We start from the raw sequence: 57,671 nt of genomic DNA, 5'->3' as shown, positions 1-57,671 counted from the left end.
CAAGCCCAATTAGCACAAGCTCGTACAGGTAATCGTCCCCAAGAAATAGCCCAAGCACAAGCCCAAGTGGACGCAGCGCAAGCGAGGGTAAATTACACAACTGAACAGGTAAAGCGTTACCAATACCTAGTTCAACAAGGAGCTGAGAAAAAACAATTACTAGATCAAGCCATCAGTGATGACAAAAGTGCTAAAGCTAGTTTAGAGGAAGCGAAAAAACGATTGTCATTGCAGCAAATTGGGACTCGTAGCGAGGAAATTGCTCAACGAGAAGCCGCAGTCACCGAAGCACGAGCAGCCTTAGTATTGTTAGAGGTGGGTACTCGTCCTGAAGAAATCGCTCAGCGTCGAGCTGCTGTAGCAGCAGCTCAGGCGCAGTTAAAAGGCGTGCAAGTACAGCTAGAAGATACAATTATCCGCGCTCCCTTTTCGGGAATTGTGACGCAAAAGTACGCCAACGTAGGGGCGTTTGTCACTCCCACAACATCCGCTTCTGCGACTGCATCGGCAACTTCTAGTTCTATTGTCGCCGTAGCACGGGGTTTAGAAGTGGAAGCAAATGTTCCAGAAGCTGATATTGGCAGAATTAAAGGAGGGCAACAAGTAGAAATTGCCGCAGATGCCTATCCAGACCAAGTTTTTAAAGGTCATGTCCGGTTAATTGCTCCCGAAGCAGTCCTAGAACAGGGTGTGACATCCTTTAAAGTGCGAGTTACTCTTGATAACGGTACAAATAAACTGCTCTCTGGCTTAAATGTGGATTTAACATTTTTAGGCGATCGCGTCAATAATGCCTTAGTCTTGCCAACTGTTGCCATCGTCACCGAAAAAGGTCAAACAGGCGTACTTATACCAGATAAAAACAATCAACCCCAGTTCCGTGAAGTCACAATCGGAGCGCAAATTAAAGACCAAACGCAGATTTTAGGGGGAGTGAAACAAGGCGATCGCGTGTTTATCAATCCACCAAAAGAATACACAATCCAAAAGGCAAATAAAAGGGAGTAGGGAATAGCCAACAGGGAACAGAGAATAATGAATTTTTTAGAAAGCATTAATATGGCAGGCAAAACCCTGCTGTCGAATAAGTTGCGTAGCGCCCTGACGATGCTGGGTATTGTGATTGGCAATGCCTCAGTGATTGCAATGATTGGTATTGGCGAAGGAGGACAGAAGTATGTTTCTCAACAACTAGAGTCGCTAGGGCCAAACGTGTTATTTGTAATTCCAGGTAATCGCGAAACTCAGCGGATTTCTCTAGACTTGCCCAAAACACTTGTTTTAGAAGATGCGGAAGCGATCGCTACTCAAGTACCAACGGTAGCAGCAGTGACTGCGGAATTAAACAGCAGGCAGATTGTTACTTACCGCAACAGAAACACCGATATTAATATCATTGGCACAACTCCTAGTTTTTTGAAAGTGCGAGACTTTGAAATAGCCAAGGGACGGTTTTTTACCGATATAGATATGAAACGCAGCAATCAAGTTGTGGTACTGGGTGCAAAATTGGCAGAAAGATTCTTTGGTAATAGTAACCCCATAGGTCAGCAGTTACGCATTAAAGATACTAGCTTTCAAATTATCGGTGTATTAGTATCCAAAGGCTCAAATCTGGGTGTTGATTATGATGATGCCGCACTATTACCTGTTGTTACAGCCGCAAACCGCATTGTTGGGCGAACATCTCCCTACGGACTAGAGCTAACTTACATCGTTGCCTCAGCCAAGAACGCCGATAGTGTGGATGCAGCCCAGTTTCAAATAACGAATTTGCTCCGCCTGCGACACAAAATTATTGGTGAAGATGATTTCACTATCAATACTCAAAAAGATGCATTGCAAACCGTCGGTCAAATCACCAGTGCATTAACAATTATGTTAGCAGCGATCGCAGGCATTTCTTTATTTGTCGGCGGTATCGGCATCATGAATATTATGCTAGTTTCTGTCACCGAACGCACCCAAGAAATTGGGCTAAGAAAAGCTATTGGGGCAACCGAGCAAGATATTTTGTTACAGTTCATCATTGAAGCGGTGATCGTCTCAGCTGCCGGTGGTTTAGTGGGGACTGCGGTTGGTGTCAGTGGCATCATGTTAGTAGCAGCCTTAACCCCTTTAGAAGCGAGTATCTCTCCATTGGCAATTGCGATCGCAGTTGGTGTTTCAGGCGGGATTGGTTTATTCTTTGGCGTCGTTCCCGCACGCCGCGCCGCCAAACTCGATCCAATTGTCGCTTTAAGGAGTGCTTAAATAATTCGTAATTCGTAATTCGTAATGACGCGACGCTCCTGTGTCGCTATCGAGGACTCCCGTCTCAATTGGCGTGCATATTCAGGGTCAACGTTCTCGTCAAACAGATATTTGAGGCTCATGCGAGGCGATCTCTACTTTCTGTTGCGCCTTCAACTGTTGAAATCGGAGTCTGGCCGGCGAAGGGTTTTGGCGCTGTTCTGCCCGCATCCGTTCGCCAAACTCAATCCAATCGGTCAGATACTGCCCCACCACTTCTCGATTGTGCAGGTAGTAGAGGATTGTGGCGTAGACCTGCTCCAGCGACAACGATGGGTAGATCTGGGCAATCTCTTCAGCCGTGCGAGCGCGATAGATGTACTCGTAAAGAATACTCTCAATTCCAATTCGGGTTCCTTTGAGTCGGATGTCATCGAGTGAAAGCACATTGAAATATTCTTCCAGTTGCATACAGTACGACCCCTTGCACAAATATCACACCTTAATCATAGAAGACTTGTGGGGACTCTACCATGAACGCTAAACAACTTCGTAACCTCGTTTTCCCGATCCACCGCTATTTGGGTTTAGGGGACTTCCGCGACACGTTAAATCTTGCAGGGGCATAGAAACTACTCCAACTGACATATTTAGCCCTATTATCAACGATAGCCCCTGCTTAGAGGCTGTTGATTATTGCTTAACTGCTTTCATCGACAAACTAATCCGTTTCAATTTCTCATTAACTTCCAATACGCGCACTTTCACAACTTGTCCCACTTTGACAACTTTCTTGGGATCATCGACAAACCTATCAGCCAGTTGGGAAATATGCACTAAACCATCCTGATGCACGCCAATATCGACAAACGCACCAAAGTTGGCAACGTTGGTAATCATTCCCTCTAGTTCCATTCCCACCTGTAAATCGGTAATTTCCTTAATCCCCTCTTTAAAGGTGGCATACTTAAACTCAGCTCTTGGATCTCTACCTGGTTTTTCCAGTTCGCTGAGGATGTCGCGCAATGTCGGTTCACCAACGGTATCGGTAACGTATTTCTTCAAGTTGGTTTTTTGGAGTTTTTCGGCAATCTGTGTCACCTGATTCAATGGTACGCACACCTCAGAAGCGATCGCTTCCACTACAGAGTAACTTTCTGGATGCACAGCAGTGTTATCCAAAGGATTTTCACCACCGCGAATTCTTAAGAAACCCGCTGCTTGTTCAAAGGCTTTCGGCCCCAATTTGGCAACTTTCAACAGTTGACGACGATTTTTAAAGGCTCCATGCTGGTTACGATAAGCAACAATGTTATTGGCAACCGTTGGCGTAATCCCAGAAACAAAAGTTAACAATTCTTTAGAAGCTGTATTTAAATCGACACCGACATAGTTAACGCAGCTTTCTACCGTTTCATCCAATTTCTTTTTCAACAACTTCTGATCGACATCGTGCTGATATTGTCCTACGCCAATCGATTTGGGATCGATTTTCACCAATTCCGCCAAGGGATCTTGCAATCGGCGACCGATGCTAATAGCGCCGCGCACGGTAATATCTAAATCGGGAAACTCTTCGAGGGCAACTTTGCTAGCAGAATATATAGATGCACCCGACTCATTCACCATTACCTTAATTGGTTGGCGATCGCTTTGTTGCAGAACTTCCAAAACAAACTCATCTGTTTCGCGAGAGGCTGTACCGTTACCAATCGCAATTAATTCAATTTTGTACTTTTCCAACAAATTTTTGAGCGTTTGGGCTGCTTTGAGGCGTTGTTCAGCCGCTTGGTGAGGAAACACCGCTTGGTATTCCAAAAATTTACCTGTTTGATCAAGTACAGCAACCTTGCACCCAGTTCTAAAACCAGGATCTATCGCCAGGGTTGGTTTCATCCCGGCTGGTGCAGACAGCAACAACTCCCGCAGATTTGCTTCAAATGTCTTAATAGATTCAACATCTGCATAGGCTTTCTTTTCTGAAATTACCTCCCCCATTAGAGATACTTTCATTAAACGGTTGAATGCATCTTTCAGCATTGCTTGGTAAAAGTCACGAATTTCCTGAATCTTGGTTTTAATTTCAACAGATGCTAAATATCCCAGCACGACATCCTCATCGAAGGCAATTTCATAACTTAGTACCCCTTCAGCTTCACCCCGACACAACGCCAACATGTTATGAGGTGCGATATTTTCTACTTTGACTTGATAGTTACGGTACATCTCAAATTTGGTTGTACCTTCGGGATGATCATTTTTAATCCGAGAAATGAATACTCCTGCCTCTACAAAATATTCACGCAGATATAGGCGTAAATCGGCCTTTTCTGCCACTTCTTCCGCTAAGATGTCGGCTGCACCCTTCAGCGCCTCTTCAGGTGTTTTTACTGCTTTTTCTGAGGAAACGTACTTCGCCGCTACCTCTGGAAGTGAGGCGGATAGAGGATTTTTGACATTTAAAGATTTGATCAACTCCGCTAGCGGTTCTAGTCCTTTCTCTCTGGCGATGGTGGCGCGAGTCCGGCGTTTGGGACGATAGGGTAAGTATAAATCCTCAAGTTCGGTCTTTTGTAAACAGGATGTGAGTTTTGCTTTGAGTTCATCCGTGAGTTTACCTTGTTCGGCGATCGCATTTAAAATCACCGATTTTCGTTCTTCCAACTCAGTTAAGTAAGTATATCGATCAGCTAAATCACGCAGCTGAACTTCATTCATTTCACCAGTGCGTTCTTTACGGTAACGGGCAATGAAGGGAATAGTTGCACCCTCCGCCAAAAGTTCCAGCGAATTTTGCACCTGATAAGGCTTAAGGTCTAGCTCAGTTGCCAGTAATTGAGGAATGTTCAGCATCGGGTGTTTTAGTTGAAAAAGTTATTCCTTGAGGTACTATACTAGCTCGTTCTTTTAATGCCAGCCTAGTATACTAGGCTAATTTGCCAGATGCTTACGTAACATAGAAAATCTATAATTATTTTGATAAAGTATTGTTAAGCAAACCTGCTTAGATGTAAAATTAACCACAATTCCAAAAATCATTTGAATTTACTTTATAACCCCTCCGGTTCTTGGTTTAGAGGTTACGGAAAATGGCTTTGTTTTTTTTGATCCCACTTTGTACTGGTTTAATAACTGGTTACTTTTTTAAAAAAAGCACTGATGAAATCGCCTATCTAGCTGGCGTATTTGCAGCTATTAGCCTGCTTTTAAGTTTGGTTTTAGCACCATGGCCAATCCAGCTTATGCTGTTATTTATTGTCCTCATCAGTACTAATAAACTCTTGCGAAAGCAAAACTACAAACCAACTCAAGAGTTAGAAAAATAACTCACACAATCCGAGTGATCTTGACGATCACCGCAATCTTAAATTGTGACGCCCAACCAGCTAGAAGCTTCTGGATTCTTTTAATCTTAATAAGGACGGATGTTATTTTTCTGACCGTTACTAACCATTCCTAAGATATTGATCCGGGACATTTTGAGGTTTTCTAAAGCTCTATCTAGGGCTGAAGAATCTGTCTGATCAAGCCTTACAGTCAGTAAAATGCCATCGGTATGGGGTGCTAATAAACTAGCATCTGCTAGTCCGATTAAGGGAGGAGCATCATAGATTACTAAATCAAAAGTGTTGTGAAAATCCTCCATCAGACGCTTCATTTTCTCAGACGAGAGTAACTTTGCTGGATCGGGTGGTATGGGCCCAGCAGTAACTACAGATAATTGACTCATAAAAGGTAATTGCCGGATGACTTCTCCGGTTGGCAAATTCGTCGAGATTAAATTACTTAATCCCCAAAGATTATTTAGATCTGACAGGTTGTGAATCATCGGTTGGCGAAGATCAGCATCAATAAGTAGTACTCTTTGCCCCATTGTTGTCGCTATTTGAGCCAGATGAAATGCCACGGTAGATTTACCATCTCCAGACATCGCTGAACTAATGACGATAGAATTAATCTGGCGATCGGAACTTAGTAGTTGGATATTTGTATAAAGTACCCGTAGAGCTTCTAAGAATCTTGTCGAGTAGTTGCTATAGTCTTGATCTGGTAAAACAGCCAACCCAGGAATTTCTTGCATAAGAAAATTTGGGACTCTAACTATTGGCATTTCTTGCGCGATCGCGTTGTTTTGATTACTACTTTGAATCTGTTTCTCAAAAGGGATATTTCCTAACAATGGCAGCTTTACCTTGTCTTTGAGAGCTTGAACACTGTGGTAAGTATTGTCTAGTTTTTCCATCAGAAAGGCAACGCCAAGTCCTAAGAAAATACTAGCGGTTAATCCTGGGAGCAAATTACGTGTCATATCCGAAGAATTTACCTGGGTCTCTGGCTTCTTTGGTGCTTGGAGTAATTGCCACCCAAGTTCTGTTTGCGAGATCTGAATTTGTAGGGTTTCACGAGTTGAGAGAAAACGATTGAGACTTTCAGTAGCAATCTGTAATTTTCGTTGTAATTCAGTATATTGTCGTGCCAAAATTGGCCACTGCTTACGTTTTTGTTCAAGTTCTTTTTCTACTTTGGCGAGTTCTTGACTTTGCACTTCTAAAGTCTGAAGTTGATTTTTTACCTCTGCAACTCTGAGTTCTAAAACGCGCTGTGCTTCTTGAGCGATTAAAGGTAATAAAGTTTGTCGTTTTTCTTTTAAGGTTTGCAGTGTTGGGTTATCTTCTTGCAGACGAGTAGACTCAGCAGCAATTTGAACATCCAATGCGCGCAACTGACCAACTAACTGCTGATATAAAGGAGCATCCTTTAATACCGCTAGCTTCCCATTTTGTTGCTGTAGGAGCGCAAAGTTGGAGCGAACTTGTGCTAGTTGCTGATTAACCGTTTGTCTTTGCCCAGATACAGAGGTAGCTTGAGTATCAACCTGTGCTACTTGGCTTTCCGGATCAGCAAAGTCGTTTTTCTGGCGAAAAGTTTGTAGTTCTTTCTGGAGCTGATCAACTCGATTTTGTAGAAATGGCAGTTGTTTTTCGACAAACTGAGTTCCTTGACGTAACTTGGTCTGCCGTTTTTCTCGGCTGTAGTATAAATAATCTTTAGAGATTTTGTTTAATACTGCTTTAACTTGATCTGGATTGTTATTTCGATAGCGAACTTCTATGATCTTAGTTTCTCCCAAGCGAGTGATGGTCAGAGAATTTAGTAGCGAATCATAGCTGAGACCTGGATAATCAGCTCGTAGTTGCTTGATAATTCCTTCTAACAGTTCAGGACTTTTAAGTACCTGAATTTGGCTTTCGTAGTCTAGACCTGACTGGGTTGATGAACTAGGTTCTTTAACGACATCTACTGCATTGCTGTCATCGTTCACAGGTTCGACTAACAGCTTAAAATTGCCTTCATATACTGGTAATTCCCGGTTGAGCATCAAGTTAGCTACTACAGTCGTCATCACAGCAATAGTTACCCCAGCAATGACTAGCGCTCGTCGCCGCACAATATTCAACAACTCTACAAAATTCCAGTCGCTTCGTTGTTGTGTTTCACTGAAAGCAAAAGGTTGAGTTTGGAGAAATGGCGTTACAGAGTTACCACTGCGATCAGAGCTTGATGATTGTGAAGAGTGATTCTCCATTATTATCGTTTTAAATTATACAATTGGTATTTTGATGTATATTCTAGCCGAGGTTAACCTTAATCTCTAGCTACGTTTATGTGCAGTTAGAGTTAGAAACCGATAAATCTATTACGTATATAAATTTTAGCCATAGCTACAGAAGATCATCACGTGTGTGTAAATAAATATCATTAACCAAGTAGATACGAATAAACATAACTATAACTCCACGGTTTTTTAGCCATAAATGCTGATGTTGTAGACCCAACTGATTAAAATTTATTGTAAAAAGAGTACCAGGTTCAGTTCATCTATACTTAACTATTGAACTATACGTTCTACATTTAATCTTTGATTAAGTGTCAAATTAGACTATTTAAAGCTTAAATTTCCCATTTTAGAAATTTCTGTGGTGTGAGTCTGTCAGATGCGATCGCAGTTTGAAATACCTAAATCTACTATTTTCAAAGTTTAAATAACTACTCAGAATAAGCTTTTGTAACTTAATTTACTTAAGACTTTAAAAGCTTACTAATTATATTTAGTAGAATTACAGTCAATACTACATAAAAATTCATACAAGATAAGTTGTATCTTTTGTAAAGATTCTGTTTAAGCAAATTTTTATAAAATAAATTTTTGGTAAAGTCTATTTGTATATTTAAAACATGCTATTCTCGTGGTATTCTAGTAGGAAATGACATGTAGATAAATTTTAAAATACAGTACTGTAGTTGAAAACTACATGTGATAAAAAAACGTTAAGTAATACTAATGTGATAGTAAAAATGCCAAACAAATCTGATTTGATCATCCAAAAATCCTAATTGATGCAGAATAAATAGTGGTTAATGCTGTAGCACCTTGTCACAGTGTTTTAAGTAAATATATCTGTAAGTTTGTAAACTAGTTTACCCTTGTGTGTTCGATCTCCCTAGCAAATGCCCGTGGCAGATTAGACCCTTTCTGTGTTTTTGTGTTCCCCTGGTCAAAAGAATCCCTTAATAATCGCTTATACAAACGAAGAAGCAGTGCAAGTTCTGAAAAACCAACTGTAATATTTTAGTAAAGCTTGCAGATAGTTCTGTGATTTTGCGTAAACCCTTGTGTAGTAGGTGATTAATAAAATAGGCCTAGAGCAAAATGAGACTACTTAATATCTCTAGGCCTGTTTTGATATGTAAATTAATGGCTTGAGCAGTTCAGTAGTGTCTTTAACAAGATTACTTAGGTAGGATACGGCTGATGAAACTTAATGAATGGATTAATCAAAAATTTTTACAATCCATTTCTCCTTCCGTTCGGTTAGATTTTAAGAACGAATATTCTTCAAAAACCCAGCAATCAATTAAATTGTCTGTAATTACTCAATTTTTTCCTCCAGACTTTGCCCCCACAGGACAATTGATTGAGGAACTAGTGAAACAGTTGGGGCAGCAAGGGGTAGATGTCGAGGTTTTTACGAGCCAACCAGGGTACGCGTTTCGCTCTGGGACAGCTCCAGCAATTGAACGTGCTGGTCGAATTAGAATTCAAAGATCGCGCACTGCTCAACTATGGCCAGGGCGGATTCGGGGCAAAGCCGTCAATGGAGTTTTGTACACCTTGCGTGCTGCCATCTATCTATTGAGAGCATGGCAACGTCGAAATTTGTTGTTGGTAACTTCAGCTCCGCCATTTTTGCCAATCGTGGCATATCTGGCTCATCTGTTGTTTAGACTTCCTTATGTCTGCATACTCTACGATCTTTATCCCGATATTGCGATCGCTTTAGGAGTAATCTCTAAAAATAGCCCTTTAGCGCGGCTGTGGCGTGCCATAAACAGACAGATTTGGCGAAGCGCTAAAGGAATTGTGGTGCTAAGCCCAGCAATGAAGCAGCGAGTCGTAGCAAGTTGCCCGCAGATAGCCGATAAAGTTTCTGTAATTCACAGTTGGGCCAACCCAGAGTTGATTGTCCCAATCGCCAAGCAAGAAAACTGGTTTGCTTGGAAGCACGACTTAGTGCAGAAATTTACCGTACTCTATTCTGGAAACTTGGGACGCTGCCACGATATGGCAACTATCCTAGAAGCTGCAAAAGAACTCCAAGATGAACCAATTCAGTTTGTGTTCATTGGTGGTGGAGCTAAGCGGGATGATTTGATCCAAGATGTAGAGCAATCAGGATTGAGAAACTTCACATTTCTGCCATATCAAGATAAGCAGATATTGCCATATTCCTTAACAGCTTGTGATTTGTCGCTAGTAACTGTAGATTCCACCACCGAGGGTTTAGTAGTTCCTAGCAAGCTTTACTCCGCTTTAGCTGCGGGACGGCCGATAGGAGTGATTTGTTCACAATATTCCTACCTCAGACAGATGATTACCGAAGCTGGGTGTGGTGCGACATTTGATAACGGAGACAGCCATGCTCTGGCACAATTCATTCGCTTATTGAGCCGCGATCAGCAATTAGGGGAACGGATGGGTAAATCGGGTCGTCAGTACTTGCGATCGCACTTCACACTGAAGATTATTTCTCAACAATACTTTGATATTTTCCAGCAGGTGATCGCGCCTGAAGGCGTAATCTCTTTATCTCAAAGCCATATAAAATAAGCTTTTAGAAAAAATTACGTTGACAGCATCACCATAGGTTGATGGTTGATTGCCACAGCAAAATTAGGTTTTTAACCTAATTTTTGTGGAAAACAGACTTAATTAGAGTCAGAATCACCATTAATTTTGTCATCTTCATTACTAATCCCCAAAAGATGAGGATGTCAAACAGCATCAGGGTTTAAAGCATCTCTAGGTAAATCGAATTACGAACTAATTAGTACTTTCTCAACATTGGCATAGTCAGACCAATAGCTAAAAGAGAAAATACTTCTCTATTGATTTGATGAATTTTGTGTTTTCCAACAAAACTGCCAAATTTATCTTGTCAAATTCCTTAACTTTGGGAGAGTTATATTTCATGGAAAATTGAAAGTAAAGGTAATGCTTTGGAGATAAAAATAGCAATAGGAATTAGTAGAACTGACGAAATTTAAAAGCATCGTAAAGTTCAGCACTTCTTTTGTTTAGCCTTAAAAATATCTCTAATTAAAGTTTTGTTTTTCTATAATGTTGATTTGAATTAATCAAATATAGTGATGGTAGAAGATGTTATAATTCCTCTAGATAGATTGACAAAAAAACAGTTTAGATATAGACAATAAATATATCTGTCATCTCGACAAAAAAGCTGTTAATCAGCTAGTTCCAAATTACATAACATTGAGTCGTTAATTTGAGGAGGTGGGCTTTGATGGTCTTTTTGATCTCAGTCCCTTCCAACGTAACCTTCCTTATTTTTTACCTATTTTATCGATGTGGGAGGTCGAATTGCAGAGAAGGTGTGACCGAAATCGGAAACGTTCAAAAAGAAGATCTATTTACTGCCCAATTCATAATTGCTATCTCGAAAGCAGAAGCCAGAAATATCAGCTATTTGCTGATCAAGCGGGTCAATTGCAGCAACGGGGTATGAGTAGGCGCAGAGCATTGATGGTAGTGGCAACCCAAACAGCAGTTTCTATAGAAGGAGAATGGTTAGAGGCTTTCTGGTGTGACTACTGCCAGCAAACAAAGTGGTATCACGTCCGCAAGTCAGGCGATCGCACACATGAAGTTTGTCTAGCACCACAAGACCTCTGGCAGCAAGTAGCAGGAGTAGTTGATCCCCAGGGAAACCCCTCCGTAGGCGAATTCACTCGCCGACAAGCAAGTCTAGTGGGTTATCACAGCATGAATGACTTCCAATTTGTCACTTAAAAATTCAAAATTCAAGTTGCGCTTCTAGCGTAACCTTTGGTGCAACTCAAAATTTAAAAATATCTCTTTCCCCACTCCAAGCTCCCCATTCCCTAACTTTTATGTATGAGTAATCAAGGAACCACCCCAAAGCCAGAATTAGTGATTGAAGCTGGACGCACCGAGCAGCAGTATTGGAGAGATTTATGGCGTTATCGAGAGCTATTCTACTTTCTGGCCTGGCGTGACATTTTAGTACGATACAAGCAAACAGCAATTGGAATGCTTTGGGCACTACTGAGACCGTTTTTAACCATGGTCGTGTTTAGCGTAGTCTTTGGCAAAATAGCGAAATTACCTTCAGGGGGAGCGCCATATCCGATCTTAGTATTTGCTGCCATGTTACCTTGGCAGTTTTTTGCTAACTCTTTGGCTGAATGTAGCATGAGTTTAATTACCAATGCAAACTTGGTTTCTAAAGTCTACTTTCCGCGTTTGATTGTACCTGTCAGTGCAGTAATTGTCAGCTTTGTAGACTTTATGATTTCGGGGATCATCCTCTTAGGATTGATGGCTTGGTATGACTATGTTCCTAGTTGGCGGATAGTCACACTGCCTTTATTTACTGCGATCGCCTTTGCGGCTTCGATGGGAGTAGGGTTGTGGTTAGCAGCTTTAAATGTGGAATATCGGGACTTTCGCTATATTGTGCCGTTCATTGTACAGTTTGGTCTGTATATATCGCCTGTTGGTTTTAGTAGTAACGTTGTGCCAGAGCAGTGGCGGCTAATATATAGCCTCAATCCAATGGTAGGAGTCATTGACGGTTTTCGCTGGGCAATTCTCGGTGGAGACGCAGAACTTTACTGGCCAGGATTTGCACTTTCTATGGGATTAATCATCTTTTTACTAATCAGTGGCATCTGGTACTTCCGAAAAATGGAACGAACCTTTGCTGATGTAATTTAGGTAGACGGTTGAAATCGTTTAACAAAAAAATTTTGAACCCTTTTTTAAATATAGAAAGCGGCAATAACCGAGATTAAAAATCTTGTCTCAACTGCCAAAAACTCCATCCACAAGAGGGTGGAGTTTTTGATTAATTACACACTTGATAAACACGTTTTTGGAGGTACTTCAATGATGTTACTAAAAAATCTTAAAGAGAAAATTGAAAATAAAGCAGCCCGAATTGGAATTATTGGTCTAGGATATGTAGGCTTACCAATTCTGGTATCTTTTGCTAAAAAAGGTTTTTCTGTATTAGGTTTTGATATTGACCAATACAAAATTGATCAAATTAGAGCAGGTAACTCATATATTAAGCATATTCCTTCAGAGAACTTAAAGCACGAATTGATCGAGGTCACTAGCGATTTGTCCCGGTTGTCTGAGGTAGATGCAATCATTATTTGTGTGCCCACGCCTCTGAATACGCACAGAGAACCTGATTTAAATTATGTAATTGAAACAACCTATGCGATCGCTCGTTGTTTAAAAATCGGGCAGCTGATAGTTTTAGAAAGCACAACTTACCCAGGCACTACAGAAGAGGTCATGCTACCGATTCTAACTAGAACTGGTTTGGCAGTTGGTGAGGAATTTGCTTTAGCCTACTCTCCAGAACGCGAAGACCCTGCCAACGAAAAATTTTCTTTAGTGAATGTACCAAAGGTAGTTGGGGGAACAACACCTCTATGTTTAGAGCTTGCTCAAACCCTCTACGATCAGATCATCGTCAAAACTGTTCCGGTTTCTTCGACAAAAACCGCTGAGGCATCGAAAATTTTAGAAAACATTTACCGTGCTGTAAATATTGCCTTAGTCAATGAATTAAAGATTTTATTCCACAAAATGGATATAGATATCTGGGAAGTCATTGAAGCAGCGAAAACCAAACCATTTGGTTTTCATGCCTTCTATCCAGGCCCCGGTTGGGGTGGGCATTGCATTCCTATCGACCCATTTTATTTAAGCTGGAAAGCCAGAGAGTATGACCTTTCTTTGCAGTTTATCGAGTTAGCAGGTGAAGTTAATACTCTTATGCCTAACTATGTAGTTAACAGGTTAGCATCTGCTCTCAATAATCAATGCAAACCAATCAAAAACTCTCGAATTCTCCTTTTAGGAGTTGCTTATAAGAGAAATGTTGACGACCAAAGAGAAAGTCCTTCTCTGAAAATTATTCAACTCCTACAGCAGCAAGGCGCACTCGTAGAATATCACGATCCCTACGCTCCAACCTGTAACAATCATCGTCATTATCCAGAAATCGACCTGCAATCTTTACCTTTAACCAAAGAAAACTTGCAGAAGTTTGATGCTGTGATCATTGCTACTGATCATGATCATGTAGACTACCAATTAGTGGCAGATAACTCATCATTAATCATTGATACACGCAATGTTTTGGCATCTCAAGGCTTAAAAGGCGAAAGCATTGTCTGTGCTTAAGCAATAAATTCTGACAAATTTCTGCGTGAGCTTTTGTTTCATTCGAGGATTGAGGTCTCGAATGAAACTGCTTTGAATTTTGCGGCAAATCTACAGACTTTATCAAGACAAGTTTTGAATTTTTTTTGAAGATGCCTCACATGGATAAATATGTAGCCGTAATTGGCTGTGGTTACTGGGGGAAGAATTTAGTTCGCAATTTTGCTCAATTGGGTGTTTTGCGGGTAATTTGTGATGCTAGCCAACAAGCATTAGCACAATTTCAACAAGAATATGGTGTTGAAGGAGTTACTGATTTTGCCAAAGTCTTGGCAATACCCGATGTTAAGGCTGTAGTGATTGCAACTCCAGCACCAACTCATGGTGGCTTAGTTATGCAAGCATTAGCTGCTGGTAAAGATGTGTTTGTTGAGAAGCCATTAGCTTTAACCTTAGAAGATGCTTTAGTAATTCAGGCTACTGCTGATCAAAGCAGTAACATCCTCATGGTTGGACACTTACTAGAGTATCATCCCGCTTTAGTCAAACTTCGTAGTTTAGTAAAGAACGGCAAAATTGGTCAGTTGCGATATCTTTATTCTAATCGCTTGAGTTTTGGTAAAGTTCGCACCGAAGAAAACGTACTTTGGAGTTTTGCTCCCCATGATATTTGTAATATTCTAGGGTTTGTTGGTAAATTGCCAATCACTGTACAAGCTGTTGGTAGTGCTTGCTTGGGTGAAGTTGCAGACTTTTGTCTGGTCAATCTTGAGTTTGAGCAAAATCTCAAGGCACACATTTTTACCAGTTGGCTACATCCTTTTAAAGAGCATCGGCTGGTCGTGGTTGGAGAATCTGGGACTTTAGTTTTTGATGATGTTTCTATTGATGAGAAATTAGTATTATACGACCAACAAGCAGAATTAAAAAACAATATTCCAGTCCTGAAAAAGCATTCCCAAACTGTCATCCCCATCGATACAGGCGAACCTTTAAAGTTGGAATGCCAACACTTTCTTAGTTGTGTTGAAAATAGACAAACACCATTAACCGACATCCAAAATGGGATTAATGTTTTAACTGTTTTGCAGTCGGCTCAGGCATCTTTAGCATCTCAAGGTCAGGCAATTTATTTAAAGGAGACTCAAGTTGTCAACAGTTGATGCAAATTCTGCAACCAAAACTTCAGAATATTTTGTCCACGAATCTGCTTATGTTGATTTGCCAACTACGATTGGTAAAGGAACTCAAGTCTGGCATTTTAGCCACGTCATGCGAGATGTAGTGATTGGTGAAAGTTGCAAGATTGGACAAAATGTATTTGTTGCCAGTGGTGTACAAATCGGGCGGAATGTCAAAATTCAAAATAACGTCTCTGTTTATGCTGGTGTTGTTTTAGAAGATGACGTTTTTTGTGGCCCCAGTTGTGTATTCACCAATATTAAAACGCCTCGCTCAGCTTTTCCGCGCAATACACAAGATGATTATTTTGTCACTTTGATTAAGCAGGGGGCAACGATTGGGGCGAATGCCACAATTGTTTGTGGGCATACAATTGGGCGTTATGCATTTATTGGTGCTGGTGCAACTGTTACCAAAGATATTCCAGATTATGCTTTGGTCTATGGTAATCCAGCAAAACGGGTTGGTTGGATGTGTGAGTGTGGCGCTAAGTTAGAAGATTTTACCACAACCACTGTATGTCAAGCCTGCGATCGCCACTACGAATATTGTGGCGAAAATCAAATTCGGAAGATTGTTTGACTTTAAAAGTTGGCTATCTTTAATCTCAATTATTGTGGTGAAACTGAAAAGGATTGGATAACGACTGTGAATATTCCTCCATTTGATGCAACTACTCAGTATCAAAGCATTGCGGCTGAGGTAGAAAAAAATATCTGTGCGGTCATGGCTGCTGGACGCTATATTATGGGGCCTCAAGTCAAAGAATTTGAAACCCAATTTGCCCAGTACTTAGATGTAGAAAACGTCATCTCTTGTAACTCAGGAACAGATGCGCTACACCTAGCCTTAAGAGCTTTAAAAATCGGCCCTGGAGATGAGGTAATTACCACACCTTTTACATTTATTGCCACAACAGAAGCCATTGGCATAGTCGGAGCCACACCTGTTTTTGTCGATGTCGACTTAACTACTTATAATATCGACCCTGAGTTAATTGAAGCCAAAATCACAGAGCGGACAAAAGCCATTTTGCCAGTGCATTTATATGGGCGTCCTTGCAATATGACGGCAATTATGGAAATTGCTCACAAGCATAACCTGAAAGTCATTGAAGATTGCGCTCAAGCCACCGGAGCAACTTGGGAAGGTATAAAAGTCGGCACAATTGGGGACGTTGGTTGTTTTAGCTTCTTTCCCACCAAGAATTTGGGTTGCTTTGGCGATGGTGGGGCGATAGCTACCGCCGACTCAGAAATTGCAGAGCGAGTTGAATATTTACGTCGGCATGGTGGCAAAGTTAAGTACCATCATGAAGAATTGGGACTAAATAGTCGCTTAGATACTTTACAAGCAGCTGTTCTATTAGTCAAGCTACCATATTTAGACCAGTGGAATGCTGCTAGAGGTGCGATCGCAGATTACTACATTAGCCAACTCAGCCAAATCAAAGACATCGTTTTACCGACAGTCGCCCAAGAGGGTAAGTCAGCTTGGAATCAGTTTACCATCAGAGTTGTGAATGGACAACGCGATCGAGTCCAGAAAACTCTCAAAGAGCAAGGTGTAGGCACAATGGTGTACTATCCCATCCCATTACACTTGCAACGAGTACACGCTAATTTAGGTTATTTTCTTGGCTCCTTACCAATTAGTGAACAATTGAGCCACGAAGTTTTATCATTACCGATGTTCCCAGAACTCTCCACATCAGCACAAAAAATAGTTACTGAATCTGTGAGTCAAGCATTCTTTGCACTAATATAATATCGGAATTTTTCATGAACTCTGAATCATCTCCTTCCCGGATACAATTAATATCCTACCTAGCTTTGTTTGCCAGTGTTGGCTTTGGCATCGTCGGACAATTGCTGATGAAACATACTATGAGTAATAAAGCCGAGGCATTCTTTACCTGGTCTTTTATTCAGCAATTAGTCATAGCTTTAACTATTTATAGTTTAGGAATAGTTAATTGGATATTCGCGCTCAAAACAGTCAAATTAAGTATCGCTTATCCATTGACTAGCCTAAATTATGTTGGCATTCTTTTCGGCTCTTATTACTTTTTTGACGAAAAAATCACTCTAGCTCGTGTATCTGGAGTAGTTCTCATTTTCATTGGAGTACTACTAGTAGCTGTCCCCCTAAGAGAGCGCAGAAAGATTCCAGAAAGAGCAAACTAAAACTATCGTCATTGGCAGTTCAGGTATTTACAAATGAATATAACTCCTTGGTTAATTTTAATGGTGGTAGTTGTACTCGGCACAGCCGGGCAACTATCACTAAAATATGCCTTTCAAGGCTCTAATTCTGCTGGCTTAGCAAGCAATTCGCTAAGTAGTTTGTTATTCTCTATTTACTTTTGGATTTGGTTTATCTCTTACGTAGTTGTCACTATCTTGTGGCTGATAGTCTTGCGGACAATTCCTTTGAGTCAAGCATTTCCTGCACTGGGTTTAAATTTTGTACTCGTACCCTTAGCATCTTTTTATTTTCTCAAAGAGAAAGTTGCATTGAGCCAGTGGTTAGGCATTGCAATTATCGTCACTGGCGTAATTTTGGTCGTCCAAAATAACTGAATGTGTAAACAATTTAACTCAATTTTTAATAAGAGAGCGTCAGAAAATGAATCTACCTCGCAAAATTTTAGTTACCGGAGTTGCCGGCTTCCTGGGTTCGCATCTTTTAGATAAACTCCTAGCATCTGGCCACGAAGTCATAGGTATTGATAACCTCTCAATGGGGAAGCTAGAAAATATTTCTCATAACTTTAGCCACAAAGCATTTCAATTTTTACAAAAAGATATTACTGAAAAAAGTACCTTTGAAAATTTAGCAACTGATATTGATTGCATTGTTCACCTTGCTGCTTTCAAAATTCCACGTTATGGCAAAGCAATTGATACTCTCAAAATTAATTATCAAGGTACAGAAAATGTTTTAGAATTAGCGCGCCAATTAAATTGTAAATGCGTACTTGCCTCTACTTCCGATGTCTACGGCCGCAATCCCAAAATCCCTTTCAACGAAGACGATGATTCAGTTATTGGCTCATCAAAAGTAGCTCGGTGGAGCTATGCTGTATCTAAATTATTTGACGAGCATTTAGCTTTTGCCTACCAAGATAGTTATGGCATCCCAGTAGTACTGCTGCGGTTTTTTGGTTCCTATGGGCCAAGACATCATTTATCTTGGTGGGGTGGGCCGCAATCTGTATTTATCGAGCAAGTGTTGAATGATGGCGAAATCACTATTCATGGTGATGGAATGCAAACCCGGAGTTTTACATTTGTCAGCGATACAGTTGCAGGTATTTACGCCGCAACAATCAAGCCTGAAGCTAACGGGGAAATTTTCAATATTGGTAGCAACCACGAAATTACCATCCTCGATCTCGCGAAAACGATCAAGAAATTGAGTAATACACCCGGAGAACTTCAACTGAAGTTTATTCCCTACGAATCATTCACAGGTCGTAAATACGAAGACGTGAGACGACGTGTTCCTGATAGCACCCGTTGCGAACAAATTCTTGGCGTTAAAGCTGAGGTGGGATTAGAAGAAGGTTTATCTCGTACTATTGCTTGGCAACGTAGTCTTGGTCTCTATAAATATTAAAAATTGTTTGAAAGCATCACCAGACAAAACAGGATATGCTAGCTTAATTCTTAGCATATCCTAATTAATAAACTACTTTTTTCAATCAATTTTAAGATATATGAATATTGGTGTCATCGGTGGTGGGATGATGGGCTTAGCATTAGCTTATCGTCTTTCTCAGCAAGGTCATAAAATAACCGTTTTTGAAAGTAATAAGCAACTGGGTGGACTCACCACTCATCATGATTACGGCCCCTTTGTTTGGGATCGTTTTTATCACGTCATTCTCCCTTCCGATACTTACCTAATTAACTTTATCAAGGAGATTGGATTAGGCGAGCAATTACGTTGGCGTTCAACGCTGACAGGATGCTACATCGATGAAAAATTATATTCTATTAGCAATAGTGTAGAATTTCTGCGCTTTCCACCCCTAACTTTCATTGGCAAGCTGAGGTTAGCCATTACTCTTTTGTATGGTTCCAAGATCAAAAACTGGCGCAGACTAGAGACAATTCCTGTTGAAGATTGGCTTTTAAAACTTTCAGGGAAGAATACATATGAAAAACTTTGGAAACCTTTATTGTTAGCCAAGGTGGGGGAAAATTATAAGCGCGTCTCTGCTGTTTTTATTTGGTCATATATTAAACGTCTCTTTTCCGCTCGTGATTCCTCTTTGCATAAAGAACAACTTGGTTATGTCGCAGGCGGGTACAAAAGTGTTTTTGATCAATTAGATAAATTAATTAGCGCTAGTGGCAGTCAGATTCGCACTGGAGCAAAAGTTGAATATATTGCGCCTTGTTTGCAAGGTGGGGTATGGGTTGAACACAATGGCGAAAAAGAGCATTTTGACAAAGTAATTTTTACTGGCCCGGTTAACATTCTGCAACAAGTTGCTGCTCCTGAATTAGTGAACATTTCTGCCACAGATGGAGTAGAGTATTTGGGTGTTATTTGTATGGCACTAATTACTCGCAAAGCATTAGTTCCCTATTACATAGTAAATCTTGCTGATCAACGTATTCCCTTTACGGGAGTACTGGGTATGAGTAACTTAGTTTCCTTGCAAGAGACAGCAGGATTACATATCACCTACTTCCCTAAATATGTATCGGCCGATGATCCGCTTTTGCAACAATCAGATGATGAAGTGCGAAAGTTATTTTTTAGAGGATTACGTTTAATATTTCCAGAAATCACAACAGATGACATTGTAGCAGTACACATTAATCGTGCTGCCAAAATGCAACCACTACAAGTCTTAAACTACTCAAGCCTAGTTCCCAAAGTTGTTACAGAACACAATGACTTTTTTGTGTTGAACAACTCGCAGTTTGTGAATGACACACTGAATAATAATACAGTTGTCAAACATGTAGATAATTTTATTAATAAAAATTTGTTTTAAATTAACTAGATTTGAGAGTGAAAATCACTGTTAAGTAGGCAGGCACAATTTTTATATCAAAATAATTAACTCCACAAGTAGTTAAATTATATTTTTCACTTCATATCTGGAATCAGTATTATCCCACAAGTAGGTTTATAGAAATATAAACCGTTTATTGACCATTAGATCATCCATATAAAGGGATGAGTTTGATATTTGTACCACACTCACAACCGAATGAGTGTCATCCAATTAGTACAGGTTATACATATGCCATCTATATTTACAACTCAAACACCCAGTAATCCAAACGCTACCGATGGGGGCACTTCTTACGAACTAGGTTTGAAGTTTCGCACCAGCCAAGCCGGGCAAATCACAGCCATTCGTTATTGGAAAGCCAATAGTGAAACTGGCACTCACGTTGGTAAGATTTGGGCTGCTACAGGTGGCAGCCCTTTAGCAACTGTGACATTTACAGGTGAGACAGCTTCTGGTTGGCAACAGCAAGCTCTCAGTACTCCACTCAACATTCAAGCCAACACAACCTATATTGTTAGCGTTAACTGCAATAGTCATTTTGCTATTACTTACGATCAATTAGCGACCTCGATGGTTAACGGCACCCTCAGCACTGTCGTTGGCAACAATGGAGTGTTTGGTAGTGCTGGTAATTTCCCGACAAATTCCTACCGGGATAGCAACTATTTCCGTGACATAGCCTTCAGCGTCACCGCCACACCGACAATTACCAAATTCAGTGGCGATAATCAATCGGGTACGGTTGGAACTGCTTTAGCTAATCCGTTGGTTGTGCAAGTGAAAAACTCTGCTGGAAATCCCCAATCGGGAGTTACAGTTAACTTTGCTGTTACTGGCGGCGGTGGTTCAGTTTCACCTACCAGTGCAGTCACCAATGCTAGTGGTCAAGCAAGTACTACACTAACTTTAGGAGCTGCGCCTGGTGCCACGAGTCCGGTGACAAATACTGTGAGTGCATCAGCATCTGGATATGGCAGTGTGACCTTCACTGCAACTGCTAATCCTCCAGCAGGGGTTACTACCCAGACAGTATTCACAACTCAAACACCGAGTAATCAAAACGCTACCGATGGTAGTACCTATGAATTAGGCATGAAGTTCCGTAGTGCCAGTGCTGGTCAACTTGTCGGTATCCGTTACTGGAAAGCGGCGAGTGAAGGTGGTACTCATGTTGGTAATATCTGGGCAGCTACAGGTGGAACTCCTTTAACAACCGTGACGTTCACAAATGAAACAGCTTCTGGTTGGCAGCAGGCGACTCTTAGTAGCCCACTCAACATTCAAGCCAACACAACTTACGTTGTGAGCGTCAACTGCAATAGCCATTTTGCCATGACTGCCGGTGGACTATCTAGTTCTACGGTAAATGAAGATCTCAGCACAGTAGCTGATGGTAGTAATTGTTTATACGGTGGTATCCATGATTTCCCTACCAGTTCTTACCAAAATAGCAACTATTTCCGCGATGTTTTATTTGTGGTTGGTAGTGGCATTACCAAAGTGAGTGGTGATAATCAAACGGGTACGTCGGGGACTACTTTATCTAATCCATTGGTTGTGAGAGTCAGAGGTTCTGGTGGCAGTCCCCAGTCGGGAGTCACGGTCAACTTTGCTGTCACTAATGGCAGTGGTACAGTTTCACCTACTAGTGCTGTGACAAATGCTAGTGGTCAAGCAAGTACTACGCTGACTATCGGCTCTATACCTGCTGGGCCAAGTAGTACTATAGTTGTGACTGCAACTGCTCCTGGTATAGGTAACACGAGTTTCTCAATTACCGCATTACCGCCAGCGGGAAGTGAAAATCCAATTGTTTTAGAAAATAGCAAAACTGGTAGTTCCAACTGGAGAATTGACTACTTTAATCAAGCTGGAACTGAGATTGCTGGCTACGCTACAGCTACTAGTGTCAACAAGGGTAGTACTTTGGGTTTGAAAGTGTCCCTTGCTCAACCAGGGCCCTACAAAATTGATGTTTACCGTTTAGGTTATTACGGCGGTGCTGGCGGACGGTTGATGGTGAGCAGTGGCACATTGAATGGAATTACGCAACCGGCTTTGATACTCACACAAGGTGGTAATATACAACTCTACGAGGGCTATAACTGGTCTGTTTCTTACAATCTAGCGGTGGGTAACGACTGGACTAGTGGATTATATATTGCCAAATTGACAGATCAAACAAGTGGCAAAGAGTCGCAAATATGGTTTGTGGTACGTAATGACAGTAGCACTGCGGATATCTTATTTCAAAGCAGCTTTAATACTTTCCTTGCTTACAATAACGGTGGGATGGCTGTTTTGGGTAGCAGCTTGTATGGATACAACAGTGTCGGTGGTCAAAAAGCTCTCAAGGTTTCCTATGACCGGCCCTTTTCACAAACCACTGTTAGATCTAGCGATTTTGATCGGATGCTGCGTTGGGAATACAACATGGCCCGTTGGCTAGAATCTCAAGGCTATGATGTCACCTACGTGACAAATGTAGATGTCCACTCTAATTCAGGACTGCTTGGTCAGCACGAAGTCTTTCTATCAGTTGGGCATGATGAGTACTGGTCAATGGAAGAGCGCAATCATGTTGAGCAAGCCCGCGATGCTGGCTCACCAACAAATTTAGGATTCTTCTGTGCCAATTCAGCCTACTGGCGAGTGCGGTTCGAGAACTCAGGTGCTGGTCAAGCGAATCGAGTCATGGCGTGTTACAAGGGTGAATGGGCGCAAGATCCTGTAGCCCCAACTAATAAATTCCGCAGCCCAGAGAATAATAAGCCAGAAAATGCGCTGTTGGGAATTATGTACACAGGCGATCGCACTGTGGTATACGGTGGGTATGACTTTGTTGTCAGCAATAGCAGTGATCCTTACTATGCCAACACTGGTCTAAATAACGGTGACAAACTAACTCTCTTAGTAGGGTTTGAATGGGATGGAATTGTGAATAATGGTTTTACTCCGCCTGGGTTAGTTACACTTGGGGCATCAACAGTTAACCCGGAAACTACTGATGGAGATGTGGCTGGGCAAACTAATTACCAAATATCAAATGCAGTTAAATATACTGCTCCTAGTGGCGCAAAGGTCTTTTCCACAGGCTCAATTCAATGGGTTTGGGGACTGGATAGTGACGGTGTACAAACTCCCCGCGAAGATCTTCGCGCCAAGCAAATCGCCGTCAACGTTCTAGCAGATATGGGTGCTAAACCGCAAACTCCAGGTGCCGGGATCATTGTGCCTACGTAAAAGGGATGGGGAATGGGGAATAAAAGAATTTTTACTAATACCCAGTCCCCGATATCAAGTAATTTTTGTACTCAGTAGCTAACTCATCAGGTGGAAGTAGAAGTTATGAATTTACGAATTAGACGCCGAAGGTTTGGTCAAATAGTGCTTGCCAGCGCGGCAACAACAGCACTAAGCAACTTTGCGGGTAAAGCGATCGCTCAAAATCCATCATCGGTTATTTATGGATTTAGTGTAGCCAATGCTGCTGACAACCTAGTAACTAGCACTGTTAATAGTCTTGTGAGAATTAACACTGTTGATAGTCTGGTCAAAAATGTAGACGTTCTTAACTTAGCTAAGTCTACGCCAGAAATAACGGTTACGGCTTTAGATACCTTGAGTGGAAAAGTAGTTTCAACTGTAAAATTACTTTCTACAGTTGTAGAAAATGTACGTTTAAATTTAACTAAAGAAACTGCTACTAAAGCAGTTTATACTAATCCTGTTGAGCGCTTGACAGGTGTAACTACTTTATCAAATGGTAGTTTTGTTGCTGCTTCTGTATTAAGTTCCAGCAGTGGTGATTTCACTCGCTTGAGTGTCATTGATCCTAAATCTTCGCGCCTCCAAAAAGGTCTACGAGTATCGGGATTTGAGTCGGTAAATAGTACAATTGAAAGTCTGCTAGCTATCAAAGGCGATAACTTGATCAGTATAGTTAGTTTGAATGCAGGCACACCACCTTTTGTTACAGCTGGGATTGATATTCAAACAGGCAGAATAGTTAATGGGGCTAAATTCGCTCTGCCGGAACTTTCAGACACTAAACGTTATAGCAACCTAACTCAAACACCAGACGGTAAAATTTACGCGACTAGTCTTGATCATGAAGGTGTGACAACTTTGGTTGAGTTTGACTTAGATGATTTAGCACTAGTTACTGGTAGAGGTAAAATTAAACAGGTGGCACAATTGAATTTTCAAAAAGCTACTTTAGGAAATGACTTGTTGAGTTTAGCATGTTCTCCCTCTGGTCAAGTATTTGCGATCGCTAATATTCAAAGCCAAAAACTTGGTAATTCTTTATACAACATAGATCTCAAATCTGGGGAATTGCAACTAGTTAGACAAGTGCCGTTTGCTAAGATTGCTTTTGGACGTTAGTTGGTTGTTTTGATAAAAATCAGAAAACTCAGATTCCCGACTTGTAGAGAAGTTGGGAATCTTATTTATTTAAGATTTCAAGTTAGTAGATATATCTTATTTAGGATGTTAGAGAAAATGAATTTATCAGTTTGGCAACAAAAACCATTAGAGAGAAGACAATCAGTAAGCATTATTGTTCCATGCTTTAATGAATCTGAAGGAATTGAATCTTTGAAAAAGAGATTGTTGCCAGTTGTGGCAGAGTTGCGATCAAAAAGGACAGTAGAAGTTATTTGTGTTGACGATGGTAGTAGTGACGACACATTTTTTAAGTTGCAACAACATCTAGGCGAATATGCTCAAATAGTCAGTCATCCACAAAATCAAGGACTTTCAGCAGCCATTAGAACTGGAGTTGTATACTCAACAGGTAATATTATTTGCACTATAGATAGTGACTGTACTTATGATCCTGCGGATTTGATTGGTTTGATGAACTTGATGCATGAAGATATCGATATTGCCACAGCATCTCCTTATCATCCCAAAGGTAAAGTCAAAAATGTTCCTGGCTGGCGTTTATTTCTCAGCAAAGGTTTGTCCGGGCTTTATAGATTAGTTTTGCCCCAAAAGCTATACACATACACTAGTATGTTCCGTGCTTATCGTCGGGAAGTTTTAGAATGTATACCTATCACTCACCCAGGATTTCTTGGTTTAGTAGAAATTGTGGCAGAAGCAATGTTACAGGGATATAGAGTGGTAGAATATCCTGCTGAATTGAGTCGTCGGCAGTTTGGGCAATCAAAACTCCGTGTAGCAAAAGTTATTTGGAGCCACTTAAAGTACATTTATCAATTAATTGTTCGCCAAGCTTTTCAACCCAAAAAAGTAGTACGTTTACAACACAAATATTATAGTAAAAATAACGTATGAAAATCGTTACTATCTTAGGAGCTAGACCGCAATTTATTAAAGCATCTGTTGTCAGTTATGCGTTGGTAAATGCGGGAATTGAGGAAATTATTATCCATACAGGACAGCATTTTGACTCATTAATGTCTGATATTTTTTTCCAAGATCTAGACTTACCTCAGCCCCATTATCACCTAAACATTCATAGCTTGAATCATGGAGCGATGACAGGTCGCATGATGGAGCAAATAGAGTCTTTATTGCTGCAACAAGAACTTCCTGATTGGATATGTGTTTATGGAGATACTAACTCTACCTTGGCAGGTGCTTTAGTTGCTGCTAAACTGCATATTCCCCTAGCTCATATTGAAGCAGGATTGCGAAGTTTTAATCGACAAATGCCAGAAGAAGTTAATCGAGTGGTTACAGATCATCTGGCACAGCTTCTCTTTGCACCAACGCCATTGGCTGTGGAATGTTTGCAAAAAGAAGGGATTTTTTCTGGGGTGCATTTGGTTGGAGATGTGATGATGGATGCGATTATCACCTATCAAGTGAAAGCGCAACAAACTTCTAATATTTTAGCAAAATATCAATTGCATCCAGAAGAATTTTACTTAGCAACAATTCATAGACCAAGTAATACTGACAATCAACATCGCCTGAGCGCAATTTTAGAAAGCTTTAATAAATTAGATTATCCTGTTGTTTTCCCAATTCATCCCCGGACAGCTGCTCAAATCCGCACGACGGGTTTAAATCACTATCTAGAACAGCAATCGATTATCGCTATTCCACCTGTTAGTTACTTAGATATGCTGATGCTAGAAAGCGCCTGTAAAGCTGTAGTGACAGATTCTGGAGGGATTCAAAAGGAAGCTTATATTTTGGGGCGTCCATGCTTTACAATGCGTGACGAAACAGAATGGAAAGAAACAGTAGATGTGGGTTGGAATCATCTAGTCCAACCTGAGACTTTAAATGATGCGATCGCTAACTTCACCATACCAAAAGAAGCTCCAAAACTATATGGTAGCGGTGATGCTGCTGATCAAATAGCCAAATTACTGCTTGCTTGATTTGAAAATTATTTGTGGCGCTCGCAGTAAATTTTTGATCAAAGGAATAGCTTTTAGAGGACAATATCAACAGTATCAATTCCCATTTAATTATGTCATTGAACTTTTGGGAGAATCATCATACTCTACCAAACCGTAAGTATTGGGTCACATGGTTTGTGGCACTAATAATTATATTTTTAGCGCATTTAAGTACACTCACAATTTCCTCTCTGGCTTGGATTGATGAAGTTCAAACCATAGAATTTGGTAGGCGCACTCTTGAACCATATAGCGATTGGTCGCTTAACTGGTCGGTACAGTTAGATAGACCAATTGTTTTACTTTCTTATCTAGGAGCAACATTACAAGAACTAGCTTTTAGAGCCAGTAATCTCTCAATGATTGGGCCTAGACTCGCTTCACTTATAGGAGCAATGATTGCAGCCACAATATTTTTAGGATATTTACTATCTCGCAAAACTCCTAAACAATTGGCATGGCTATTAGCTTTAATATTTGTGCTTGAGCCGATGTTTGTACACAGTTATCGTGGTGTTCGCGTTGACTGTTGGGCACTTGCTTTATGTTTTAGTTCTTGCTCACTATTAAGACTAGCAATAGACAAAACTCAAAAAGCTCAAACATCTACTTGGCTAGTTGCTTTAGCAGGTAGTTTCGCTATTACAGGTATTATTGTTTGGCCATCGGCTATTTTACTATATCCATTAATTGGAGTGGAATTTATTGAACTCATTTTGAAAGTACAAGCATTGGATAAAAGTGGAAAACTAGCTGTCAAACAAATTATTGCCTTTATATTAGGAGGAGTAATCACAGCAGGCTTATTAGTCATTCCTATTTGGCAACAATTGACTATGGCATTGAGTGATTTAAAATTAATTTCTAGTAGCGATAGAACATTAAGAGAACGCTACGATATTTTGTCAGAGATTAGTATAATATTTCATCATCTAGCTTCTACATATAATATCAGCCCATTAATACCCATAACTGCTGTAGTTGGTATTATTCATGCTCGTGATAAAAAGCTAGTTTTTGCTACACTATTAGTAGCTATATTTCTTTTGTCTACAAAAGTTTATGCATTTCGTGCTATTTATTTCTTACCGTATGTCTTATGCTTAGCCAGTAGCACTTATCAGTCTTTTAAGGAGACAGCTAAAACAAATTTTAACCGGGTCTTTTCTGGGCTTTTAATCCTACTACTAACTTGGTGTTTTGTTTTATCATTAATTGTTCGTCCTGCTACGGCTTTGATTCAAAAAGACCTCAGAAACCCCAACATATTATACCAATCGGGAACTTCATTAATTGGTGCAGGTTCTCAGAAGGTGTATATAAATCCTTTGGAGTTGTATTATGCAGGTAGGTCATTAGGTTGGAAAATGTTTTTTCCTTTCGATATCAACACTTTAGATTTGCAAAATCAACAAGATCATCAAGCTCTAAAACGTTTTTTTACTCACGTTGACTTTGCTATTATTACTCCAGCCAAAATTAAGCCTGAAATGATTGAGCGAATAGAAGGGGCTGGTTTGCGACAGCAAAAAAGTTTTACTCTTGGCCCCACAAATAATAGATATACAGGTCAGACGCCGAATACAATCAAGTCTCAGCCTTATGGCCCTTACACATTATATGGTCGCAACTGAAATACTGCATTGCAGGTTTTGATATGAGAGAATACAAATAAGTGTAAAACTCTACTTTTGCAAACCATAGTTTAATTTAGTACTTTTAATCTATCGAATTTAAAGGGGACTTACTGCGTGGCTGAAACAGTGATTCGAGTTGAAAACCTCAGCAAAAAATACGTCTTGAATCACCAAGAACAAGGTTTTAAATATAAAGCTTTGCGAGATGTGATTGTATATAATGCCAAGTCACTCAGCAAAAAAATTCTCAAACCTTATAGCAAACAAAAAAACGATGCCACCCGTGAAGAATTTTGGGCATTGAAAGATGTCTCATTTGAAATTAAACAGGGTGACAGGGTTGGGATTATTGGCCGTAATGGTGCTGGAAAATCGACTTTATTAAAAATTTTGAGTCGAATTACAGAACCCACAAAAGGGAGAATATCAATTCAAGGACGAGTAGCTAGTTTATTAGAAGTAGGTACAGGCTTTCACCCAGAACTCACCGGTAGAGAAAACATTTATCTCAACGGTGCCATTTTAGGGATGAGTAAAGAGGAGATTAAACGCAAATTTGATGAAATTGTTGAGTTCGCGGAAGTAGAAAGATTTCTAGATACACCTGTGAAACGTTATTCATCAGGGATGTATGTCAGGCTAGCATTTGCAGTTGCAGCCCATTTGGAACCAGAGATTTTAGTAGTAGATGAAGTGCTAGCTGTAGGAGATGCGGGATTTCAAAAAAAATGTCTCACGAAAATGAAAGAAGTCAGTGGTGCTGGCAGAACTGTGCTGTTTGTTAGCCACAATATGGCAGCAATTCGCTCATTATGCTCAACGGCAATTTTGTTGAACAAGGGTGAAATCCTAACTCAAGGTTCCACAGACCAATGCATCAACACTTATGAAGAACAGAATCTCCAAAGTATAGGGGCAGCATGGACAAGTGTGGCAAACGCGAATAAAGAAGGGTTAGTTATAACTCAAATAAATTCACAATTGCAAGGTCAGCAACCTAATTTGGTTCTCGAATTAGACATCATTTTGGAATCTAGAACTAAGCATAAACCCGCATTTTTAGCCGTGGATATCTTAGATGCTGCTGGTACAGCTATTATGCAAGCGCTACCACAAACTGAAGGATTTATAGAATGTACTTTATCCAAACATTTAGTTCATGTATCTATTCAATTACCACCACTGATTCCTGGGCAATATTTAGCTAGTTTATGGTTGGGTAGTCATAATACAGAAACTCTTGATGAGGTCAAAGAAGCAATATTTTTTGAAGTTTGTGATTCTCCAACACCCAATAGAACCTTTCCTCATCATATCAGCCATGGGTACATTGTACCCACATCAACTGTCTCATACAGTACATATTAAATTTTGATTAACTAAGAGGTAATAATGACGATCGCTAAACCAATGCCCAGCCTTAAAAGATCATTACAAAAAATGGTAGAGCTTTTAGGATACGAGATCAAAAAGATTAGTGATGAAGAAAAGCTTGCTCAGCTCTATGATAAATACAGTTATTACACAATGATCTCCAAGAGTACTTTTATTAACAATTTGGAGTTATCTCAAAGCTTTAATCATATCCCAGGCAACGTAGTAGAATGTGGTGTGTGGCGTGGTGGAATGATTGCGGCGATCGCAGAGTTACTCGGCAGTCATAGAAGCTACTACCTTTTTGATAGTTTTGAGGGACTTCCAGAAGCGAAAGAAATCGACGGCAAAGCTGCACAAGAGTGGCAACAAAACACCAAAGGTTCTAACTATCACGATAATTGCAAAGCAGAAATTGCTTTTGCCGAGAAAGCAATGCAACTGTCTGGCAGCAATAAACATCAAATGATTCCTGGATGGTTTTCAGAAACATTGCCAGAATATTCTCCCAAACTAACAGACATAGCCATATTGAGATTGGATGGAGATTGGTATGACTCCACAATGGATTGTTTAAGGTTTTTATATCCTCAAGTTAAACAAGGTGGGTTAATTATTATAGATGATTATTATGCTTGGGATGGTTGTTCTAAAGCAGTTCATGATTATTTATCAACTCATAGCCTGAGCGACAGAATTTTTCAGAAAGAAAATATTTGTTATATCGTCAAATCGTGATCAGTACAATCTAGTTTTTTCACAAATTCAGCATTGCATCACCCCATAAATCAATAATAATATGCAATTTTACACAGACGAAGGCTACAAATATATAGATGAAGGATCTTCTAGTTCTGCTCACGAAGTTGTGCCTTTAATTATGAAGCTAATACAGCCCAAGCGAGTTGTGGATGTGGGTTGTGGAATAGGTAATTGGTTATCTGTTTTTCAAGAGCATGGTGTTGAAGAAATTCTCGGTATTGATGGCGAACACGTCAACTTAGAAATGCTGAGGATCAAGCCCAAAAACTTTCTGGTTCATAATCTCATCAAACCACTTAATCTCAATCGAGATTTTGATCTAGTCGTTTCTTTGGAAGTTGCTGAACATTTACCTGAAGAGAGTGCTGAGCAATTTGTACAAACCTTGACTAGCCTTGGCCCAGTTATTTTATTTGCAGCAGCTATCCCTTACCAAACTGGATACCAACATATCAATTGCCAATGGCCTGATTACTGGATAAATCTTTTTAGCAATCATGAATACCTAGTAGTTGACTGTTTAAGAAAGAGATTTTGGGAAAATGAAAATGTGGAATGGTGGTACGCACAAAATTTATTTCTCTTTGTGCAAAAATCTGCTTTCAAAAGTTATCCTTTGATTCAGCATGAATATTTCAATGAAAATAAATTTCCTCTGCGAATAGTTCATCCAAAACTTTATTCACTTAAAGAGCAAGATTACCAGTACTTGCAGAAAGCTTTAGAAAGAAGAAAAGAATATTTAAACTTTTTTTCACCGTTGATTAAATTGCTGAGAAAAAAATAGATATTTAAATTAAGAAAGGGAACAGGCAATAGGAAACAGTGATCACTATGAATTTGTTTTTGAGTGTCATTATATGTACTCATAATCCTCGAAAAGATTACATTTTACGAGTACTGGCGTCTCTTGAATCTCAAACATTGCCTAATACAAATTGGGAGTTATTGCTCATTGATAATGCTAGTGAGCAATTACTCGCTTCAGAAATAGATCTGAGTTGGCATCCTCATGCACGCCATGTTCGAGAAGAACAACTAGGTTTAACACCTGCGAGACTGCGAGGAATTCAACAAGCGCAAACAGAAGTATTAGTGTTTGTTGATGATGATAATGTTTTAGAAGCTAGCTATCTGGAAACAGCCTTCAGAATTAGTAAAGATTTTCCATTGATTGGGGCCTGGGGTGGGCAAGTTATACCTGAATTTGAAGTACCACCTCCAGCATGGGCAAAACCTTATTTAGGAAATTTAGCAATTCGAGAGTTTGAGCGAGATCAATGGTCGAACTTGCTGCATCAACATGATACTACCCCTTGCGGAGCTGGGCTTTGTATTCGCAAAGTTGTGGGTCAAAAATATGCAGAAATGATTGGTAGCGATCGCAAACGCATAAATTTAGACCGCAGAGGTAAAATGCTCACATCCTGTGGCGACTCAGATTTAGCATTTACAGCTTGCGATATCGGTTTGGGTACGGGAATGTTTACATCCCTGAAATTGACTCATTTGATACCCAAAGCCCGTCTAGAAGAGAATTATCTTATGCGTTTAGTTGAGGGCTTAGCCTACTCACAGGTGATTTTGGCAGATTTTCGAGGTCAACTCTCACCTGAAACATCTTGGAAATCATCAAAGCTATATTCACTATATGTATTCCTACGGTTCGGCTTGAAAGCATATCGTTTTCATGAAGCAGGACAGAGGGGTAAAAAGCTCGCTTTTCAAGAAATCGCTAAATAAATTAATAATTTAACGTTAGAATCAACAGGTAGCTTTAATGGTCAGTACTAACAGGTTAATAGTTAGTTACTTGCATACTTTAAGTTTGCACAGAAACTCCTATGAAAAATATAAACATCAAAATAGTTGCTTTGCAAAGAGGGCCTAAATACTACTCTTTACTCAAAGAAAAGCTGACAAATCTGGGACTGAATCTAGAGATCATAGAGATTTCTGAAGATCTGTCTTTTGATACATGCAACTGCTCAGCGGCTAAATTTAATCTGCTTCGGGGATTATTAAAGAAGCAAAACAATGAGCTGACAGTTCTTGTTTCATCTACAACAGAATTATTTCCTGAAGAGCCAGATTATATTATTGGATTCTCTGGATATAGATCTTGGTCTGATTCCAATCGCTTTAAAATTATTCCATTTGTAAGTGAGCAAGCTCAAGTATCAGACTCTCTAAATCTCGAATGGCAAGAAAAACCAACGCTTTCTGTGGGTTTTTTAGGTAATACCTATGAAAATAGAAAATGTGTAAAAGTCGCCACACATTTACCGTCATTTATCAAGCAGCAGTTCTTGCAAGGCAGACATCTGAATTACATTTATCGTGGAACTTCCACATTTTCAGCAACTATCGGAATTATACCATGTTTTTTTCGCCTAGATGCTCTCAAACAACTTGAGATATCTAATTTAGATGGCGACATTATTCGATATGCCAAGCAACCAAAAGTAACTCAGCAAGAAATAAAAAATTATCAAGAACACATGCTGAGGAATACCTATATTTTATGTCCAAGAGCTATAGAAAATTATAGTTTTAGGTTTTACGAAACTTTGGCATATGGAAGAGTGCCAGTTTTAGTTGACACAGATGTAGTATTGCCCTCTAGTGTAGATTGGGATGAAATTTGTATTAAAGTTCCATATGACAAACTCGGTGATTTAGAAAATATAGTTAGAAAAGATTATGAAACTAGAACAAAACAAGATTTTATCGAACGTCAAAGGAAAGCTTTAAAAACAATGAAACAATTAGGTCAATTTCACTGGTTACAAGACATTGCAGAAGAAATTGCACAGGCAGCAATTTAGAAAAATGTCTAGCTACGTATAATGTTATTAAACTTTGTGCAACGCAGTAATGCTTAATCTAATTAAAAAAACTATTAAATCTATATATTTCCAATATGTACATTTGCTTGGGAAGCTACCGTTTAAATCAGAATTCTTAGGCCCACCTAAAGGTTTTTACATAACTACATGCGATTGGTTACTAGATTTTAGTGATAGCAGCAAAAAACTTCAGGCAAATCTAATTAACATATATCCCAAAAGTTCAATACACAGAAATCCTCCAAAAACTATAGAGAGTGAAATCCATTGGAAGTTTGAGATAGAGTATAGTCACGAATATCCAGAAACATTTATTACTTTAATACCTGAAGGTCGTGTGTGGGGTCATAACGGCACGATCATTACTCCTGATGATAAATTTTTGGCTGATTTATCAGTTGAGATTGCCACAAATGTTAGTGATCATTCGATACTTAAGCAATGGAAATTACCCAGTATAGAGTATATAGATGGAACAGTTGCTGTTTTGTCTGCGGCTGGGGGAAACGCATATTTTCATTGGATGTTTGACGTTTTACCACGTCTTCATTTGCTGAATCAAAGCGGTATTGATATAGATTTTATAGATAAATTTTTAGTTAATAGCTTACGCTATAAATTTCAAAAAGAGACACTCAAAATTTTAGGAATTCCTGAAAATAAAATTTTAGAAAGTTGTAAATATCCTCACATCAAAGCCAAACGCTTGGTTGTACCATCCTTGCCGGGATATACTGGTAATATACCTCAATGGGCTTGTGATTTTTTAAAAAAAGAATTATTAGTTAATGATGCAATCGAAAAGACAGAAAAAATATATATAAGTCGGGGAAAAGCATCACATCGCCGGGTAATCAATGAAATCGAATTGATTGATTGTTTGCAAGATTTAGATTTTAAAATATTAAATCTTGAAGACTTGTCAATAACTGAACAGGCTTCGTTATTTTCATCTGCAGCGATGATTGTAGCGCCTCATGGCGCTGGCTTATCTAATCTGATATTTTGTACCGTCGGCACGAAAATTCTGGAATTATTTTCACCCAATTATGTAAATGTTTGTTTTTGGGCGATCGCTAACAACATGAAACTTGATTACTATTATTTTATTGGAGAAGGTAAAAGACCGGAAAAATATCAAGATCCTCATCTCATGGGTGAAGACATCTTAATTGATGTCAAGTCCTTAGCAAATTTAATCAAAAACTGGAATTAGTTAACAAACATATAAAAAAATGACTCCTGAAGTCGATCAATCAAAGCATTGCTTTGATAAAAATTTACCAATTATTTCTATTGTAACGATTACCTATAATCGGTTTGAAGATTTACAAACAACATTTTCTAGCGTCACATCCCAAACATATAAAAATATAGAATACATCGTGATCGATGGAGGCTCACAAGATGGTACAGTAGGTTTCTTACGTGAGAATCACCAGAGTATATCCTATTGGGTAAGTGAAAAAGACGCTGGAATTTATGATGCAATGAACAAAGGAGCCTTAGCAGCTACTGGAGATTGGATCATATTTATGAATTCTGGTGATCAATTTTTTGCAGTAGATACTCTTGCTCAAGTTGCCAAATATCTTGATAACTCAGTCGATGTTGTCTATGGAGGGTTTGAGTCCATTCTCGTTAACAAATATCAAACGCAAATTATCAAAAAACAGCCCCGCAACCTGGCTGAAATTTGGTGTGAAATTCTTACTTGTCATCAGAGTATTTTTGTCAAACGAAAATTACAACAACAGTACTCATTTGACACATCGCTGACTTGGTGTGCAGACCATGATATTTTAGTGAGACTCTATGCAGATGGTTATAAATTTCAGGAAATTCCTTTAATTATTGCCAAATTTGATGCTTCGGGTGGTGATAATCGAGATTTGCTCTCTTATACAAAAGAACGCTGGCGAATCAGTAGGCGTCTTGCTAGTCCTTTAAAAAGACATAAATATTTTTTGAGAGAATATTATGGATTCTTTATCCATCAAAATATTACCCGGAAAATCAAAAACCTCTTGCCGTCAAAATGGGTAAAAGCTATACAAAAATATCGCAGTATTGATTAAATACTTTTGTCAAATATGGTACAAAACTCAGCTATTGGAGTCTATTTTTCTGCTAATGATGTAGTTTATGAATGGGCGATCGCATTTCTCAACAGCTTCAGAACCTATAACCCAGATTTACGGCTGATTTTGATCCCATTTAATGATCAGTGCGATCGTCTACTGCAATTAAGCGATATCTATAATTTTGAAGTATTTAATGATACTAGTTTATCTTTCTCGCGCTTAGAAGCCATAGGTCAAGCATTTGAATTAGGTTATACTCCCACTGGCCCCTACTGGTTTAGACGCTACGCATCATTTTGGGGAGTATTAGATTACTTTATTTACTTAGATGCTAGGCAACTTATATTAGCTGATCTTAAACCTATCCTTGAAGCTATCGAAACGCTGAAATTTGACTTTTTATATTACGACTGCGCCATTGACCAAGTTTATGAACAAGGAACATTTCGTCAAAACTTAATTAGAAAAGGTCGGGGTCGGGGGTTCAATTCTGGTCGGTGGGCTGCGCGTAAAGGACTATTTTCTCTAGAAGAATTTGAACAATTAGCAGAGAGTGCCCTAAAAATTCGGAATCAACTAAATCCTCGGAATACAGACCAAGCCTTCATCAATTACTGCTGTGATCTGAAGCCGATACATTATGGACATATTGCAGACGTACTTGGCGGTATCTGTCAAAATGGTTGGGCAAAACAACCAGGAAAAATTTATCAAAAAGATGAAAAATATTATTTATGGGACTATGGCGGCTCAGATCATAAAAAAAGATTGATTCTTTTGCACTGGGCAGGCATATCATTTAACTCAATTATGCCTGAACGTTCACTATTCAAAAAGTATAGACTTTTGAAATCATCTTGGTTATCCAGTGCTTTTTATGACTGGAAAAATAACTTATTGCGTCCTATTAACTTTTTAAAAGAAACTGTTCGCAGAAATCGCTTAGTTAATACCTTTTATCATAAAATCAAGAATAAATTTTAAGTAAACAAACCGCCGAGACATATAGAAAGAAAACAAACTAAATTCTCTTATAACTCTCTGCGTCTGGAGCGTCTCTGCGTGAAAATAAAACTCTTATTTTCAAATATTCATTCATAAAGCCTAATTAAAAAATAACTAAATCTGATGAAATATTTAACAATATTAGATGACTTAGAATATCGAGGTTCTCAAAGAGTTGCTCAAAACTATTCTATAGGTATGAAAAACCTGGGACATGAAGTACAGGTTTTAACTATTAGTGGACTTGGTAGTAGAACAAAATTTTTAGACAACGAAGGAATTAAGTATTCCTGTTTACAGCTTGACCAAGATGCTTGGAACAATATCTTGAATTGGACACCTGATATTGTACACATTCATCGACCAGGCATGTATGATGAAAAAATTAATCAAATCATCATCAAGTTAAAAGATAATATAAATCCCCTAATATTTGAAACCAATATTTTTTCCCGTGTAGATTATCAAATTCCCCCAGGATATATAGACTTACATTTACATCTCACAGAATGGTGTTTATGGAAATGGCAACAATGGGCAAAAGTTCTGAAATACAAACCTTTGGCAACGGTTTTGCCTAATTCTATAGTTACAGATAATTTTTATAGAAGCAAAGCAGAAAATATTCTTACTAAAAAACAAAAACTTGGCATTCCAGAAAATGATTTTGTCTTTGGCCGCATCGGTTCTAATTGCGAGGCTAAGTGGCATCCTGTTCTAGTAGAATCTTTTGCCAAAGTAGCACAACAACGAAATAATATATCGTTAATATTAGTAGCCCCGCCTCCATCAGTTGCAGAGCAAGTTAAAAATTTACCTGCACATATTCGTAGTAAAGTATTTATTATTCCCTTAGTCGTTGATGACAATGAATTGCGTCTCCTCTATTCAACGATGGATGTGATGTTGCACGCTGCTCGCATAGGCGAAAGTTTTGGCATAGTTTTAGCAGAATCACTCTTATGTGAAACTCCTATAATTACATTAAGCTCTCCCAGTAAAGACAATAGTCAGGTCGAGGTTATAGAACATCAAAAAACAGGAATAGTAGTTAATAATGCCAATGCTTTTATGGAGGCAATGTTAGAACTAGCTGGTAATTATTCCCAAGTTACTAAAATGGGTCAAACTGGTCGTGGTCAGATTTTAAAGAAGTTTGATAATCAGAATATCTGCTTGCAGCTAAATTCTTTGTGCGATTTGTTATTAAATAATTCCAGCAAATCGTCTGAAGTCAAATCTCAACTTCTCAAAGAACATGGTTTTACTACAGAGGTAACTCAACAGCAAATTTTAGCTAAGCTCGATAGTTTTAACGGCAAAGTTACTTTCTATGACAAGCTCATGACTAAATTAATTCATCAGCCGGTACTGTATAAATTTTATGCTGTTAGTATCTTAGCTTTGAAACATATTTATTACTCAAAATTAGCCAAATAATATTAATTAACTAGCGAAATGCATATTACTGCATATATTCAACCTGAACGTACATATTTGCCTTGTACAGGTGTAGGTAGACACATTAATAACATGCTGCTTGGTCTATCTCAGCGTCAGGAATTTGATATTTCATTGCTGATTTCTCAACAGGATGTAGGCGCAGATCATAAACTTGATCCCCGCGCTCCTCTGCGTGATTTTCATCTTTGCACTTATCCTTATGGCAGACTGCTAACTGAACGCCTGTGGAAGTTTTCTGGCTTTCCGAAAATGGATAAATTTATCGGAGTGACAGATTGTGTGTATTCTCCTGTCGCCGAGTATGTGCCGATTAAAAAAAATATTCCCATAGTAATTACTATGCATGATATGCATACATTGGAACCAAATTTACCTTGGGCAAATAGTAAAAGTCACACTTGGCAAAGATGGAAAACAAAAATATGGATTTCTCAAGTATTTAATCGAGTAGATCATATTTGTACTGTTTCTCAGTATAGTAAACAAAGAATTATTGATTTGCTTAGTATCAAACCCGAAAAAATTACAGTTATTGGTAATGGGGTAGATGAGGGTTTTTTTAATATTGCTAATCTTGATCCAAAGTATTTGCAGCCTCCAATTTCAGATCCTTATGCGATTGTAATTGGCGGTTTGAGATATAAGAAAGGAGGCGAACATGTACTGAAAGTAGCTAAAGAATTAAAACTCCGCCATAGTTCCTTGAAAATTTTAGTTGTCGGTGCTAATGAGCCAAAATTGAGCGAGGCGGCTAGTACATTAGATAACGTTATTCTTCAAGGTTTAGTAGCTGAAGATGATTTGCCAAAATTCCTACGCATGGCATCATCTTTACTTTTTTTATCTTTATATGAAGGATTTGGTATCCCCATGTTAGAAGCAATGGCAGCTGGTGTACCTGCTGTTGTTGCCAATCGTGGTGCGCTGGCTGATGTTGGAGGTGCAGCGGCAATTGTTATGGAACCAGAAAATGTTGGGGCGATCGCCGATGTTTTGATTAATCTAGAGAAAGATGCAACTCTACGTAATCATTACATCCAACTAGGGCACCACCATGCCCAACAGTTTACGTGGGATTGCTGTGTTGATAGATTGGTTAATTTGCTGCGTAAATACTCGTGAAAACACTGAAAATTGTCTTTTGCTGGGCTGATATCTCCGGTTACATGGCTGCCTGCTGGCGAGCTTTATGTCAGATATCAGAGATTGATGTGTCTGTCCTTGCTTTTGCTGCCCGTACTGAAACGGCATTTTCTGATCAACTCATGCAGGGCATTCCTTGCAAGCTCTTGGATTTGCCACAAAGACAAGATGTTGAGTTGATCAAGCGTCTGGTGATAGCCGAATCACCAGATATTATAGTTATCCCCGGCTGGATGCACAAACCTTATCGGCAGTTGGCGTTTGCTGCCGAATTGCAGCACACTGCTGTGATTATGACAATGGATACCCCCTGGTGGGGTACTTGGAAGCAACTTTTGGCTCCTTGGTTTCTCCGTTCGTACTTGCAACGCATGGATCAAGTTGTGGTTGCTGGAGAACGCAGTTGGCAGTATGCTCTCCGCTTGGGAATAGAACCCGCAAAGATTACTCGTGGGGTTTATGGTATCGATTACGATGCTTGGGCACCGCTGTGGGAAAAAAGACTCCAACCCCAATGGCCGCGTTCTTTTTTGTTTGTCGGCCGTTATGTGCCTGTCAAGGCTATTGATGTGTTAGTGGCAGCTTACCAAATTTACCGCTCCCAAGTATCCCAACCGTGGAAATTGGTGTGCTGCGGACAAGGGCCCTTAGAATCTCAGTTACAGGAACAGCCAGGGATTGAGAATCGAGGGTTTTTACAGCCCACCGAAATGCAGTCTGTATGGGAATCAGCGGGGGCTTTCATCCTACCTAGTAGGTTTGATCCTTGGCCCTTGGCTTTAGTAGAAGCGGCGGCGGCTGGTTTGCCGATTATCTGTACAGATGCTTGTGGCTCAGCAGTTGAGGTGATTCGCCCTTGGTATAACGGTTTAATCGTACCCCAAGAAAATACGATCGCCCTAGCAAAGGCAATGTTAAGTTTACATCAGCAACATGCCAACTTATCATTATGGGGCAAGCGATCGCAAGAATTGGCCGCTCCCTACGCCGCTAATATTTGGGCAAGTCGTTGGCGGGAACTTATACATAGCGTACACCAGACAAAAGTAGTCAAGAGCAATACGACAAGCGATCGCTTGGCTAATAATTTTGGATAAAACGCTAACACATGTCTGTCAATTTTGTAGATCAACTTTTAAATCTGATCTTTAGTCCTTATGGCTTTTTAGCGATTGCCATTGGTCTGGTATTGTTGCAACAAGCTCAACGCTCACGACGTTTGGCTTGGCTGATCTTCTCGTTTTGCTGTTACGCAGCTTCCCTGGGAAAGTACCAAGACCAATGGATACTAGAGCCACCGGCCCTAGTTGTTCCTTTACAACAGATCCGCGATGCTGGTCGCCCTTTAACTATCATCCTACTAGCTTTGCTGATTTTGTTAGGCATACAGACGGCAAATGGATGGCGTCGCATACTCCTACCACAGCCAACTAAATATTTGATAGCGGTTCAGATTGTAATTTTTTTTAAGACCTTATTTTTTGCGGATGCCAACTTTGCTTTTTTGGGATTAATTACCTTTGGGGCATTGGCACTAATGCTCAAGTTAGGGCCTTCCCGTTGGCTGCAAGATGAGCGAAACTTTCACCTTGGGGTTTGGGCCCTGGCGATGACTGGTGTGATTTTTGCGATCGCCTGCTCTTATCAGGGAGTTTTTAATCTTAATGCCATGAAAGTTGCTCAAGGAAGATTTTTAGGAACTACTGGTAGTTCGCAACATGCCGCTGTTTTGTTGGCTGGGACAATCCCTTGCTTAATTTTCTGCGTGGAAAGATATCAAAAATGGGATTGGAAAAAGATTTTTTGGATAGCTAGTTTGTTGATTGTTGGTTACTTTTTATTCATCACTAATTCCCGCACTGGCGCAATTATGGGTATAACTGCGGTTTTATCTTTTTATCGCCAAAGATCAGGTAAATTAATCCGTCTTGGTTTATTTATTGCTTTGTTATATTTTATCGTCTCTTCATTTACAAGTCCGGATGTAGTAACTAGCGAGACCGCAGAACCCAACAGATATCTTTCTAATCAAAACACCCGTGAGGGTGCCTGGTCAGGTATGTGGGCCATGTTCGTGAGTAATCCTCTGTTCGGCGCACCTCCCCAGGGAGACCGTTTGCTTTATGGTGAAAGTACCTGGTTAGCTGCGGGAGCAACACTAGGATTAATCGGTTTTATTCCGACACTTCTGTTGGGATTTGGATGTTTGAAAATGATTTTGCAGCTGCATAGTTTAAGTATTAAAAAACCTGCTTATTTTATCCATAGTAGTGTAGCGATCGCTGGTTTATCCTGCTTATTATCAGGAAGTTTTACAGAAGCAATTTTCTTAGGAAATCTGAGTTTTCCTGTAATTGCATTACTCCTATATTTATCATTAGGAAAATATTTACTTGATGTTGACCATATGCAAAATGAATATATGTCATGGCAGGCAAAAGCAAATCAATCTTTTTAAAGCTTTTAATCCACAATTAGGCGTAAATAACAATAAAAACTTTTAATTATGAAAATTCTCCATGTAATTCCATCTGTACCTAAAGTACGGGGTGGTACAAGTCAGGCTGTTTTAGATATGGTCAAGGCATTAAGAACCGAGAATATCGATGCCGAAATTGCTACGACTAACGACAATGGAGATAGCTTATTAGATGTGCCTTTACAACAGCTCATTGAGTATGAGCAAGTTCCAGTTTGGTTTTTCCAACGCTTTTCACCAAATGTCAAAGCCGTCAGAGAATACGCTTTTTCGGGGCAACTGACAAAATGGCTCTGGCAGAATATTTCTCGATATGATTTGGTACATGTTCACGCCCTCTTCTCCTACCCATCGACGATCGCCATGGCGATCGCCCGTTGGAAACAAATTCCTTACATCGTGACTCCACATGGTTTGTTATGCGAGTGGTCTTTGCAGCAAAGCACCCGTAAAAAGCAAAATTATCTCAAATTAATTGAGCGAACGAACCTCAACTCTAGTCAAGCTATTCACTTTACTGCTGAACAAGAACAAAAAGAAGTTTCTCGCCTGGGACTACGCACGCCTAATTTTATATTACCTTTGGGATTGTCTTGGCCAAATCAAGTTGTCAATGCTCGCGATCTTTTACGGCAACGCTTAAATATTCCTCAAGATGAACCAGTCATTTTATTCTTGTCTCGCTTACATCATAAAAAAGGCTTAGACTACCTCATCCCAGCTTTGAGCAAACTGACCCATCACCGTTTCAGTTTCATTTTGGCAGGTAGTGGAACTCCAGACTACGAAGCTGAAGTAGAATCTTTGCTCATCTCTACAGGAATGCGCGATCGCACCCACATTGTCGGATTTGTCGAAGGAGAAACCAAAGATACATTAATCCAAGGTTCAGACCTGTTTGTGCTGACTTCTCACTCCGAAAACTTTGCCGTCGCAGTCCTAGAAGCTTTGTCTGTAGGTCTGCCTGTGCTTGTGACTCCCGGTGTAGCCCTAGCTTCTGTTGTCAAACAACACCAACTAGGTTACGTTCCCAAATTAGATGTATTAGAAATTACTAATGCTTTGGATGAGTACTTAAAAAATCCTCAACAAGCTAAAGAAATGGGCGATCGCGCTAATCAATTCGTAACAAACAACTATAGTTGGGAAAATATATCTGCAAAATTAGTTTTAATATATCAATCTATTCTGGACAATCATCAACAAAAAATTTCCTAATTTATGCTAGATCAAGTTACCCCACTCATCCTGACCTACAACGAATCACCTAACATTGAGCGGACTCTCAAACAGCTGCTTTGGGCAAAGCAAATTATAGTAATTGATAGTTACAGTACCGATGAAACTTTAGAGATCTTAGCATCTTATCCTCAAGTTAAAGTTTGGCAACGAAAATTTGACACCCACGCCACACAATGGAATTATGGTTTAGAGCAAGTTAGTTCCGAGTGGGTGCTTTCTCTGGATGCAGACTACACAGTTTCAGATTTACTGATTGCCCAAATTAAAGAACTATCCCCAAATTCCGCAATAGATGGCTACTTTGCCCAATTCAAATATTGTGTTTTTGGTAAACCTCTGCGAGCTACAATACTTCCCCCACGGCAAGTTTTATTTAGGAAAAACAAATCCATTTATATTGATGATGGACACACCCAACTCTTAGAAGTAAAAGGTAAATCAGCAACTTTATCTGGTTATGTTTACCACGACGATCGCAAACCTCTAAACCGTTGGCTTTGGGCACAAGACCGTTACGCAATCATCGAAGTAAAAAAATTATTACACACTCCTCAAAGCGAGCTATGTTTGAGCGATCGCATCCGCAAACAAAAGATTTTCGCTCCTTTTATTGTTCTTATATATTGCCTAATTCTTAAAGGAGGTCTTCTTGATGGCTGGCATGGTTGGTACTATGCATTTCAACGTGTTTTAGCAGAAATTATCTTAGCAATTCGTCTCATTGAAGCAGAAAAATTAGAGCAAAAAGAATCATAGAAATTCAAAATTTCAGACATTTAAAACGAAAAATAGGACTTTTGTAAGAGGTCTAATGATTATCGAAACGCGTCACTCATGGCGCGTCTGTGCTTTTTTATAGTGCAAATTCTCACCGAAGTCGGAGTTAATTCATGTTTATCAAGAAAGGCAGAGGGCAGAAGGCAGGAGGCAGAAGGAATACTGTTTTCTGCACTCTGCCACGACCGGAGGGAGTAAGGGTTTAAGACCCCCACTGAAACGAAGTTCAGTGGCCCCAATTAAGGAGGGGTCTGAATCCCCTTCTTAATTGTCCCTTCTGCCCTCTGCCTCCTGCCTTCTGCCTTCTTCAATATCCAGATACATAACACATTTAAAATGATTAACCACATTTTGATGATCTCAAGAGGTTTAAACAATCATGGTCAACCAATTCCACAACATTTATTTGCTGCTATATGACATTTGCTATGAAAATTATGTCGGGTTAACTAAAAATCCCCGATGGCTTTTAATGCGAAACCTAGCAAGATTCAATGTAGGGCGAGCTTTGATAGAATTTTTGTCAAAGATTTCAACTAAGGTATCTGAGTTATCTGTAGTAAGTGAAAGCAACACTTTATTTCCAGATATTAACGTAGATAGCGTCGTTACCAGCCTGAAAAAAGAAGGTTTATATTTAGGTATTAATCTAACCGAAGAAATAGTCAAAGAAATTGTTTGGTTCGCTTATTCTCAACCATGTTATGGCTATCGCCAACCTAAATTAGGATTTTATTATCATCAAAAGCAATTAGCAGAAAGCTATTACAATCAGAAATTAGCTTTAGCTGGTTATTTTAATACAAGTTCGCTTTGCACAGCCATTAATAAATTACAAAATGACCCTAAATTACTAGCAATAGCTGCCAAGTATTTAGAGCATAAACCTGTGCATCAAGGAAATCTTCTCTGGTGGAGTTTTACAGGAGACATAACAGATAAAGAAAGAAGACAATCATTCCAAATGTTTCATTATGATATAGATGATTACCGATTTTTAAAGTTTTTCTTTTACTTAACAGATGTTGATGAATTTAATGGGCCTCATGTTTGTATTCGTGGTAGTCATAAGCACAAGAAGCTCTCGCATTTATTACTACCAAAGCGAGAAACAGATGCAGAAATTTTCAACTCTTATGGTCGTGACTCTTTAATATCGATTTGCGGTCAAGCAGGCTTTGGTTTCGCTGAAGATACTTTTTGTTTCCATAAAGGTACAACTCCAGTTAACAAAGACCGCCTAATGTTACAAGTAGAATTTGGCACAACTGACTATGGAATGCAGCACGATATCCGAAAAACATCTCTTTTACAATTGATGGGTCAACCAGACAGTATCTAATCCTAATGATGAGGGTAGTAAATAATTGATTAAATGGTATTTTAGGCAACTCAAGAAATATTGGATTTGGGCTTTAACAGCGTTGATTGTAACATTGCTGCTGATCATTCCAGTGCGTTTAGCGATCGCTTTTCACCAGGCTCCTCAACCCCAAGCTATTCTTACCCTTGGTGCATGGATAGATAGGGAAGAGTATACAGCGGAACTCGCTCGCTGGTACCCATCCCTAGAAATATGGGTTTCTTCTGGTTCGCCCCCTAGTATGGCATATGAGATTTTTCGAGCCGCCGGCATCCCAGACAGTCGTCTGCACCTCGACTACCGTGCTGTTGATACAGTCACAAATTTTACCACCCTCGTTTCAGATTTTAAACACAGAAACTTTCAGCATCTCTATTTAATTACTTCAGCTTCTCATATGCCCAGAGCCAAGGCGATCGCTACCCTCATTCTTGGTAGTCGGGGTATCGCTTTCACACCATTATCTGTGCAATCAGACAAACCCAAAGAACCAATCCTGCCCATTCTGCGTGATGTTGGTCGTTGTCTGCTTTGGATTCTCACAGGTCGTACAGGGGCCAGTCTTCACCCAGCAATCAATTTACTACAAATATGCGTTTAGACAGTTACACTCTTGGTACATATCATCCTGGTGCATCCTACTGGAAACAACTGCTGTGGTATTTCTTGGGATCACCTTTAGTAGAAAACCGTTGGCTTCCCACATCAGCTTTCAAAGTTTGGATACTCCGTTCCTTTGGGGCACAAATCGGTCAAAAAGTCCGCATCAAACCCGGGGTGCGCGTCAAGTTTCCTTGGCGATTAATCATTGGTGATTTTGTTTGGATAGGAGAAGACACCTGGATAGATAACCTAGCTCCTGTCACCATCGAAAGTCATGTTTGCCTATCTCAAGGCGTCTATCTCTGCACCGGCAATCATGACTGGAATCATCCCGATTTTAAATTAATGACTGCCCCTATCCACATTCAAGAAAGTAGTTGGATTGCAGCCAAGTGTGTAATTGGCCCTGGAGTGATTATTGGTCGTGGCGCAGTGCTAACTTTGGGTGGAGTAACTGGACGCTCTTTAGAGCCGATGATGATTTACGCTGGAAATCCAGCCCAAGCCGTTAAGAAACGTAAACTTTGATATTATGTTGCTTTTGTCTGATGAAATTCTTTTGTTTGACATCTCGATTTATAAAGTTTAACTGATGAAAGTTGTTAGGGTTGCGATCGCGGCTAGGGATCTGATTTCATGAATCTGAAAAATCAACATTTTTGGACAAAATCTGGTTTACTAAAGATCATGATACTTATTACCAGGGAGCAACAATCCCATAAATGATTTGAATATTTCGTTTCATGCCAAGATCAGTAGCAGTTACAAGATATTGTAGTAACTTATCAACATCCTTAATAGCTTTAGCAGTTAGCCGAACTTTCCCAGTCGGTGTTTGTGTCCAAGAAAATGCAGGTATGGGAAAGCCATGAGCAAAACTATGCCTGACTTGCAGAACATCGTTGAGCATCTGTCGAGTAGCTAGGGCGTTCATGCTTCTTTTTGACCAAACCCAATCATTGATGGGGTCATAGCCAGTATATTGAACCAAAAGGTTACGTGAATTATCTGAATTTGGCGTATTAAATTGTTTGAGCGATCGCTCTGCCGCATTTTTAGCAATAGAATGTACAGCATGAAACTGAGGATCTAAGGGGTTTGCAGTGACATCAAAAAAGTTGCGAACAAGTTCTTCAATATAAGCCTCCCATCCAGCGACAAACATCGCTAAAGCAGAATGGTAATAAACTTGAGTTTGACTGCTTAATATTGGGCGTAAGCGAGGATCTGTCGCAGTTTCACGTAGTATACGAGCCTTTTGAGCCGCAATGTCGTATTTTAATGCTGCTGGTGATGGCACGATGATGCTCTTAGAGACAATTCACAAATTCTTCAAGCGCATCTCGATATCTCTGTAATGGTTCTGGATTTAATTGCACCCGCTCCTCACCAATTTTTTTTGGTCCTGGTTTAAGCCTATGCAAAGGTGTGCCAGTTGTCGCTGCAACTACACATGCACTGTGATAATCGGGAATTTCAATGAAACTTTTGCTCGGTAAGTCTTTAGGATTAGCAAAAATATGACGATTTTTCTGATGTATATCATCCATCGTCTTTTTAATGATTTTGTTCACAGCTATAAATGCAGAGGCAGCTTTACCTTCATACATCGTTACTCGATTACTCACAAAGGTATGTAATTTTGGCACAGATACTCCTTCTTCTTTTGCACGTTTTGCAAAGCTAATTCTTGCATATGGTGCAGTATTAGGATCAGTTATGCCATATAAAAGTGCAACTACATTCTCAATCGCACGACGCGAACTATCATCCGCAGTGAATGGGACAACTACGCCCTCTGCGGCAACCAGACCAAGCTGTGTGTATACAGCGAAACTAGGGTTACAATCAATTAAAAACAAGGCATCTCGCTCACCACTATATTTACGCAGAGCAACTGTTAAATCTCGAATCCAACTAAGCACCTGTTTCCAAGCATCAATTGGTATTTGAAGTTGAGAAGTTTGCCTAATTGCTTCAGAAATGATTTCGAGAAGATTGTCCCCACACACGAGCCTCAGATTTTCTGGTATTTGTGGATTGAATTCACTTATATTACAAATATAAGGAGATACATCGGTAATCATTTGGAAGGGAGAGTTAAGACGCGCTTCTAGGTAGCCAGCCACTGTCGAGCGTGGTATCTTACTGCTCAAAGAATGTAGTGCCTTTGGACTATTGAGATATCCTCCTAGTAGGGTTTCTGAGACGTTCGCTTGGGGACAAAGGTCAATTACATAAACATCTGTATCGGGGTGACGGTGAGCATATTCAGCAGCAGCCACAAAGCAAAGAAAGCTCTTTCCCACGCCACCTTTGTTGTTCCAAAAAGCATACGAACTCATTTGTTATATTCCTTATTGAGGCAAAACGGCGCTTGTGGGTATTGACAATGCATAGAACTTTTACCCTTATTGTCGCAAAATAAAGTTTAGGAAACTGTATTTTATCTTTGACTCCTGCATCATGATGAGCTGGTGATGGCTGTCAAAAGGGGTAGAACTTTACAATATTTCCTTTTCATTGGCATTAAAGGATAGAGAGTAAGCTTCCAAAGTAGGGGAACCTCTACCGCCCGACTGCCGACTGCGGCTTTCACTGATTTGTTAGACTAAACACACCAGGATTTTTCAGTCAAATCTCTGATTACGCCAGCAGACGAGGCTACCCATGCTTACAAGTACGCTAATTCTTTCAAATCAACTTCCCACCCTGCAATATTCTTCCACGCCAGAGCGGTTCGATGAAACCTGGCAAGCCCCCCTGGCTACCCTCCTGGGACTAGGACGCGCCGCTGGGGCTGACTTTATCGAATTCTTCTTAGAACGTCGCAACTATATCAGTTGCTTGGCAGAAGACGACGCCATCACCAGTATTTCGCCAAGTCTGGCTACAGGTGCTGGAGTTAGAGTATTTCGAGGCAAAGCCGACTGCTACGTCAGCACTAATGACCTTTCATTTTCCGGGTTAAAAGCAGCCCTAGAAAAAGGTCTATCTATTTTAGGGTTACAATTACCAGTTGCTAATGCTTTCATCCCAGAAATCAACCTAGAGCTATTGAGAGACTACGCCACTAAAAGAGGCAAAGATGGGTGGTTAGCTTTATGTAGTTCCATGCGCGAAATGGGAGAAGTCCTTTTAGATGGCACAGCTCAACTCCAGCGAAAAGCTAGCCATGTACAATCGCGTCGCGCTACCTATTTTCGCGATTGGCAAGAAGTCTTAATCGCTGCCAGTGATGGCACTTTTGCTCGTGACATTCGCCTCACCCAATCTGTAGGATTTAACCTTTTGTGCGCTGATGGTGCTAATCGTGCCTCTATCGGTGAACGTGCTGGTAATACTAGCGATGCCAACTTCCTCAGAACCTGGGATTATCAACAAGCTGCTGAACAAATAGCAGAATCCGCCGGGAAAATGCTCTATGCAGATTACGTAGAATCAGGTACGTACCCCATCATCATGGCTAATCACTTTGGTGGTGTGATTTTCCACGAAGCCTGTGGACACTTGCTAGAAACCACTCAAATTGAACGCAATACCTCTCCCTTTGCTGACAAAAAAGGCGAAAAAATTGCTCACCAAAGCCTCACAGCTTGGGATGAAGGGCGTGCTGACAATGCCTTTGGCACAATTGATATGGATGACGAAGGTATGCCAGCTCAAAGAACACTACTAATTGAAAAAGGCGTCCTCAAAAACTTCTTAGCAGATAGAGCTGGTTCTTGGCGCACCGGACACCCCAGAACTGGTAGCGGACGCCGCCAAAATTATACCTTTGCCGCAGCTAGCCGGATGCGTAATACTTACATTGCCACTGGCGAATATACCAATGAGGATTTGTTTGCCTCTATAGATAAAGGTGTCTACTGTAAAAAAATGGGTGGCGGTAGCGTCGGTGCTACAGGCCAATTTAACTTTAGTGTCGATGAAGCTTACTTGATAGAAAATGGCAAAATTACCAAACCCCTCAAGGGAGCTATCCTCATCGGTGAAGCCAAAGAAATTATGAACAAAATTTCCATGTGTTCTCAAGATTTGGAAATTGCTCCAGGTTTTTGTGGCTCTATCAGCGGCAGTATTTACACCACAGTTGGACAACCTCATATTAAGGTTGATTCCATAACAGTAGGTGGACGCTAAATTATATAAGTTTGTAGTAAATACTAAAATGCTTACTACAAACTTAGTAAAATTCATGCACCTCTACAAATAGCAGTAATTTGGGATTTGGACTTGAATATGGCGAATATCAACGAGATTGCAAATCACGCCAAGGATAATGCCCAGAAGTTAGGCATTAAGAAATTTGATATTTACGGCTCAACAGTAGACGAAACTAGTGTACAGGTAGATCAAGGTGAGCCAAAACAAGTCAAAGCTTCAAATCGCTCTGGTGTTACCGTTCGTGTTTGGAATGAAGATAATACGATGGGTGTCACCAGCACTACTGATGTTGATCCCAAGGGACTAGAATTAGCTCTCAAAACTGCCTATGAAGCAAGCTTCTTTGGCGTTAAAGAAAACGTCCCTGACTTTAGTCCAGAAGCTACTATTCCCATTCCAGATCATCCTCAAGAGAAAGCACTTCACGCACCTGTTTCTGAATTGATAGACAAATTGTTAGTAGCAGAAAAAGAATTACTAACAGCTCATCCAGCGATTAAAGGAGTGCCTTACAACGGATTAGCACAGAGAGATGTTGACAGATTCTATCTTAATAGCGATGGTGCAGTCAGGAAAGAATCTCACTCTTTGGCATCGGTTTATCTTTACAGCAAAACTGAAGAGGAAGGCAAAAAACCTCGCAGTGCAGGCGCTTATAGAGTCAACCAGAGTTTAGATAAGCTAGACATTGATGGTTGTATCAAAGAAACAGCAGAAAAAACTATTAGTCATTTGAACTACGAAAAAGTCAAAACTAATAAATATCGAGTTGTTTTTTCTCCTGAAGCTTTTTTAAGTTTGTTGGGTGCTTTTTCTAATTTATTCAACGCTCAAAATATTCTAGATAAGCAGAGTTTATCTACTCCTGATGATCTAGGTAAGCAAATTGCCTCGCCTCTGCTCTCAGTTTATGATGATGCACTGCACCCAGCTAACATTGGCGCAGAATCTTTTGATGGTGAAGGAACTCCTACTCGTCAGGTTTTGCTAATTGAAAATGGTGTTTTAACTAGCTTTCTCCACAGTGCAGGCACTGCTAAGAGGATGAATGCTAAACCAACAGGTAATGCAAGTATTGGTGCAAAAGTTAACATTAGCCCTAATTTTTATCACATTTTTGCGGCAGCAGTTCCTGAGCAAGAATTTAGTTTGGAAACTGCTGAAAATGTGATTTTGATCGATGATTTACATGCTCTCCATGCAGGAGTTAAATCTTTACAAGGCTCGTTTTCTTTACCTTTTGACGGCTGGATAGTCAACAAAGGTGTCAGGACGAGCATTGAATCAGCTACTGTTGCTGGTGATTTCTTAGAACTTTTGAAATCGATTATTTATCTTGAGAAAGAGGTAGAGTTGACTCCTGGAGGCGTTTGTCCTCGAGTTTGGATTAATGAACTGTCGATTACTGGCGAGTAAAAGCTAGAGAACACAGAGTTAGGAGTTAATTTCAGTTTTTAACTCCTACTCTTCATTAGACTTCTTGCAAAAATACTTGAACCGTCAGAGACTCAAGTCTCTGCCTAATAGCAAAAGTCCGTTGAAACGGACTAAAAATACTGTTATTAGTCGGTTGAAACCGACTTGAGTTATCAGCCAGAAAATGAATTTTCTGGCGATTATCCGACTTTTGCAAGAGGTCTATTAATTAATATTCACCACCAACACTAATCGCTGTATTAAATACGTCTGCACCGCTCAAGTTGATATTAGCTAAGACAGCACCATTAACATCGCTGTTATGTAATTGAGCATCACTCAAATTAACATTGGTAAGATTAGCATTATTTAAGCTAGTACCACTGACAAAAGCTTTTGTGAGATTGGCTGATTTCAAATTTGCACCCGTTAAATCGGCACCTTCTAGATTTGCACCTTCTAAATTTGCGCCTTTTAAATTTGCGTTTCTTAAATCAGCACCTATGAGATGAGCGCCTTTGAGGTTAGCGCCTGTTAAATTACATCCAAAACATTCTCTAGTTTCAAGCAAGCGCCTAACAGCGGCGTTATTTTCTGCTCTGACAGGATTAGGAATTGTTAAACACAGTGTACTAAATAAAGCTGCTGCTGTTAAAAATATGGGTTTCATAGTTTGTTTGCTTCCAATTATTTGAAAGCTATTGACTACTTAACTGCTACAATTCCATTGTCTCAAATTTCAGAATTTTTTCTTCTGGCGATCGGAGGAATTCATAGTTGTAGAAATGTGATTCAGTATTCATACTTTAGCTAGAGCGAGTAATTGAATTCATGTGTATTTTATAAAGTTGATTTAGTCATAAGTAATAACCCCGACTTCTTGTGAGAAGTCGGGGTTTGATAAATTTCAAGTTTTACTTTCTCAATCATCCAATAGGCTGATTTCCTGGATTTACCGCATGGATATGTTCACTACCCGATCGCGGTCTTCCTCTTTTGTAACATGCTTCTTCTGGTTTACCCCATCCCAACTGCAAAATTATTTCTAAAAAATTAGAGTTTTGCCATTTCCACAAAGTTGCCCATTCTGTTCTTTGAGCTATTCTTTCTACATCTGGTATTGTAATTTGTTGGTGTTGTTTACCGTTATTAAAACTTAGATATAAATCCATCTGTTCAGTGACTTGAAACCAAAATTCTAAAATAGAATTTTTTGCCGCTTTTAAGATATCTAAGTCACTAACTAAAGCAATTAACTCCGCATCTATATCTGGATAGCGCAAGCTTTTATCTTTGACTATCATCTCTCGCCAAACAATACCTGAAACTTGATGTTCTCTTTGATAGTCGTGAATTGCAGCTTTAAAATCTTGATAGGCAGTGAACTTTTGTAGTCCATCGGTTTTGATAAACTGGTCGATGACAGGATTGCCAGACGCTGTTATTTCTAGTTTCAAACGCTCTCCTTTGAGGCAAGCTTGGCGTTCGGCTGCTAGGATTTGGGTTAGCTCCTCGGTAGTGTAAACCTTTGACATCAGAACACACTTTATTAGTCATTGGTCATTTGTTCTCTGTTACAAAATTCTGTTCGTCGGAAGCCGGCGCTCAGACTTTGCGCTTTGTCATTAGTTATGTGTTACTAACTAATTTATAACTTGTTGTCAAATGACGGATGTTTAAAGCAGATATTTAAATATTATCTTTTGATATTAAAAGGAATGTAGTAGCAGATATCACTAAAAATCAAGGCAGACCAAATTGGTCTACCCTAAAATTTACTTGGCTAACTCGCTACTGAACTCATTGAAGGCACGCCGCTTTAACTGTACTGATTCGGTACGGGGTAATAAATCAAACACTTCTCTAAATTTATCGTCGATTTCTTCATAAGGTACTTGACCTCTTTTATTTAAAACTGTCTCACCCGATTGATTAAATACTACAATTTGAGGGACAGCCCCAGAGTAGTAGTATCCTGGTTCTGTAGGGTCGTAGGTTTGTTGAGGTAGGATGGTATCGACATCTACAGGGATAATTTCTGCCGCGCGACCGTAGAATTCCTGTACCTGTGAAATAACGATCGCATATTTTTTGCAATCGCTGCTGTCATCGACGTAAAATGCCAACATTGTCGGTTTATGTTCCTTTAAAGATTGTGCTAGTGTTTCTTTCGCCGGAACTAGTGAGCCATTACCAGCATAAACAACGAACATATTGCCATCATATACATCGTCATTAATACCTGCTATTGCGGGTTGTACACTGATAGCTAACATACAAACAATAAGTAACAGGCATTTGGAAACCAACCATCGCCAGTTAGCGATTATTTTTTTTTGTAAAAAATCCAACTTTATACTTGTCATCTAAAGAAACCTTTCAAGCTACTATTTTCTGTAAGTTTGTGCTGAATCCAACAAACCGCGCCGGATACATGACTATGACCGCGTACTCTTTTTTAAGATAACGCTTACTGAGATTATCTCTCGCAAGTGGCTGGGGTTATCATTCTTTATGAAAGATGTGGTTCGACTTCGCGGTAGTTGAGCGTAGTCGAAACTCACCAACCGGGGGATGTGGGAAAAAATTTCTCCGCGTCCCCATGTCCCCGCGTCCCCATTCCAAATTACAAATTACAAATTAGGGTATTCATGTGGGAAAAAAAATACAACTCATAGATAGACTACGACTAGGTTTCGCGGTGTTAGTGGCAAAAAGCGTAACGTTTATGGTGCGATCGCTACGTCTGGGTGCTGCTAGTGTATTACCAGGCTCGATTGCTCGTCGTATTGAACCTCGGCTTTTACAATTATTGAGTCAGCAAGTGAAAAACGGGGTGATTCTCGTTGCTGGTACCAATGGCAAAACTACGACATCGCTGCTTTTATGCACAATCCTAGAACGCAAAGGCTACCGCATTGCTCACAACTCTACAGGCGCAAATCTAGAAAATGGCTTAATGACTGCGCTGTTAGAAAACACTAACTTGGTTGGTACGCTAAATGTTGATTACGCCATTCTGGAAGTAGATGAAAATATTGTCCCGAAAGTATTAACACCACTCCAACCTCGAATCATTCTGTGCTTAAACTTGTTCCGCGACCAACTCGATAGATACGGGGAAGTAGATACAATCAGCAAGCGTTGGACAAAAGTCATTTCTACCCTACCACTAGAAACGGTAGTAATTCCCAATGCTGATGATCCTACTTTGTCTTATCTTGGTCAACAGTTACCCCAACGGGTGTTATTCTTCGGTCTCAATGAACCAGAACAATACCTAGATGCTATTCCTCATGCCGTTGATTCTATTTACTGTCCCAGATGTGGATATTCTTTAAATTATCAAGGCGTTTACTTGTCCCATTTAGGAGATTTCACATGTCCCAAGTGTGGTTTTAGTAAGAGTCAACCAACACTACAAAGTAGCGAATGGCAACAGATTCTGGTTGGTTTGTACAACAAATATAATACTTTAGCTGCTGCTACTGCTGCTAAAGAGTTGGGAGTCGATGAGGCAACGATTAAAGATACTATTAATAACTTCCAAGCAGCTTTTGGTCGTGCAGAAGAGTTAGAAATTAATGGCAAACGGGTAAGAATTTTATTATCCAAAAATCCTGTAGGGACGAATGAAACAATTCGCGTGGTCACGCAAAGTAACGATAAAACAACACTGCTAGTCTTAAACGATCGCACACCCGACGGCACTGATGTATCTTGGATTTGGGATGTTGATACTGAAAAATTAGTCGAACGAGGAGGAACTTTAATTGTCAGTGGCGATCGCGTTTATGATATGGCGTTACGTCTATGCTATAGTGAAAAGTCTTGTGAGAGTAGGTTAAATTTGATTGTTGAAGAGGATTTAAAGCAGGCGATCGCTACTGCATTAGAGCATACACCAAACAATGAAACTTTAAACATTCTACCCACCTATTCAGCCATGCTAGAAGTGCGTGAAATTCTAACTGGTCGGAAAATTCTCTAGTTAGGGAATGGGGAACTCGGGGCCCCACGAAATGGCAGTGGGGATTAGGGGAATGGGGAATTGCGAATTAGTTATTTTTCCTCATCCCCTTCATCTTCCCCAGTCCCTAATGCTATTGCAACTTAACTGCTGCACGTTGTATTGGTAAAACCTCTGCTAAACTCATCTCGTGGTCTGCTGTAATGTGGCTATTGCAACAAATCGTACTAAAGAAAATCGATTGACCAACTAGTTCAGAGAAATACTTTTCTAGTAGTAAGCGTGAAGTAATATCTCCTAATAAATCTGTCAGGTCTTTTGTTAATTGGTCTCTATCATCGCGGTGAACCATCCTAAATTTAAAGTTGGCTTCACCAATTAAATTTTTTACTGCCGAGTCGAACTTATCTTCCTTTCCCTGGACATAAGCAAAAGATTGCTCTTCTAAAAACTTCCAAGCTGCCGGAAAAATCTCACGAATTTTTTCCAAATGATTCTCTGTTTGGTAGACCAAAGTAGCTGTTTTACAATCCATATCTGCTTTATTAGGTGATTAAATCAACCTTGCACCGCTGTAATATTACGGCTAAATCAAGGAATTCCACTTAATAATGAAATATTTATTCATACCTGTAAAATTTTCGGAACTATAGTGAAATAGTATCCGAAAACTGTTACATAAAATACGAAAGTTCTAGTTTATTAAGATAGCATGACAAACTACTGCAAGAACTGACGAGTTTTACGCAGTCCGCAAACCATCACACAAGATACACCAAATATCAAAACACCCGATATTGACGGTTCTGGAACTTTAGTAATCACCAGTGAAAGGTTATCAGCATAGCCATCATTGACACGTCCTCGGACATAATTCATGCTCAAAGTTGCATCAATTTTTCGTGTACCAACTGGTAATATACCGTTTGTAGATTTAAATAATAAAGCAGTAAGATTACTTCGTTCCTCTGGAGTTGGTGAAATGAGACTTGCTTGACCTAGAGAGTTACCATCTTGATTAAGAAAATCAATACTAAATAACACATTATCTAAATCGGTAGCATATCCCCCTAACCAAGCACTCAAATCAAATGCACCTTTACCTGCATCAATTATTGAGGATAAATCAGCAACATTAATTGATTGAGATGCACTAGAAGAACTTCTACCAGCACCACCAAAGAATAAATTATTGCCACGATTTAGTGGCCCTGGACTGCTAGCATCAGGAAGTCCACTCACGCGCACTGTTTCACCTCTAGGATTGATAAATTCAAAACCTGTTGCACCATATTTCAAAACACTAAAATTATCAATCGGATTCCAGTCAGGAATAGCAGGTATATCAGTTCCAACAGCATTACCTATATCATCGCCTTGCCCTTTTTCAGCATCACCGTTGATAATTAAATTTGTACCAAGTGTAACAGCATATGTAGGGCTAGATAGCAAAAAAACACATGAAAATCCTGCTATCAATTTTGAACAAAAGACTGCTTTTTGAGAGACAAACAAAGCAAAAATATTGATTTGATTCATAGTTGAACAATTGTTGAAATTTGCTATTAAACTTCTTGCGTTTAATTGTGGCGATCGCCTATTTTAATTTCTCAGTTTTAGCACACTAGAAAAATTAACAATTACAGCTTGATTTGAAAAGACAAAATATACTTTTCATCTTTTTGATATAATTGAGTTGCTGTTATTTACAACCAAGCAGTAGTCAAATATTAATTTTGGTAAATATTTGAACTCATGCCTCATTCATCAAGCCTGAGAAACAGAATCTTATGTATTAGATTTTTCTCTTAAAGCAAGAATACCAACCAAGTTGGAAAAAATCAAGCTAAGTATGTAATCAAATGCTGACTTTGGCAGCTTTAAAAGGTTACTTAGTAAATATTGAGTATTTATTGTAACAATAGCTGTACTTTGGTAGGTATTCTTTTAACAAGAAAAGAATAAGATGAAACTGTGAAAAATTTCTGCTCAAGATGTGTAGAGATTAGACATGCATTGACTGGCAAGTTGATCGTGACATAACTACTTTAATTAATAGCCAAAAATTTATGATTAGACTGATTGTGGGTAACTCATGATATTTCCGTTTAGATTAGCAAAAATATATCAAAAATTAGATTATAAAAATTAACTATATTTTATTTTCAGTGTCATAACAGGTTTACTTTCATCCCATCTAAATTTTTTAAATTGAATAAAAATCCTCTGATTTTATGAAAATAAGAATATCTCAGGTAGTTTAACTACCAAGCGTTAACATCTAAGATTAACTAGAAAAAAGAGTCTAATCAACATGAACGAAAATCACAGAAACCATAAAAATCCCATCGAAATTAACGATCTAATTGGTGATGCTGTAGAAAATGCGATCACCAGAAGAAACGCATCTCTGTATTCAGAGGATGATTTTTCCAATTTATCTGAGGAAGAAGCAGCAAATATCGCTGGTGGTTTAACATCATTAAAGCTGATTCCTCCAATTACAGCAGGGATATTTCCCGTCCCCCAAGATGAATTCTTAGCTTAAGTTTCAGCCTGTAAAGTTGCTTTGTAAAAATTGCAAGACCTAGATTCCTAGCTTATTTAATAAGTTAGGAATTTTGTTGTGCAAAAATTGAGAATTTTTCTATTAAGTAGAAGAGACCTCTTGCAAAAGTCCTTCTTTGCGTTCTCTTCTCTGCGTCTCTGTCTTGAA

At 39.6% G+C, this 57,671-nt stretch carries 51 protein-coding genes (1 of these 51 running past the window's edge); 40 read left to right on the top strand and 11 right to left on the bottom strand.

All coding sequences use genetic code 11. From position 1 onward, the window contains the following. Both AC5JMF_RS02130 and AC5JMF_RS02125 read left to right on the top strand, forming a co-directional pair. Nucleotides 1-1,008, top strand: the 3' portion of a protein-coding gene (locus AC5JMF_RS02130) for an efflux RND transporter periplasmic adaptor subunit (protein ID WP_495794075.1). 459 nt of this gene lie to the left of the window's left edge; only the last 1,008 of its 1,467 coding nucleotides appear in the window; its start codon lies beyond the left edge, outside the window; its stop codon occupies nucleotides 1,006-1,008. Nucleotides 1,009-1,035: 27 nt separating this feature from the next. Further along, complete coding sequence (locus tag AC5JMF_RS02125) at nucleotides 1,036-2,253, top strand: ABC transporter permease (RefSeq protein ID WP_495794074.1); 1,218 nt, start codon at nucleotides 1,036-1,038, stop codon at nucleotides 2,251-2,253. A gap of 99 nt (nucleotides 2,254-2,352) precedes the next feature. On the opposite strand, the gene AC5JMF_RS02120 is transcribed toward AC5JMF_RS02125, so the two are convergent. Beyond that, complete coding sequence (locus AC5JMF_RS02120) at nucleotides 2,353-2,703, bottom strand: DUF433 domain-containing protein (RefSeq protein WP_495794073.1); 351 nt, start codon at nucleotides 2,701-2,703, stop codon at nucleotides 2,353-2,355. Nucleotides 2,704-2,925: 222 nt separating this feature from the next. Further along, complete coding sequence (locus AC5JMF_RS02115) at nucleotides 2,926-5,085, bottom strand: Tex family protein (RefSeq protein ID WP_495794072.1); 2,160 nt, start codon at nucleotides 5,083-5,085, stop codon at nucleotides 2,926-2,928. A 236-nt stretch (nucleotides 5,086-5,321) separates the two neighbouring features. Here AC5JMF_RS02115 and AC5JMF_RS02110 point away from each other — a divergent pair, with 236 nt between their 5' ends. Then, entirely contained in the window at nucleotides 5,322-5,558 is a 237-nt protein-coding gene (locus tag AC5JMF_RS02110) for a hypothetical protein (protein ID WP_495794071.1), read from the top strand. A gap of 86 nt (nucleotides 5,559-5,644) precedes the next feature. Here AC5JMF_RS02110 and AC5JMF_RS02105 read toward each other — a convergent pair whose 3' ends face one another. After that, entirely contained in the window at nucleotides 5,645-7,819 is a 2,175-nt protein-coding gene (locus AC5JMF_RS02105) for a GumC family protein (protein WP_495794070.1), read from the bottom strand. Between the two features lie 1,227 nt (nucleotides 7,820-9,046). Between AC5JMF_RS02105 and AC5JMF_RS02100 the strand changes: the two genes are divergently transcribed. The 33 genes from AC5JMF_RS02100 (at nucleotide 9,047) to AC5JMF_RS01940 (ending at nucleotide 45,930) form a co-directional block, all read left to right on the top strand. Then, nucleotides 9,047-10,402 carry a glycosyltransferase family 4 protein gene (locus AC5JMF_RS02100; protein ID WP_495794069.1) on the top strand — a complete coding sequence of 452 codons (1,356 nt, stop codon included), beginning with the start codon at nucleotides 9,047-9,049 and terminating at the stop codon, nucleotides 10,400-10,402. A 771-nt stretch (nucleotides 10,403-11,173) separates the two neighbouring features. Beyond that, complete coding sequence (locus AC5JMF_RS02095; RefSeq protein ID WP_495794077.1) at nucleotides 11,174-11,602, top strand: hypothetical protein; 429 nt, start codon at nucleotides 11,174-11,176, stop codon at nucleotides 11,600-11,602. 105 nt (nucleotides 11,603-11,707) lie between these two features. Next, on the top strand, nucleotides 11,708-12,550 hold the full coding sequence (locus tag AC5JMF_RS02090) for an ABC transporter permease (protein ID WP_495794068.1): 843 nt from the start codon (nucleotides 11,708-11,710) through the stop codon (nucleotides 12,548-12,550). Nucleotides 12,551-12,721: 171 nt separating this feature from the next. Beyond that, entirely contained in the window at nucleotides 12,722-14,035 is a 1,314-nt protein-coding gene (locus AC5JMF_RS02085) for a nucleotide sugar dehydrogenase (RefSeq protein ID WP_495794067.1), read from the top strand. 140 nt (nucleotides 14,036-14,175) lie between these two features. Further along, the gene (locus AC5JMF_RS02080; protein ID WP_495794066.1) at nucleotides 14,176-15,177 is read left to right on the top strand and encodes a Gfo/Idh/MocA family protein; all 1,002 of its coding nucleotides are present in this window, start codon (nucleotides 14,176-14,178) and stop codon (nucleotides 15,175-15,177) included. Then, nucleotides 15,164-15,778 carry an acyltransferase gene (locus tag AC5JMF_RS02075; RefSeq protein WP_495794065.1) on the top strand — a complete coding sequence of 205 codons (615 nt, stop codon included), beginning with the start codon at nucleotides 15,164-15,166 and terminating at the stop codon, nucleotides 15,776-15,778. The genes AC5JMF_RS02080 and AC5JMF_RS02075 overlap by 14 nt, the downstream gene beginning before the upstream one ends. Before the next feature lie 66 nt (nucleotides 15,779-15,844). Further along, nucleotides 15,845-16,963, top strand: coding sequence for a DegT/DnrJ/EryC1/StrS family aminotransferase (locus AC5JMF_RS02070; protein WP_495794064.1), 1,119 nt, complete (start codon nucleotides 15,845-15,847; stop codon nucleotides 16,961-16,963). Nucleotides 16,964-16,977: 14 nt separating this feature from the next. Then, the gene (locus AC5JMF_RS02065) at nucleotides 16,978-17,382 is read left to right on the top strand and encodes an EamA family transporter (protein ID WP_495794063.1); all 405 of its coding nucleotides are present in this window, start codon (nucleotides 16,978-16,980) and stop codon (nucleotides 17,380-17,382) included. Between the two features lie 33 nt (nucleotides 17,383-17,415). After that, nucleotides 17,416-17,778 (top strand): EamA family transporter, encoded by a 363-nt coding sequence (locus tag AC5JMF_RS02060; protein ID WP_495794062.1) that lies wholly within the window; start codon nucleotides 17,416-17,418, stop codon nucleotides 17,776-17,778. A gap of 46 nt (nucleotides 17,779-17,824) precedes the next feature. Continuing rightward, entirely contained in the window at nucleotides 17,825-18,817 is a 993-nt protein-coding gene (locus AC5JMF_RS02055) for a GDP-mannose 4,6-dehydratase (RefSeq protein ID WP_495794061.1), read from the top strand. Nucleotides 18,818-18,917: 100 nt separating this feature from the next. Beyond that, entirely contained in the window at nucleotides 18,918-20,210 is a 1,293-nt protein-coding gene (locus AC5JMF_RS02050) for an NAD(P)/FAD-dependent oxidoreductase (RefSeq protein WP_495794060.1), read from the top strand. 252 nt (nucleotides 20,211-20,462) lie between these two features. Continuing rightward, complete coding sequence (locus AC5JMF_RS02045; protein WP_495794059.1) at nucleotides 20,463-23,477, top strand: N,N-dimethylformamidase beta subunit family domain-containing protein; 3,015 nt, start codon at nucleotides 20,463-20,465, stop codon at nucleotides 23,475-23,477. 105 nt (nucleotides 23,478-23,582) lie between these two features. After that, nucleotides 23,583-24,623 (top strand): hypothetical protein, encoded by a 1,041-nt coding sequence (locus AC5JMF_RS02040; protein WP_495794058.1) that lies wholly within the window; start codon nucleotides 23,583-23,585, stop codon nucleotides 24,621-24,623. Between the two features lie 117 nt (nucleotides 24,624-24,740). After that, complete coding sequence (locus AC5JMF_RS02035; RefSeq protein WP_495794057.1) at nucleotides 24,741-25,541, top strand: glycosyltransferase family 2 protein; 801 nt, start codon at nucleotides 24,741-24,743, stop codon at nucleotides 25,539-25,541. Continuing rightward, on the top strand, nucleotides 25,538-26,599 hold the full coding sequence (gene wecB, locus AC5JMF_RS02030) for a non-hydrolyzing UDP-N-acetylglucosamine 2-epimerase (protein WP_495794056.1): 1,062 nt from the start codon (nucleotides 25,538-25,540) through the stop codon (nucleotides 26,597-26,599). Before AC5JMF_RS02035 ends, wecB begins: the two co-directional genes overlap by 4 nt. A 92-nt stretch (nucleotides 26,600-26,691) precedes the next feature. Further along, a complete protein-coding gene (locus AC5JMF_RS02025; protein WP_495794055.1) occupies nucleotides 26,692-28,254 on the top strand; it encodes a glycosyltransferase family protein in 1,563 nt (520 codons plus the stop codon). 117 nt (nucleotides 28,255-28,371) lie between these two features. Then, on the top strand, nucleotides 28,372-29,625 hold the full coding sequence (locus tag AC5JMF_RS02020; RefSeq protein WP_495794054.1) for an ABC transporter ATP-binding protein: 1,254 nt from the start codon (nucleotides 28,372-28,374) through the stop codon (nucleotides 29,623-29,625). 24 nt (nucleotides 29,626-29,649) lie between these two features. After that, nucleotides 29,650-30,369, top strand: a complete 720-nt coding sequence (locus tag AC5JMF_RS02015) for a TylF/MycF/NovP-related O-methyltransferase (protein ID WP_495794053.1) — start codon at nucleotides 29,650-29,652, stop codon at nucleotides 30,367-30,369. A gap of 61 nt (nucleotides 30,370-30,430) precedes the next feature. Continuing rightward, nucleotides 30,431-31,180 (top strand): class I SAM-dependent methyltransferase, encoded by a 750-nt coding sequence (locus AC5JMF_RS02010; RefSeq protein WP_495794052.1) that lies wholly within the window; start codon nucleotides 30,431-30,433, stop codon nucleotides 31,178-31,180. A gap of 47 nt (nucleotides 31,181-31,227) precedes the next feature. After that, nucleotides 31,228-32,136 carry a glycosyltransferase gene (locus AC5JMF_RS02005; RefSeq protein WP_495794051.1) on the top strand — a complete coding sequence of 303 codons (909 nt, stop codon included), beginning with the start codon at nucleotides 31,228-31,230 and terminating at the stop codon, nucleotides 32,134-32,136. A gap of 101 nt (nucleotides 32,137-32,237) precedes the next feature. After that, nucleotides 32,238-33,221, top strand: a complete 984-nt coding sequence (locus tag AC5JMF_RS02000; RefSeq protein ID WP_495794050.1) for an exostosin domain-containing protein — start codon at nucleotides 32,238-32,240, stop codon at nucleotides 33,219-33,221. Nucleotides 33,222-33,270: 49 nt separating this feature from the next. Continuing rightward, nucleotides 33,271-34,458, top strand: a complete 1,188-nt coding sequence (locus AC5JMF_RS01995; RefSeq protein WP_495794049.1) for a glycosyltransferase family 61 protein — start codon at nucleotides 33,271-33,273, stop codon at nucleotides 34,456-34,458. Nucleotides 34,459-34,477: 19 nt separating this feature from the next. Further along, on the top strand, nucleotides 34,478-35,320 hold the full coding sequence (locus AC5JMF_RS01990; RefSeq protein WP_495794048.1) for a glycosyltransferase family 2 protein: 843 nt from the start codon (nucleotides 34,478-34,480) through the stop codon (nucleotides 35,318-35,320). A gap of 15 nt (nucleotides 35,321-35,335) precedes the next feature. After that, nucleotides 35,336-36,310, top strand: coding sequence for a hypothetical protein (locus AC5JMF_RS01985; RefSeq protein ID WP_495794047.1), 975 nt, complete (start codon nucleotides 35,336-35,338; stop codon nucleotides 36,308-36,310). Nucleotides 36,311-36,454: 144 nt separating this feature from the next. Further along, on the top strand, nucleotides 36,455-37,771 hold the full coding sequence (locus AC5JMF_RS01980; protein ID WP_495794046.1) for a glycosyltransferase family 4 protein: 1,317 nt from the start codon (nucleotides 36,455-36,457) through the stop codon (nucleotides 37,769-37,771). A gap of 18 nt (nucleotides 37,772-37,789) precedes the next feature. Next, nucleotides 37,790-38,917, top strand: coding sequence for a glycosyltransferase family 4 protein (locus AC5JMF_RS01975; protein ID WP_495794045.1), 1,128 nt, complete (start codon nucleotides 37,790-37,792; stop codon nucleotides 38,915-38,917). Then, a complete protein-coding gene (locus AC5JMF_RS01970) occupies nucleotides 38,914-40,035 on the top strand; it encodes a glycosyltransferase family 4 protein (RefSeq protein ID WP_495794044.1) in 1,122 nt (373 codons plus the stop codon). The genes AC5JMF_RS01975 and AC5JMF_RS01970 overlap by 4 nt, the downstream gene beginning before the upstream one ends. Before the next feature lie 11 nt (nucleotides 40,036-40,046). Further along, the gene (locus AC5JMF_RS01965; protein WP_495794043.1) at nucleotides 40,047-41,396 is read left to right on the top strand and encodes an O-antigen ligase family protein; all 1,350 of its coding nucleotides are present in this window, start codon (nucleotides 40,047-40,049) and stop codon (nucleotides 41,394-41,396) included. A gap of 48 nt (nucleotides 41,397-41,444) precedes the next feature. Next, nucleotides 41,445-42,635, top strand: coding sequence for a glycosyltransferase (locus AC5JMF_RS01960; protein ID WP_495794042.1), 1,191 nt, complete (start codon nucleotides 41,445-41,447; stop codon nucleotides 42,633-42,635). A gap of 3 nt (nucleotides 42,636-42,638) precedes the next feature. Continuing rightward, nucleotides 42,639-43,415: a glycosyltransferase family 2 protein gene (locus tag AC5JMF_RS01955; protein ID WP_495794041.1), complete on the top strand. Its 777-nt coding sequence runs from the start codon at nucleotides 42,639-42,641 to the stop codon at nucleotides 43,413-43,415. 400 nt (nucleotides 43,416-43,815) lie between these two features. After that, nucleotides 43,816-44,778 carry a phytanoyl-CoA dioxygenase family protein gene (locus tag AC5JMF_RS01950; protein ID WP_495794040.1) on the top strand — a complete coding sequence of 321 codons (963 nt, stop codon included), beginning with the start codon at nucleotides 43,816-43,818 and terminating at the stop codon, nucleotides 44,776-44,778. Nucleotides 44,779-44,803: 25 nt separating this feature from the next. Then, nucleotides 44,804-45,400: a YdcF family protein gene (locus tag AC5JMF_RS01945; RefSeq protein ID WP_495794039.1), complete on the top strand. Its 597-nt coding sequence runs from the start codon at nucleotides 44,804-44,806 to the stop codon at nucleotides 45,398-45,400. Next, nucleotides 45,391-45,930 (top strand): WcaF family extracellular polysaccharide biosynthesis acetyltransferase, encoded by a 540-nt coding sequence (locus tag AC5JMF_RS01940; RefSeq protein WP_495794038.1) that lies wholly within the window; start codon nucleotides 45,391-45,393, stop codon nucleotides 45,928-45,930. The genes AC5JMF_RS01945 and AC5JMF_RS01940 overlap by 10 nt, the downstream gene beginning before the upstream one ends. 169 nt (nucleotides 45,931-46,099) lie before the next feature. Here the strand turns inward: AC5JMF_RS01940 and AC5JMF_RS01935 are convergent, their stop codons facing one another. Together AC5JMF_RS01935 and AC5JMF_RS01930 are read right to left on the bottom strand one after the other, a co-directional pair. After that, nucleotides 46,100-46,702: a HEPN domain-containing protein gene (locus AC5JMF_RS01935; protein ID WP_495794037.1), complete on the bottom strand. Its 603-nt coding sequence runs from the start codon at nucleotides 46,700-46,702 to the stop codon at nucleotides 46,100-46,102. Nucleotides 46,703-46,712: 10 nt separating this feature from the next. Next, nucleotides 46,713-47,747 (bottom strand): ParA family protein, encoded by a 1,035-nt coding sequence (locus AC5JMF_RS01930; RefSeq protein WP_495794036.1) that lies wholly within the window; start codon nucleotides 47,745-47,747, stop codon nucleotides 46,713-46,715. Between the two features lie 325 nt (nucleotides 47,748-48,072). On the opposite strand from AC5JMF_RS01930, the gene AC5JMF_RS01925 reads away from it, so the two are divergent. Both AC5JMF_RS01925 and AC5JMF_RS01920 read left to right on the top strand, forming a co-directional pair. Then, nucleotides 48,073-49,545 (top strand): TldD/PmbA family protein, encoded by a 1,473-nt coding sequence (locus tag AC5JMF_RS01925; protein ID WP_495794035.1) that lies wholly within the window; start codon nucleotides 48,073-48,075, stop codon nucleotides 49,543-49,545. A 99-nt stretch (nucleotides 49,546-49,644) separates the two neighbouring features. Beyond that, nucleotides 49,645-50,985 (top strand): TldD/PmbA family protein, encoded by a 1,341-nt coding sequence (locus AC5JMF_RS01920; RefSeq protein ID WP_495794034.1) that lies wholly within the window; start codon nucleotides 49,645-49,647, stop codon nucleotides 50,983-50,985. 55 nt (nucleotides 50,986-51,040) lie between these two features. Here the strand turns inward: AC5JMF_RS01920 and AC5JMF_RS01915 are convergent, their stop codons facing one another. The 4 genes from AC5JMF_RS01915 to AC5JMF_RS01900 all read right to left on the bottom strand — a co-directional run bounded on the left by AC5JMF_RS01915 (nucleotide 51,041) and on the right by AC5JMF_RS01900 (nucleotide 53,351). Continuing rightward, on the bottom strand, nucleotides 51,041-51,202 hold the full coding sequence (locus tag AC5JMF_RS01915) for a hypothetical protein (protein WP_495794033.1): 162 nt from the start codon (nucleotides 51,200-51,202) through the stop codon (nucleotides 51,041-51,043). 12 nt (nucleotides 51,203-51,214) lie between these two features. Continuing rightward, the gene (locus AC5JMF_RS01910; RefSeq protein WP_495794032.1) at nucleotides 51,215-51,655 is read right to left on the bottom strand and encodes a pentapeptide repeat-containing protein; all 441 of its coding nucleotides are present in this window, start codon (nucleotides 51,653-51,655) and stop codon (nucleotides 51,215-51,217) included. A 256-nt stretch (nucleotides 51,656-51,911) separates the two neighbouring features. Beyond that, nucleotides 51,912-52,520, bottom strand: a complete 609-nt coding sequence (locus tag AC5JMF_RS01905) for a hypothetical protein (protein ID WP_495794031.1) — start codon at nucleotides 52,518-52,520, stop codon at nucleotides 51,912-51,914. Nucleotides 52,521-52,760: 240 nt separating this feature from the next. Next, on the bottom strand, nucleotides 52,761-53,351 hold the full coding sequence (locus AC5JMF_RS01900) for a thylakoid membrane photosystem I accumulation factor (RefSeq protein ID WP_495794030.1): 591 nt from the start codon (nucleotides 53,349-53,351) through the stop codon (nucleotides 52,761-52,763). A 287-nt stretch (nucleotides 53,352-53,638) separates the two neighbouring features. Here AC5JMF_RS01900 and AC5JMF_RS01895 point away from each other — a divergent pair, with 287 nt between their 5' ends. Then, entirely contained in the window at nucleotides 53,639-54,976 is a 1,338-nt protein-coding gene (locus AC5JMF_RS01895; RefSeq protein WP_495794029.1) for a MurT ligase domain-containing protein, read from the top strand. Between the two features lie 112 nt (nucleotides 54,977-55,088). Here AC5JMF_RS01895 and AC5JMF_RS01890 read toward each other — a convergent pair whose 3' ends face one another. Together AC5JMF_RS01890 and AC5JMF_RS01885 are read right to left on the bottom strand one after the other, a co-directional pair. After that, nucleotides 55,089-55,490: a hypothetical protein gene (locus tag AC5JMF_RS01890; protein ID WP_495794028.1), complete on the bottom strand. Its 402-nt coding sequence runs from the start codon at nucleotides 55,488-55,490 to the stop codon at nucleotides 55,089-55,091. 185 nt (nucleotides 55,491-55,675) lie between these two features. Beyond that, nucleotides 55,676-56,494 (bottom strand): PEP-CTERM sorting domain-containing protein, encoded by an 819-nt coding sequence (locus AC5JMF_RS01885; RefSeq protein WP_495794027.1) that lies wholly within the window; start codon nucleotides 56,492-56,494, stop codon nucleotides 55,676-55,678. Nucleotides 56,495-57,269: 775 nt separating this feature from the next. Here AC5JMF_RS01885 and AC5JMF_RS01880 point away from each other — a divergent pair. Further along, nucleotides 57,270-57,503 (top strand): hypothetical protein, encoded by a 234-nt coding sequence (locus tag AC5JMF_RS01880; RefSeq protein ID WP_495794026.1) that lies wholly within the window; start codon nucleotides 57,270-57,272, stop codon nucleotides 57,501-57,503. Nucleotides 57,504-57,671: the final 168 nt, after the last annotated feature.

The sequence above is a fragment of the Desmonostoc vinosum genome, from assembly GCF_059505385.1.
This window is presented reverse-complemented; position numbering and strand designations above follow the sequence as displayed.

Bases quoted from the DNA above. Each gene is read 5' to 3' on its own strand.
- AC5JMF_RS02035 (WP_495794057.1), top strand. From the start codon at position 24,741: ATGAATTTATCAGTTTGGCAACAAAAACCATTAGAGAGAAGACAATCA.
- AC5JMF_RS02060 (WP_495794062.1), top strand. From the start codon at position 17,416: ATGAATATAACTCCTTGGTTAATTTTAATGGTGGTAGTTGTACTCGGC.
- AC5JMF_RS02000 (WP_495794050.1), top strand. From the start codon at position 32,238: ATGAAAAATATAAACATCAAAATAGTTGCTTTGCAAAGAGGGCCTAAA.
- AC5JMF_RS02080 (WP_495794066.1), top strand. From the start codon at position 14,176: ATGGATAAATATGTAGCCGTAATTGGCTGTGGTTACTGGGGGAAGAAT.
- AC5JMF_RS01940 (WP_495794038.1), top strand. From the start codon at position 45,391: ATGCGTTTAGACAGTTACACTCTTGGTACATATCATCCTGGTGCATCC.
- AC5JMF_RS01925 (WP_495794035.1), top strand. From the start codon at position 48,073: ATGCTTACAAGTACGCTAATTCTTTCAAATCAACTTCCCACCCTGCAA.
- AC5JMF_RS02040 (WP_495794058.1), top strand. From the start codon at position 23,583: ATGAATTTACGAATTAGACGCCGAAGGTTTGGTCAAATAGTGCTTGCC.
- AC5JMF_RS02055 (WP_495794061.1), top strand. From the start codon at position 17,825: ATGAATCTACCTCGCAAAATTTTAGTTACCGGAGTTGCCGGCTTCCTG.
- AC5JMF_RS01880 (WP_495794026.1), top strand. From the start codon at position 57,270: ATGAACGAAAATCACAGAAACCATAAAAATCCCATCGAAATTAACGAT.
- AC5JMF_RS02105 (WP_495794070.1), bottom strand. From the start codon at position 7,819: ATGGAGAATCACTCTTCACAATCATCAAGCTCTGATCGCAGTGGTAAC.
- AC5JMF_RS02010 (WP_495794052.1), top strand. From the start codon at position 30,431: ATGCAATTTTACACAGACGAAGGCTACAAATATATAGATGAAGGATCT.
- AC5JMF_RS01950 (WP_495794040.1), top strand. From the start codon at position 43,816: ATGGTCAACCAATTCCACAACATTTATTTGCTGCTATATGACATTTGC.
- AC5JMF_RS01965 (WP_495794043.1), top strand. From the start codon at position 40,047: ATGTCTGTCAATTTTGTAGATCAACTTTTAAATCTGATCTTTAGTCCT.
- AC5JMF_RS01985 (WP_495794047.1), top strand. From the start codon at position 35,336: ATGGTACAAAACTCAGCTATTGGAGTCTATTTTTCTGCTAATGATGTA.
- AC5JMF_RS01975 (WP_495794045.1), top strand. From the start codon at position 37,790: ATGCATATTACTGCATATATTCAACCTGAACGTACATATTTGCCTTGT.
- AC5JMF_RS01890 (WP_495794028.1), bottom strand. From the start codon at position 55,490: ATGGATTGTAAAACAGCTACTTTGGTCTACCAAACAGAGAATCATTTG.
- AC5JMF_RS02125 (WP_495794074.1), top strand. From the start codon at position 1,036: ATGAATTTTTTAGAAAGCATTAATATGGCAGGCAAAACCCTGCTGTCG.
- AC5JMF_RS02115 (WP_495794072.1), bottom strand. From the start codon at position 5,085: ATGCTGAACATTCCTCAATTACTGGCAACTGAGCTAGACCTTAAGCCT.
- AC5JMF_RS01930 (WP_495794036.1), bottom strand. From the start codon at position 47,747: ATGAGTTCGTATGCTTTTTGGAACAACAAAGGTGGCGTGGGAAAGAGC.
- AC5JMF_RS01955 (WP_495794041.1), top strand. From the start codon at position 42,639: ATGCTAGATCAAGTTACCCCACTCATCCTGACCTACAACGAATCACCT.
- AC5JMF_RS01905 (WP_495794031.1), bottom strand. From the start codon at position 52,520: ATGTCAAAGGTTTACACTACCGAGGAGCTAACCCAAATCCTAGCAGCC.
- AC5JMF_RS02100 (WP_495794069.1), top strand. From the start codon at position 9,047: ATGAAACTTAATGAATGGATTAATCAAAAATTTTTACAATCCATTTCT.
- AC5JMF_RS02085 (WP_495794067.1), top strand. From the start codon at position 12,722: ATGATGTTACTAAAAAATCTTAAAGAGAAAATTGAAAATAAAGCAGCC.
- AC5JMF_RS01885 (WP_495794027.1), bottom strand. From the start codon at position 56,494: ATGAATCAAATCAATATTTTTGCTTTGTTTGTCTCTCAAAAAGCAGTC.
- AC5JMF_RS02120 (WP_495794073.1), bottom strand. From the start codon at position 2,703: ATGCAACTGGAAGAATATTTCAATGTGCTTTCACTCGATGACATCCGA.
- wecB (WP_495794056.1), top strand. From the start codon at position 25,538: ATGAAAATCGTTACTATCTTAGGAGCTAGACCGCAATTTATTAAAGCA.
- AC5JMF_RS01900 (WP_495794030.1), bottom strand. From the start codon at position 53,351: ATGACAAGTATAAAGTTGGATTTTTTACAAAAAAAAATAATCGCTAAC.
- AC5JMF_RS02050 (WP_495794060.1), top strand. From the start codon at position 18,918: ATGAATATTGGTGTCATCGGTGGTGGGATGATGGGCTTAGCATTAGCT.
- AC5JMF_RS01960 (WP_495794042.1), top strand. From the start codon at position 41,445: ATGAAAATTCTCCATGTAATTCCATCTGTACCTAAAGTACGGGGTGGT.
- AC5JMF_RS01990 (WP_495794048.1), top strand. From the start codon at position 34,478: ATGACTCCTGAAGTCGATCAATCAAAGCATTGCTTTGATAAAAATTTA.
- AC5JMF_RS02025 (WP_495794055.1), top strand. From the start codon at position 26,692: ATGTCATTGAACTTTTGGGAGAATCATCATACTCTACCAAACCGTAAG.
- AC5JMF_RS02015 (WP_495794053.1), top strand. From the start codon at position 29,650: ATGACGATCGCTAAACCAATGCCCAGCCTTAAAAGATCATTACAAAAA.
- AC5JMF_RS02065 (WP_495794063.1), top strand. From the start codon at position 16,978: ATGAACTCTGAATCATCTCCTTCCCGGATACAATTAATATCCTACCTA.
- AC5JMF_RS01920 (WP_495794034.1), top strand. From the start codon at position 49,645: ATGGCGAATATCAACGAGATTGCAAATCACGCCAAGGATAATGCCCAG.
- AC5JMF_RS02090 (WP_495794068.1), top strand. From the start codon at position 11,708: ATGAGTAATCAAGGAACCACCCCAAAGCCAGAATTAGTGATTGAAGCT.
- AC5JMF_RS01910 (WP_495794032.1), bottom strand. From the start codon at position 51,655: ATGAAACCCATATTTTTAACAGCAGCAGCTTTATTTAGTACACTGTGT.
- AC5JMF_RS02045 (WP_495794059.1), top strand. From the start codon at position 20,463: ATGCCATCTATATTTACAACTCAAACACCCAGTAATCCAAACGCTACC.
- AC5JMF_RS01980 (WP_495794046.1), top strand. From the start codon at position 36,455: ATGAAATATTTAACAATATTAGATGACTTAGAATATCGAGGTTCTCAA.
- AC5JMF_RS02110 (WP_495794071.1), top strand. From the start codon at position 5,322: ATGGCTTTGTTTTTTTTGATCCCACTTTGTACTGGTTTAATAACTGGT.
- AC5JMF_RS01995 (WP_495794049.1), top strand. From the start codon at position 33,271: ATGCTTAATCTAATTAAAAAAACTATTAAATCTATATATTTCCAATAT.
- AC5JMF_RS02005 (WP_495794051.1), top strand. From the start codon at position 31,228: ATGAATTTGTTTTTGAGTGTCATTATATGTACTCATAATCCTCGAAAA.